Source organism: Candidatus Omnitrophota bacterium (genome assembly GCA_040755155.1).
GTDB lineage: Bacteria > Hinthialibacterota > Hinthialibacteria > Hinthialibacterales > Hinthialibacteraceae > JBFMBP01.
This window is the reverse complement of the sequence record JBFMBP010000157.1, coordinates 1-57,671: the sequence shown is the minus strand read 5'-3', so window position 1 is coordinate 57,671 and position 57,671 is coordinate 1. Positions and strand designations below refer to the sequence as shown.

Here is a 57,671-nt window from a genome sequence, read left to right as displayed (position 1 = left end):
TGCGCCAAAAATTGCTGGCTGCGCCGATCAAGCCGCTTTTTCCCTACCTGCGTTTCGCCGTGGCGGGAGCAACGAGTTTTCTGTTGCTTTTTATCGTTTATTCCAACATCAATTTGAATCCCATCGTAGGAACGTCGAGTTGGATCGTTTCCGCAAAAAAGAATCCCCTCGTCGACCATGTGGAATGGAATGCTCCCGGAGTAACGCAAAAGTCCATCCACTGCCGCACTAATTACAAAACAGGCGCCCATTCCGCCGAATTGTTGTTGGATGAAGGCAGCCTGCTGCGTTTTTCTCCCTTCTCTTCTTTTGAAATCCTCTCCTCGTCAACCAGCCGCGAAAAGGAAGACATCGTAATCGCGTTGGATTATGGAACGCTGAAGGCCGATGTAGCGAAAGCGTTGGGGAATACACTTTATGTTCGTACGCCGGATGTGGAAATCAAAGTGATCGGCACCAAATTCACAGTTTCTGTAACTCGTTAAGGAAAATGGTGGGCTACGCTTCGCTTTGAGCCAACCCTACTTAACTAATTTTTAATGTTTTATAAGGCTTAATTTAACAAATCATCTTAACCATTTCCAATATACCTATCCTTTAGGAGGAGTATAATGAAACTCCGTCTTATTATACCTATTGTCATTTTGATTGGATTGGCTGTTTTCTTGTATTACGTTACGAGTAACGAAAACCACACTTCCCCCGGCCAGACCACCGTCACCGTAGAAGAAGGAACAGTCGAACTTAAAAACTTATCGAAACCGGAAGAAAAAGAGACTCTTCATGCAGGAGATAAGGCGGCCGTTTCTGATGGAAAAATCGTGGCGAGCACGGACTCCAGCCTCTCGATGCGGGCGGATGAAGCCATAAACTCACCCTCCGATTCTACCCCAATCGGCGACAATGCAGAGAGTGAAACGGCGGAAGAATCCATCGGCGACGCTACTACAGCGAATTATTGGATTACGGGATATGTCCGCTCCACGGAAGGGAAAGCGATTCCCGATACGGAAGTTAGATCCAACCTGAAAATAGAAGGGAATAATTCGAAGCAAACCGCCAGTGCGAAAAGCAACCAAGAAGGATACTATACGCTGGAATTGAATCGGCCGGGCCAATATTGGCTATACGCCACGCCGCCGGATCATTATCTGAACGGTCAGGCGAATATTACGGTATCCGCAACGGAGAGTACTCCTTCACATGATTTCGCCTTGGTTCCCGCCGGATTGGTGGTTTCAGGGACAGTAATCGATAGGGATACATCCAAGCCGGTTGCCGATGCGAATGTGCGCATGAATCCGGCGGAAAATAACCAAAAAGGCCAGATTCAAGTAGAAGACAAAACCGGTCCCGATGGACGTTTCACTTTACGCCGCCTAGCGGAAGGCGTTTTCCGCATCGGCGAAGTCAGGGCCAAAGGCTATGTAACGTTCAGTTCGTATTCCGATTACAATCAAGTCGATCCTCTCTCTCGCATCGTCATTAATGAAAAAACCCAAAGCAAAGAATTACTGATAAAGCTCGAACCAGGCGCCGCCGCAGCGATTCAAGTCTACGATCGGGACAAGAAGCCGATATCCGACGCCGATGTTAAGGTTCACTCGAACCGGCAAAATACTTACGGCAGTCCTTCCGCCAAGACCGACGCGAAAGGAAAAGCCGTCATCGATTCGATCCCCAAAGCCCAATCTATTGCGCTTGTGAAAAAGAAAGGTTATGGCGAAACGCTTAGCGCCTCATTCCAACCCGGCCCAATCGACCAACCCACGCTGGTGGAAGTAACGCTTTCCGAATCCGGTTCCGTATCGGGAAAAGTGACGGAAAAAGATGGAACAGCCATTGCAAACCGCTCTATGTACATCATGTATCAAGAGATACGCAATCGCCTAGGAGGATATGACGGAGGCGTCTCGGTCGAGGAAACCAAAACAAACGAGAATGGCGATTATTCTTTCTCAGACCTTGGAGCGGGAGCGTATCAAATTACTGTTCAAGGCCCCGATGATGGCGACAAGCGTTGGCAAGAAGTCGCCAGAAAAGAGATAACGCTAACCGCCGGAGAGAAAAAAACCGGTGTGGATATCATCCTCGAAGAAAGCGACGCTAATGAAGAAGTGAAAGGAAAAGTCGTCAATCAATCCAATGAACCTGTAAAAGAGGCCAATGTAACCGCTAATGTCATGATTACATCCGGTATGGGAAATATTGGAAATCATATAGGCATTTATGGCAGCGCGCGAACGGACGAGCAGGGGGAATTTCATATTACAGGTTTGAAAAAAGCGGACAAAATGATCGTTTCCGTTCAATGCAAAGGATATAAACGCTATCAAAATACATACGATATGAATGGCGAATACCTCAGCATCACAATGGAACATTCCGGTTCGATCAAAGGAATCGTCATCGCTCAAGATTCGCGCCAGCCCGTGGAAGGAGCGCAAGTTACTCTTGTAGGACAAAGCAATTCCTACACGGGGAGAACGCTCTCAGCGTTAACCGACGAAAACGGCGCATTCCTTTTGGAAGACGTCGAACCTGGCGTTCAACAACTTCGCGCGAAAGCGGATAAATACGCTTTATCCGATGGTCCATCCGTAACCGTCAAATCCGGCGAGACAGTGGAAAACGCGCTGATTGAGTTAGAAACCGGTAAACTCTTTGTCGGACTGCTTCTCAATCCGGAAGAGAAGCCGGTCGCCAAAGCTTCGATAGGTCTGTTAGTCGAAGACAACAACATGATGCGTTTTTTCCGCGCCGAAAATTCGCCCTTGCCCGATTCGGTCGTTTCCCAGGAAGATGGAATGTTCCGCATGGAAAACCTTCCCTCGAACGGCGGAACCTTGAGGATCACTCATGAGAATTACGCGGCCGCTACTTTCAAGATCGATCCATCCATGTACGGCGATACGGCGGTTCCGATCCATTTGCAAATGGGCGGAACCATCGAAGGGCGCGTGTTGGACGAAAAGGGAAATCCTTTGCCTAAGGTAGATATCCGCATCAGCCAGATGTTAGGCAGTTCGTCTTATCCCCAAACCCAAACCGATGAAAAAGGCGAATACCGCTTTCAGCGCGTCTCTCCAGGAACATACCTCGTTAGCAAGACGAAATACAGCGAAAAAGCCCAAAGCAACGAAAGCAAACCGGCATCTGTCCAAGAAGGCAAAACCATTCGCGTGGATTTTGGCGGCGGCGAAGGCGCCGCGATTCATGGAACGGTTTATAAAGAAGGCGCCCCCGCGCCGGGCGCCAGAATTTTATTGCAGCAGAGTTCGATGATAGGGAATAGTATTAGTTTGTCCTGCGACGCGAACGATGACGGCATCTATCGTTTTCTTGGCGTTTCAGAAGGCGAATATACCCTTTATTTCACAACCCAAAAAATGAGCGCGCCGAATCCGATGAATGCGGAAGGCGTAGCCAGCGTCAAAGTCGAGAAGGGGCAATCGGAGTATGTCGTCGATTTGTACGCTTTATCTTTGAAAATCGATGGGATCGTAAAGGATGCGGCGACAGGCGAGCCGCTATCCGAAGTTCAAATCGGTATGCGCATCGACTTAAAAAATCCCGATATTTATACCACCGGCAAATACCTCATGCCGGTTAAATCGGATCAGGAAGGAAAATTCGCCCTTCAGCCCCGCGCTCACGGCGAGTATTCTCTCACCGCGACAAAAGAAGGTTACGTCAATAAAGAATTTTCAGCCAATGTTAATCCCGCCAATGCTGGAGATTCCGCCGCCTCCGTTTTCGTCGAAGTAGCGCTCTCAAAAGCGGAAGGCTCCGTCAAGCTATTCCTTACCTACGGCGGAGCGCCCTATACGGCTCCAATGGTTCAAGTCATGTTGATGCAAGGCGCTTCAGTTCAACAAGTTACAACCAAACCAGATCCGGAGCAAAAAGGCGTTTATATTCTTCCGGGGATGAGCAACGAACCGTTCGATTTATTCATAAGCGGAAATACGGGCGACAATAAACCGTTAGTAGGCGTCGCCGAAAACGTCAATCCCCCCAAAGGCGCGGGTGGAATGGTTATGATCGATATGCTTGAATTCGCCATCTATCAGATCGTTCTTCAAAGCACTAACGGACAAGTTCCTGAAGGCGAATACAAAGCGGAAATCCCGGATTTCCCCTTCTTTTCCAAACTCCAAATTCCCCAGAAAATCATGAGTGGAATGATTATGCTCGCACTTCCTAAAGGCCATCACTTGGCGCGCCTGAAGGTTCCAGGATATCGCGCCGTGGAATTTTACCCGGACGAGAAAGCGAATGCAGGTCCTGCGCCAATGATAAAAAACATGACTCTTTCTTTGGAAAAAGAATAATCCAAAAGACAGTGGAGGGTGGCAAGGACAAGGCTTTTTTGCCCTTGTGATTTATTTGTTTATAAAAAAACAATTGTATTGAAAAAGATTATCCCAGATCGAATCGAGGATTTTCAAGGCGTTTTGCAAGGGTTGCGCAAAAAGCGTTCCGTACGCGTTTCGCGAGAGTACGCTTATTTTCTCCGCGTTCGTTTCTCCTTGGTTTTCCACATCGATCTCCGCCGACAATTGTTCCAATTTTTCCAAAGCGCCTTCCACATCGAAGTCGATCATGACGCCGTATTTCTCGGCGAACCAATCTTCGATGCGCCGATCCAATTCGCGTTTGGTCAGTTTCTTCTCGCTGGTCAGCAAGTGATAGTAGGCAAGAATGGCTTCCTTGCATTCCTCTTCCTCGGCGGAATCGATCAGGCATTCGAAGACGCCCGCGTTGATGCTGATGCTATGGAAGAATAGGGTCTGCGTTACATCATTCAAAAACTCCACCCATTTGTTTTTATAGTTCAAATACTGCGTGATGGCGAAACCGCCCAGAACGATGACCACGGTGGCCAACGCGGCGACCATGGGAATCAGACTGCGTTTCGCCAGATCTTCCGTAACGCCGAAAATTTTTTCCGCCGATGAAGTCAAACCCAACATGAAAATGGCGAAACCGATCAAGAGCAGCAGATTGCCCGATATTTTAAAAAATGTACTCAATCCTACGCCGAGGGCGGGCAACAAAAAAAGCAATTTGTCTTTCAACGTCATGCCGATTTTTACGTTGGGAAAGACAATCTCCAGGTCCGCTTTGGGAACATTTTTATAATAGAAAATGTAAGTGCGTCCCGGTTGGAAATTCAGTTTGCCGATATCGATTTTTTTCTGTTCGAAGTAATCGCGGTTTTTGAATTTCAACAATAATATGACCCGTTCCAGGGTCTCGAAGACGATATTTTTTTTAAAATAACGGTAGCGCTTGACGGTCGTTTTCGACGGTTTCGATCCTCGATAGTAAAAAAGATAGCGGTCGAAGGAATCGAAATCGACTTCGGTATTCAATTGAATGAGCGACCGGTCCCGAAAGGCCTTTTTCAGTTCCTCTTGGCTTAAAGGTTTAAAATTGGCTTTTATCAGCAGTTTTTCGAAATCTTTGAAGAATTCTCCCGCCTTTTGGCGCTCCTCTTCTTCCGTAATCGGATGGAATAATTTCACGCCCGAATCGGGATCGATCGGCGTGAAATAATCTTTCAGCCGCTCTTGAAGCGCATGAAACGCGTAATGATAGTAAAACATCAAGAGATTGCAAAAAATCGTAAACTGCTTTTTCTCCTCTTCGTTGAGACGGCCGTCTAGAAGGCACATCTCGATCACGTCGGCGCGCCGGTATGGAATGAAGGTTTGTTTAATCTTTTCAGCTGTCATGGCCGCGTTCAAACCTGCCTATCGCGGATAGCATTTTAAAATGAAATTCTATTGGGATTTTGCTTGATCCTGATGCGGGGGCCGAATCCGTTTTCCCGTTTCCGGATCGAATTCATCGGGCAAAGCGCGGGAGGGAGGAATGTCATGAGTCTCCTCGATCCATCGATCCAAGGCCCGGCGCATCCGCTCTAACACCGTACTATAAGCATCTTCATTTACAATATTGCGGAATTCGTGGGGATCGATCTCCAGATCGTAGAGTTCCTCCGGCGCTCTGCGCGACCGGAAGAGAAGCATCTGCTCCTTCGTTAACGTTCCCGCATCCCGCATCCGGCGGATTTTTTCGAACATGGGAGTCGCCAAGCTATCGGCGGAAGTTTCCAGCGGTTTATCGGGAAAGGCATTGCGGATGTATTTGAAGCGCTGGTCTCGAACCGCCCGGCTGTGATCGTCGAAATCGTGCCAATTCCGTTCGGCGAAAATATATTCCCGTTCCCTGCCGCCAGGATTCGTCAACAACTCCAGAAATCCGATTCCTTCCATCTCCGGCGGAATAGGAAGAGAGGCGGATTGCAGCATGGCGGGCGCTAAATCCACAAGGCTGATAAGGCCATTATAAACCTGTCCCCCATTGAATTGCGCCGGCCATTGAACGATCAAGGGCGTTTGGATGCCGCTGTCGTAGATAGTAAACTTAGCTCGCGGAAAGGGGATGCCGTTATCGCCGAAAAAGACGATGAGCGTATTGTCCAAGAGTTCTTGTTGACGCAAATAACTGGCGATTTCGCCGATGACTCGATCCATGCGCGAAATTTCATCATAAAATCCCGCCAAGTCGTCGCGTACTTCGGGGATATCGGGCAAGTAGGGGGGAACGATGACATCCTCGCGCCGATAGGGAGGATCGACGCACCCCTTATCGAAAGGACGATGGGCGTCGATAAATCCCACCGAAAGGAAGAAAGGCCGGTTTTGGGGACGTTCATTCAAAAAATCTTTCCAATTTTCCACCTTGCCGAGTACGCGGTCGAATTGCTTTTCCGCCGCCGCGCCCATGTGAAACTTGCCCACGGAACCGGAAAAATAACCAGCGGACGCCAGATATCGAGGCAGAACAGTTTGGCCTTCCGGCAAGGGATCGTGCAAATTCTCCGCGCCGGTGGAATGGGGATACTTTCCCGTAAAGCAACTGCAGCGGCTCGGGCTGCATGACGATGCGGCGACGAATGCGTTCGTAAAACGTACGCCTCCGACCGCCAGCGCGTCGATATTCGGCGTGCGAATTGTAGGATGGCCATAGCAGCCGATCTCTTTCGGCCCCACATCGTCGCCAATTAGCCAAATTATATTGGGTGGATTTTCGTCGCCAGCGAAAGCGGCGAATGCGCCTGAAAAAGCCAATCCAGCGGCGGACGCGGCGGACGACCGGAAAAAAGAACGTCTGGAAATCGGATTATTCGCCATGTTCAACTCCTATTTTGGATATAAACGATTCGGGCCAATGAAACTATTTCCCTCAGAGAATGATAACAAATTATCATAATTTCCATCCTGCCGAAACAGGTAATGGGCTTCCGGTTCTTCCGCCGTTCATTGCCTGATTCTCCATTTTTTTCTAACGCATCGAATCGTTGTACGTTACGGTAGGACGATTTTGCCTCTATGGTTGCAGGGGATGCTGGATTACAATCAAATCCTCCACCGGACGTCCACCGATAAAATGTTCCTGAATGATGCGTTCCAATGCGGCGGGCGTGCAAGAGTGGTACCATACGCCTTCGGGATAGACCACGGCGATGGGGCCTTGCACGCAAAGCCTCAGGCAGTTGGCCTTGGTGCGGAATACGCCGCCTTCACCCGTCAGATGCAATTCTTCCAAACGGGCTTTCAGATAATTCCAGGATTCGAGACTGGCGGTTTTATCTGAACATTTGGGATTCGTTTGATCGCAGCATAGGAAAATATGGCGTTTGATTTTCGAAATGGCGAGCGTTTCCACCGTCCGATTTAAAACATCGTTCATGGCATCCTCTTTTCATTCGGCTAGTTTGATTGACACTCTAATCAAAGCTGCTAAAAGCCGTAGAACAATTATCGCGAATTGTAAGACTTTTCATTTTTCCCATAATAGAGTATGACTCGAAAATGAATTTATCCCATTCTTTTATATTCGAAAAAATAACATCCTGGAATATACTCTTGTCTTAAGAATCATCGCCGTAGTATCCGAACGGGGCGATTCGATGTTTTTCGAGAAAAAAACGATAAAAGAGGATTCGTCATGAAATTCAATGGAAAAACCGCTATTCGTTTACCCCTCATCGCGCTTTATGCTGGGCTTTTATTTGCCGGGTTAAGCGCATCCCTCCCCGCTTTCCACAGCGCCGCAGGCAGCGAAGAGGGGCAGGGATTGTCAGCCGACCATGCGTTGATGCTCTTGCAGGCAGGAAACGAGCGTTACGTCAAAGGCGAAAGGACATACCCGAACCAAGACGATGCGCGCAGGCATAATACAGCCAAAGGACAGCATCCTTACGCCACGATTATCGGCTGTTCCGACTCGCGAGCGCCGATCGAACATATCTTCGACGCGGGCGTGGGGGATATCTTTACGATACGCGTGGCGGGAAACGTTTGCGACATCGACGAGATCGGCTCCATCGAATATGGGGCGGATCACTTGGGGACGCCTCTGCTCGTCATTCTCGGCCATACCCATTGCGGCGCAGTAACGGCCGTAGCGGAAGGGGATGATGTTCACGGGAGCATCCCCGAACTGGTTGATAATATCCTTCCCGCCATGGAGAGCGTCAAACGGGAGCATCCGGATTTAAAAGGCCAGGAGTTGATTCAAAAAGTTGTCGAAGCCAATGTCCTGCGCGCGATCGAGGATTTGCTAATCCGAAGCGAAACGGTTCGCCAGAGTTTGGAAGAGAAAAAAATGCGCGTCATCGGAGCGATCTACGATTTGGAATCGGGCAAGGTGGAATGGATGGGATCGCATCCACGACAAAAAGAATTATTAGAGAAATTTGTAAAAACCGGCGAGTCTCATGCAAAAATCAAGCCTACGTTCATTCATACGGTTTTCTTCTGGCTGAAGGAGAAATTGCCAGCGGAAAAGAAACAGCAACTGATCGGCGATTGCAAAACCTATCTCGGCTCGATCGAGACCGTCCGCAAGATCGAGGTTGGAATTCCAGCGGGCACCCCCCGCGATGTCGTCGATAACAGCTACGGCGTTTCCCTCGTCGTCTACTTTGACGACCGCGCGGGACAGGATTTCTATCAAACGGCGGAAAAACACTTGCAATTCATCGAAAGGAACAAAGATTCCTGGACGAAAGTGCAAGTTTACGACATGATCGCGCAGCCGTAATCTACGAATCGCGCATCGAAGAAAAGACGTAAAAACAGCCTGCTCTAAGTGAACAGGCTGTTTTTTTTTCGCGAAGCGTCGACTGGATGTTACCGAACGGCTACGACGTTGACCGCTTTGGGACCTTTATCGCCTTGAGCGATGTCGAATTCAACGACCTGGCCTTCTTGAAGGTTTTTGAAGCCTTCGCCTTTAATTCCGGTATGATGAACGAAGAGGTCTTTACCGTCATCTTGTTCAATAAATCCATACCCTTTTTCTGCGTTAAACCATTTTACCCGACCACTTGCCATTGTACTGATAACCTCTTTTTTTTGGAATGACACCCCTAATTTTCTGGTATTTCGGCGCCTTTCCAACAACCTTGAACCGACGACGGTAATTGAAACGGTAATCCGGTAATCCAGTTTGTTGGGATGATACGGCGTTATTGTACACGAATTTTTTTTGCGCTTCAACCCAAAATTTATTTTAGCCGCAGGTTATTTTTTTCTCACATCGACGGCGTTAGGGGAGCGGATTTTCTCTCTGCGCTGGGAAAGAGCATACGCTGGAAGCCCGGAAAGCACTATTAGAAAACCCAGTAAGGCGCTGGAGCGGGCGTAATTCAATGCGCCGAACAAAAGCAACAGGCAGGAGGCGATATAAACCAGCGGCGTCAGTGGATAAAACGAGGTACGATAAGGCCGTTCGATGTCTGGTTCTCTGCGGCGGAAGAGGAACAAAGCCGCGCCAATGGCGGTCATGAAAAGCCAGTGGGCGGAAGCCGTATACGTTACTAAATCTTCAAAGCGTCCGCTGAGCGCCAGGATGGAAGCAATGACGCCTTGCGCGATCATGGCGGCGGCGGGAGTATGAAACCGCCGGTTGCGCGTACCCAATATTCGGAACAAGGCGTGATCTTCGCCGAAGGCGTGGAAAATGCGCCCGCCCGTCAAGATCATTCCGTTCGCCGAACTGAGAGCGACCGTCATCGCCAATAGGCAAACTAAAACCGTTCCCGCCTTGCCGAAGCCGAGCGATAAAACGTCGGCGATCGCCGTTTTAGAAGCCGCCATCAACTGAACGCCTAAAGCATGGAGAATAGCGCCGTTGACGAGCAAATAAACAACCGTCACCAGCAATGTTCCAATTACTAGCGAACGCAGAATATTTTTCTCCGGCTCTTTTACTTCCGAGGCGACGAAAGCGCAATCCGACCAGCCGCCGAAGCAGAATTGCACGAAAATCAACGCCATCAGCAACGATTCCAGAGAGAAGCCGCCCGGCATGGGAGGTTCGGGAGAGGGCGCGCTTACGAGAAAGCCCACAATGACTACGCCGAATAGGCCGATCGTTTGGGCGGCGGCGAGAATATTTTGCGTCCATTTTCCTTCCCGCACGCCAAGGCAATTAATGGTTGTGAGGATGATTATGGCGGAGAGGGTTAAAATATTGTCTGCATGGGGAAAAGGAAACAAGCGGGCGGCGTAGGTCCCCGCGATGTAGGACATGCAGGCGATGTTGCCGGTATGGATGACGAGCAGCCGTCCCCAAGCGTAGAGAAATCCCGCCCAGGAACCATAGGCGCGGTTGAGGAAGTAGTAATCGCCGCCCTCGCGGGGATACGTGGAGGCTAGCTCGGCGTAGCATAAGGCGCCCGCGAGGGAGAGCAATCCTCCTAAGAACCACGCCAACATAATCAATCCCGGCGATCCCATCAGCCCCGCCACCCAGGCGGGAATCATGAATATGCCGCTGCCGACGATTATGCCGACGATAATGCTGACTACATCGAATACGCCAAGCGTTCGCATCGATGGAGAGGAATCGGGAGCCGATGAATTCATAGTATAGAGAGTTCAATCCCAGCGGTTGCCCAGGGAGATTTTCTCGCGCGCCTCGGATTGGAGCCATTCCAACAATTCGCGGATAACGTTGGGGAAGAGGATCAGATGAGGCAGATCGTCCAAATGATGCCATTGAACGTCGCATAAATAGGAATCGTCGCCCATTTTCAATTCGCCGCCCTCAATCGCCGCCGAGAAATAGTAATTGATGACGTGCCGGTGGCCGTCGGGAGGAATCGATTCCGAAAGAAATATTAAATCTTTAACCACTATTTCAAGTCCCGTTTCTTCCCACGCTTCGCGCCGGGCGGCGTCCGCCAGCGTTTCGCCGAATTCCACTCCCCCGCCAGGCAGCAGCCAATACTTGCGGTCGTATTTATGATGTTGGACGAGAAGGATTTTGCCGTCCTCGACGATAACGGCGGCGGCGCGATTGCGAATGCGTTGATTGGCCATAAATACGCTTATCCTTTACATGATGATGAAGTATTTACTGCATCGAAATTTAATGCGCTTGACAGCAACATTCCTTGGGAACCGGCAGATTGAAAGCATCGCCGGGCGTTTGATGCGGCTTCAATTGTTTTCGGAACAAAATCCCCGCCGGATAGCGCATCAAGGCTAACATCGCTTTGTAGAAATGATACCGCAGCGATGGTTGAATCAAATATTCGGCGTCATTGGGCTGCACGACGAGACTGACCTCGATGTTAGGAACCAGACCGACGGGGATGTTGTTTTTCATGCACGCTTCGTACATGTGACGGAAAACGACGATCATATCTTCATAAGAAGGAGATGGCCATCTTTCCATCGCCGTTCCTTGAACCGGGCGGAAAATACAGATCGTAGGGAAAGCGCCGACTCCGGTAATGTAATCGATCGCCTTCAGCGTATCTTCGATGGGTTCGATTCCGGCGATGATTTCACCGGAAACCCTTCCCTTCCCCAACTTGCGCGCCGTATATTCCAAGGCGTTGAAAAAGGTCTTTTGTCCGATGAGGCGCTCTTTTCCCGGTAAATATTTGGCGAAATATTCGGGATTATGCAGTTCATAACAAAAAGAAAAATGATCGGCGCCGCAATCGATGACCCAGTCGTATTTCCATAGATCTTTGGAAGGAATCGCCTGTACGCCCGCTAAGGCGCCGACTTTTTCTTTAATCGCCTTAACGAAAGGAGCGCAAACTTCCAGACCGCGGCCTTTCTGGTAACCGGTATTGAAATGAACGAAGGAGACGCCGGATTCCGCTTTCGCCGTTTGGGCGACTTCGGTCACTTCTTCCACCGTTTTCATCGCCTTATCGGCGCCGGGCTTGCCGACGTTGATGCCTGTGGCGCAGAATTTGCAATTCTCCTTGGGATCGGTTTGCCAGAAATGGCAGACGTCGCCGAGATAAATGCCGAGATAAGTGCCTTGAATGACGCCGATCTCGCGCATATTCACGCCGCTGGACGTTTTGCGGGAATACCAGCTGGGAGCCGTTGGAATTACAACGTCATAGGAAACTTGATCGACGGTATGGACGACTCGATAAGCGCCATTTACCCGGCGAAGTTCGTAAGGGCTGGAAACAGCGAAATATTCTAAAACTGGAGCATTGAGCCATATATTTTTATGTGGACCGGGAACCATAAGTTCCAAACCGCTCCCTAAACCCGCCCGCGCTTTGGAGAACGTCTTATCGCTATCCATCTCGCATGACTCATGGATTCGGATACCTTTGCAAAAGAGGTCGATTTCCAACTCGCAGGGATTCAGTTTACGGCCATGCGGCGCGTATTCGATTTTCTTCTCTTCCATTGACTGCGACGCCTTCCCTTCTTCGGATTCATAGGCGTTATTCTATCATAAGCTTCCCCTCCAGAGTAGAAGCGCGCTGGGGAGAGGTTTATTATACGTATTCGATAAGGATTTTTTCGCGATCGGTACTATAAAACAAAAAACGCCGAGGAGACGATCGTCATGAACGGAAGTAAATATGCTTACCCTTTCGCCTTTTTTCTTTTTGTTACTATATCGCTCAGCGCATGGAGCGAGGAGAAAGCCGATCTGCTGCTGATCAATGGGAAAATCGTTACCGTCGATGAAGCTTTTAGCATTGCATCTTCCATGGCGATCAAGGGAGAACGCATCCTCGCTGTGGGCGACAAACGCAATGTTGAAAATTATCGCGGTCCCCAGACGGAAATACTCGATCTGAAGGGAAAGACGGTCCTGCCTGGTTTGATCGATTCCCATACTCATCCCGCCGACGCCGCCGCGGCGGAATACGATCACCCTATCCCCGATATGGAGACTATCCAGGACGTTCTCCATTACATCAAGGAGCGGGCGGCGTCGTTGAAAGAAGGCGAGTGGATTTTCGTCAGCCAGATTTTTCTCACCCGTCTCAAAGAACAGCGATATCCTACCCGCAAAGAATTGGACGAGGCGGCGCCTAAGAATCCCGTCATTTTCCGCACCGGACCAGATGCTTCGGTCAACTCGCTGGCGCTGCAAATGAGCGGCATCGACGAGAATTGGAAAGTAGACGACGGAGGCGCCGGTTTCGCGGAAAAGGACCCCCAAACCGGCAAGTTGACCGGCATCCTGCGCAACAGCACCCGTTATCTGAAATATCGATCCCCTGAAAAGACGCCCAATGCCCAAGAACGAGGGGAGTTGCTGCAAAAACTATTAGCGGACTACAACCGCGTCGGCATTACCGGAGTCGGCGAGCGTGATGCCTCAAGCGATGAAATCGCCCTTTACAAAAAACTGCGCGATGACAACGCATTGACCGTGCGCGCTTTTCTTTCCCAGCATTTGGAAACCAATCAACCTATAGAAAACATCAAGAAAGAGTTGCGCGATTTGGCGCTATCCAAACTCTTTCAAGGCGATTCTCTGCTTCGCGTTTGCGCCGCCAAAACCTATTTGGACGGCGGCATGTTGACCGGCAGCGCCTTCATGCGCCAACCTTGGGGAGTCAGTCAAATTTACGGCATCACGGATCCGAAATACGCCGGATTGCGTTTCATCGAGCAGGAGCCATTAATTAACATTATCGACGCCTGCATGGAGTTGGATATTCAATATATGGCCCATACGGTTGGCGACGGAGCGGTTCACGCTTTTCTCGACGCTTGCGAAGCGCTGCGGGAAAAATACAATATCCGCGAAAAACGTCCGGTGATCTGCCATTCCAACTTTATGAGCGAAGAGGCCGTTCGCAAAGCGGCGGAGTTGGGCGTCTGCCTCGACATCCAGCCCGCTTGGCTCTACTTGGACGGCCGCACTCTGCTGCATCATTTCGGCTGGGAGCGGTTGACGTGGTTTCAACCTCTGCGCTCCATCTTCGCGGCGGGAGCGTTGGCGGGCGGCGGTTCGGATCATATGAAGAAAATCGGCTCTTTGCGGTCGATCAACTTCTACGATCCGTGGCTTGCGATCTGGACGACCATGACTCGGAGAGCGAAATGGGTGGATGAGCCGATCCACTCGGAACAAGCCCTCAGCCGCGTAGAAGCGATTCGCTTCTATACGATCAACAACGCCTATCTCCACTTCGCCGAAAAAGAGCGCGGTTCGCTGGAACCGGGGAAATTAGCTGATTTCATTATCACGAACGAAAATCCTATGACCTGTCCCATCGATGAGATAAAAGACATGACGGTCCTTCGCACATACCTGGGCGGAAAATTGGTTTATTCCCATCCTGGAGAAGTCCAATGAAGCGAGCGGGATTCTTATTGTTTTTCAACTTATTTCTCGCGGGATGGATTCGTCCCCACGCCGCCGAGGATAAGATCAAAGTCTTCGTAAGCATCCTTCCCGAAGCCTATTTCGTGGAGCGCATCGGCGATGCCCAAGTCGATGCGAACGTGATGGTGGGACCGGGACAAAATCCTCACGCCTTCGAACCTACGCCCAAGTTGATGGCGCAACTCTCCAAAGCCGCCATCTATTTCCGCATCGGCGTTCCATTTGAAGATGTTTTAATGAAGCGGCTGCAACGCTCCAATCCCTCCATGAAAATCGTCGATCTGCGAGAAGGGATAAAACTGCTTCCCATGATAGAGCATCATCACGAGGAAGATGCGGAAAATCATCCCTCGGACGAACATGCCACCGGCTCGAATGAAAAAGATGAGGAGGCGCAGGAAGGCGCCAAGGATCCGCACATCTGGTTAAGCCCCAAACTAGCAAAAATCCAATCGCAAACCATTGCGGAAACGCTCGCCGCCTTCGATCCCAATCACGCCGAAGAGTATCGATCCAATCTGAAAAAATTGCTGGGCGAGTTGGATCGGTTGGATGAAGAGATAACGAAACTTTTCCAGAATCTCCGCGAACGGCGCTTCATGGTCTATCATCCCGCTTGGGGCTATTTTGCCGATGCTTATACGATGGAGCAGATTCCCATCGAAATGGAAGGCAAAGAACCGACGGCTAAACAGTTGGTCGAACTGATCGAGTTGGCCAAAAGCCAGAACATTAAAATCATCTTCGTGCAAAAACAATTCAGCGCCAATAACGCCAAGACCGTCGCCAAAGCCATCGGCGGCCAGGTGGTTTCCATCGATCCGCTGGCCAAGGATTATTTTACCAATATGAGAGCCACCGCCCGCGCTTTGTACGAAGCGTTGAAATAAAGGGGACTTTGAGACAATGGGACATTAAGAAATAGCGTCCAGTTTCCCTATCTCCCAGTCCCCCAGTCTCCCAGTCCCCCAGTATATCTTTCCACGACGGCCATCAACCGGCACATGGCCGAGTCCAAGCCCTTTACCCGCATGGGCAGCGCGAAGATGTAGAACGCATCGCGATCCAGTTCCCGGCATTGTTCGGGAAATTCTACGAGGCAGATATCGCGGCTCATCAGCAGGTCGTGAAATTTGCGCCCGTCCTCGACGCCTTCCCCAAATTCGATACCCGCTTCGAAAATCAATAGTTTGATCTTCAAATCCCGAATATAGGGAACCGCCTCCATCTCCACTCGCAGCGGCGTTTTTCCGGAATCGTTGCGCATCAGCAGAATCTCGAAGGCGCCGCGATGCGCTTCCAATTGCTCCTGGATCATGGCCAGCGTCATGCTTCCCGCGCCGGGAGAAGGCGCCGCTCTGAGCAGCCTGGCTCTCCCCATGAAATGCTCCAAGGGAAAATCGGTTATCGTCTTGCCCTCATGATAATAATGCCAAGGGCTTTCCACATGGGTTCCTACATGGGTATGCGTTTGGCGGATATCGAACTTATAGGTTCCATCGCCCAAGCGGCTCTCCTCGATGACAAAAGGCCGGTCGCCGGGATCGAGCAAATTGGGAACCACTTCCTTGGCCAAGTCGATAATTTTGTATTTTTCCAAATCGATTTGAAACGGCAAGGTTTAATCCTTTCCTTGATTTATTCATAAATGAAAAAGCCAGAGTCCATAGCGTTTCTTTGGTTTATGATTTATAAATTTCTCGATTCGTTCAAGGGTGGATTAAAAAATGTCCGAATAGGGATGGTCAGGATTTTCGGGATTTTCAGAATATAAATTCAGTTCGTCTTTTCATCCTTTAAATCCCGATTCAGTCATAAAAGGATATCCGAAAAAATTTTATAAAGGGGATAAAGAAAATGAACTCCGAAAAACGCAATCCTCTATTTAAACCAACAGCGATTCTCTTTGCCGCTCTATCGCTGTCCATCGGTTGGGGCATACGCGGCAACTATGGCCATGAGTTCGGCGCCATGCTTCCGGGAGCGCTGACGGCGATGGCCGTCTGCATGGCGTCGGGGCGTGAGGACTGGCGCGAACGCCTGGCCTATTTCGCCTTCTTCGGCGCCTGCGGCTGGGGATTCGGAGGTTCGGCTTCTTACGGGCAAGTGATCGGGCACACTCATTCCGGCCAATACGCCACGCAACTGTGGGGATTTTATTCGCTTTTCGTTATTGGTTTTTTGTGGGCTTCGCTCGGCGGCGCCGCCACCGCCATTCCCGCCGTATGGGACCGCCAGCGGCTGACGGAGTTTTTTAAGCCGTTCTGCTGGGTGTTGGCGGCGGAAACGCTGCTTTATCTTTTTTTCCCCGGCATCAGCGCCTCCATCGCCAAATCGGAAAACGCCGTCCATCGCCATGAGATGTCGCTCTATTGGCTGGACAGCGATTGGATTCCCGTGCTCGGCGCCTTGCTGGCGGTTTTATTCTACGATCTCGCCGATCGCCGCTTCGGCCGGGGATTGCATTTGTCACTATTCGCCCTCCTCGGCGCCGCCGCTGGATTGATTCTAAAACCCTTGTTCGATCTATTCGGAATAACCGCCTTTCTGGGCCGGTGGTTGATTCATTACCAAGGAGATTTGAGCCATTATTCCCGCAGTCAGTTGATCGCCAATTGGCCCGGCTTCATTCTATCCGCGCAGGAGGATATCTTTTGGGCTTATGTTTTTATGGCGTCGATCGGCCTTATGGTTGGCGTTGGCTATTACTTTTATCGTTATGGAAAATTCCGCTGCGGCGCTTCGTTGATCCTGCATCTATCCTTAGGATGGTATATCGGTTTTCTCGTCTTGCCGGTTTTTTTGGGAGTGCGCATGACGCCGCCGCGCGGCGACAACTGGGCGGGACTTATAGGCATGTTCCTCGGGGCCAGCGTTTATTTCCTGCGCAACGGCATGACGCCGGTATTTCTGGCTTCGGTCGTTTGCGGAATTATCGGCGGCCTTGGATTTTCCGGCGGGGTTTGGCTCAAGTTGCTGGAGGTCTCTTTCGGCAATCCCAACATCGTCACGGACGCCGCCATCGTCGAAGCTTGGAAGCATTATCAATCCGCCAACTGGCATAGCGTACTTGAGCAGACCTATGGCTTTATCAACGGCCTGGGCGTTCTTCTCGCTCTATCGCTCTTGCTGCGGCGCGTTGGCCCGCTGAATAACGAAGCCCCGCGCCGGCGATGCTTGGAGGGACTAGCCATCTATTTCGCGCTGCCGATTTTGACTTACGTCAACATGGTGAAAAACATGGAAGATTGGACGCGGCCCATCGTCTCCGGCCTATCCACCGTCCCCCCCATGATGAAGGCTCCTTTACTTCCCTGGTGGGAATTTTCCGCTGAAGCCTGGTTCAATTTTTTCGCCGGGGCGGCGATGCTGGCGGCGTTGATTCTGCTCGTTATTCATACCCGTAAGCCTATCGCCTTGCTTTCCACCTCATGGACCGGCCGCGCCCAACTCGCTTATCTTTTGCTTTTATGGGTCTTCGTCCTCGGCAATACGGCGAAGGCGCTTTCATATTTTCATGAAAACCGGCTGATTACCGAAGGCGTCATTATCCTAAATGCTCTTCTCGCCACAATTCTGGCGCTAACCATCCCACCAAAGGAACCTATCCTTCCTCAAGCGATTGAGGTCAAATGGAAACGAATGACTATCGCCGCCGTTTTGATCGGATTGTTCGTTTTCGCGCTGGCCCCATTATTGCAGACGCGCAGCGTTCGCTCTATTTACGGCGACGCCCCGGCGGGACATGCAGGCCAAAATCTTCGCTTTGGCGAAAATGCTGATTGGAAAGTTGCGCCGCTGCTCAAAGGCGTTGAACACCGTTGAACTTGTCGCGTAGAATATTCGTCAGCGATCAAATAGGATGAAGTTCGAATCAAAGCCGCGTCAAAAAAAATTGATAATAATTTCAGGCCATTTTTCATGAAAAAAGATAATTGTTTTTTCTCGATAATTCCACATAATCGGCATTTGGCCATGTTGCGTATCCTTGTATTATCGTTGCTCTGCATTGGCGATGCGATAGCGGGAGAGAAGCCTTCCGTTAGCGGCGATTTGCAAAAATGGGGCGCGGCTGCAATTACCTTCCATGGTCATCAAACCAGCGAAGACGCTTCGCCTAATCCTTTTCTCGACTATCGCTTGTCCGTAACTTTCACGCATGGAAGCAGCGTTTATACCGTTCCCGGCTATTACGCCGCCGATGGCGCGGCGGGAGAAAGCGGCGCCTCCAACGGCGATTGCTGGCGCGTCCATTTCCTGCCTGACGCCGAAGGCGATTGGAATTACAAAGTTTCTTTCGTTGCAGGAAAAAACGCCGCCATCGACGCCGGCGTGGGGAAATCCACCGCTTTCGACGGCGCCAGCGGTACGTTTACTATCCAACCTATCAACCAATCCAAGAGCGATTCTCGCGCTAAGGGCTTATTGCGCTATGTCGGCAAGCATTACCTGCAATTCGCGGAAACGGGCGAATATTTCATCAAAGGCGGCGCCGACAGCCCGGAAAATTTTCTCGCCTATTTCGAGTTTGACGGAACCGCTTCCAAACAAGCGGGCAAACCCCGGCGCGAAGGCGAAGCCGCTCCCAGCCCGCTGCATCATTATCAACCTCACTCCCAGGATTGGCGAAGCGGCGATCCCGTTTGGCGCAACGGTCAAGGCAAAAACATCATCGGCGCGTTAAATTACCTGGCGGGCAAGGGCATGAACAGCGTCTATTTCCTCACCATGAATGTCATCGGCGACGGACGCGACGTCTGGCCTTGGACCAGCGACGAAGAACGTCTGCGCTTCGATTGCAGCAAATTGGACCAATGGGAGATCGTCTTCTCGCATATGGACCGGCTGGGATTAATGCAACACGTCATCACCCAGGAAACGGAAAACGATCAACTGCTCGACGGCGGCGAACTGGGCGTAGAACGCAAACTATACTACCGCGAATTGATCGCGCGCTTCGCTCATCATCCCGCCCTGGTTTGGAATCTCGGCGAGGAAAACACGAACACGGATTCCCAACGCAAAGCCTTTGCGGAATATATCCAAAACATCGATCCCTACAAACATCCCATCGTCGTCCATACTTTTCCCGAAAAATACGACGAAGTCTATAAACCACTATTGGGCTTTCGCGATTTTTACGGCCCATCCTTACAAATGGGCGATATGAACAAAACGCATTCGGAAACCATAAAATGGTTTGACCGTTCCTCCGCCAGCAGCCGTCCCTGGTTCATCTGTGTGGACGAGATCGGCCCCCCCGATATTGGCGTTATGCCCGATGCGGACGATCCTGCCCATGACCAAGCGCGCCAACAGGCGCTCTGGGGAAATCTTATGGCGGGCGGCGCCGGATGCGAATGGTACTTCGGCTACAAGTTCGCCCATAACGACTTGAACTGCGAAGACTGGCGTTCCCGCGAACGTTTATGGGATATGACGCGCTATGCTCTGGAATTTTTCCAAAACGATTTGCCTTTTGCGGAGATGGTTCATGCGGACGAACTTACTCCCGATCCGGACGATTACGTCTTTGCCAAACCGGGAGAAATTTACGCCATCTATATGCCCCACGGCGGTTCGCCGCAAATTAAACTGGGTGAGGGGAACTATTCCGTTCTCTGGTTCAATCCGCGAGAGGGAGGCGATTTGCGAGAAGGCGGAATTAAATCGATCGCAGGGCCGGGAACGAAATCCATTGGCGCTCCCCCCAGCGATCCCGATAAAGATTGGACAGCGCTCTTAAAACGAATTTCCAATAATCAATAAATCGCCGGAACATCAACCAGCCATTTTAGGAGGAAAATCATGCAGAAAACAAATCAAACCTCGCCATCGCGCCGCCGTTTTATGAAAGAAGCGTCTCTCGCCGCCGCTGGCGCTTCCGCCTTCACCATCTTGCAGCCTCGTCTTGTTTTCGGTTCGGAAACGAATTCGACGATTCAGATGGGCATCTTCGGAACCGGCGGACGCGGCGAATACGATGGACGCAATCTTCTCAAGACGGGCAAGGTCAAGATCGCGGCATTGGCGGATTATTTCGATTTTCAGATGAAAAATCCGGCGGAGAAATTCGGCGTACCGGCGGAGCGTTGTTTTTCCGGTATAGACGGTTATAAGCATGTATTGGCGCTTGACGATATCGACGCCGTCCTGATGACTACGGCGCCTTATTTCCGTCCCTTTCAGTTTGAAGCCGCCATCGACGCGGGCAAGCACGTTTTCGCGGAAAAACCCATCGCCGTCGACGCCCCAGGCTGCCGCCAATTTCTTAAAGCGGGCGAAAAAGCGGCCCGCAAAAAACTTTCCGTGGGCGCGGGCTTGCAATCCCGCAATGACGAAGGCCGTCAACGCATCGCGGAAATGATCCAGGATGGAGCCATCGGAAAATTGCTGTTCGGCCATTCCACCCGCATGGGCGGCGACCTGTGGCGCCACGACCGCCCCGCCCACTTCACGGAACGCGATCATCAAATTCGACATTGGCTCTATTACAAATGGGCCTGCGGCGATTTCATCGTCGAAATGCACGTGCATAATCTCGACATTTTCAACTGGTTTGCGGGAATGCATCCCGTCAGCGCCGTCGGCAAAGGCGGGCGCGACGTTCGCCTGGACGTAGGCGACATCTACGATCACATCAGCGTCGTTTACGAATATCCCAACGGTTTCCACCTCACCCATACCGGCTCCCAGATTCAAAAGGGCTATCAAGGTTCGGACAAGCAAATCGTCGGTTCGGAAGGATATTACGACGAAGCCACGGGGCTATTCACTAAAGATAAGCAACATATCGAACATGGCGGCATAGAAAGCGCCGTCGAATTGGAAATGGCGCAATTCATCGCCAGCGTCGACGGTTCCGGTCCTTACGTCAATCACAGCGATTATGTAACCGCCAGCACCTTCACCGCCATTCTGGGACGCGAAGCTGCTTATCAGGGGCGCAAAATAACATGGGACGAACTTTGGCACTCTAACGAGAGATTGGAAATGCCCGCGTAAAAGACAGTGACGTGCGAAAAGCGACGAATGGTTAGATGAGGAGTGGGTTGCGCTTCGCTTTGAGCCTATCCTACGCAACCGAAAAACCTTTTCCATTCGAAAATCGTTTATATAAAAGGAACTTGTTTAGTAAAGGACAGACAAATGGACGATTAGGACGAAAAATAGTGGTTATACGCATCCAATATTTCTATTTTGTTTTATTAATTGGTACGCCTTGCGCCCTCTTGGGCGCCGAACCGATCGCTATGTCTTTGCATGACCATACATTCGTTGCCCAAGATAACCGTTCCGAAAATTCCTCCGCGAACCGCTCCATTATCGATCTTCCCATGACCGTTGGTCCCTGGTCGCGCCCCGAAGCGCCGGAAACCGTCACCGCCAAGACGATTTTCGATTATATGGACGGGGCGGGCGAACTCTACGTCGGCTACCGGTTCAGAAAACTCGACGTTTTCGAATATACGTCCGCCGAACAAAACAACATCCTGGTGGAACTCTATTGGATGGAGACCAGCGGCGACGCCTTCGGCTTGTTGTCTCAGGATTGGAGAGGCGATCCCGTCGTTTTGAGAGATGAGATCGTCGCCGACGCCACTCCGGCGCCCGCTGCGCGCGCGCTTTATGGCTCCGGTTTGTTGCGCATCGCGTCGGACGATCTCTATGCGCGGGTGATGGCGAACGTGGAAACGCCTGCATCGAAAGAAGCGGTATTGGCTTTAGGCCGGGCGATTATGGCTCATCGGCCTTTATCCTCCCCGCCGGACTTAGTTAAATTGTTTCCCGCCTCATTCGATGAGAAATGGAAGCTGCTCGGCGGCCGTCTCTTCTATTTTCGTTCCCACTTGGCGTTGAATTCCGCCTATTTTATCAGTACGCATAACATCCTCGACTTGGACCATTCCACGGAAGCGGCCATTGTCCCGTACGAAAACCAATCCGGCGCGGAGAAGAAGGATAGGATTCAGTTGTTGCTTATTCGCTATCTCAACGCGGAAAGGACGCAGCAGGGGTTAAAGCATTTTCGCGAAGCCTTTCTGCCCGAACATCGCTTGAAAACCGAACCTGTTTCCTCTGCCGGCCGACCTTTCATTTATCAAATTGAAGAGGGTTGGATGGGATATCGAACATCTGGAAATATGGCAGTCTTAGTATTTGGATCTCCTACGCAGCAACTTGTAGAAAAGGCATTTACTCAAATTGATAAAATTATTCATGCAAAGGAGGATAAACATGGAAAGTAACAAACATGTAGTAACCCGAAGAGATTTCGTTTATGGAACCATGAGCGCCGCCGCGGCCGTTTCGATTGTCGGAGCGATGCCCGCCGGAGCGGATGAGGACGCCTCCACGCGCTCCAGCAGCGTCGTCGTCGTGCGCGACGAAAAAGTTCAGGGGAGCGATCAGAAAGTGGACGCCAACGTTTTAAAGAAAATGCTGGAAGAAACCGTCGTGCGCGTTACCGGCAAAACAACAACGAAAGAGGCATGGCTTTCTCTGGTTACTCCCAATGACGTTGTCGGTCTCGTTTCCACTCCTCACCTAAATCCCACTCATAACGAAGTTGTTGACGCCGTGAAAGCGGGATTGATGGAAGCGGGCATTCCCGAGAAAAACATCCTTCTTGCTCAAGGCGGACCAGACAAGGCCAAAGCATGCACTGCGCTGATTGGACTCCCCTCCCTCAAAGCCCATTGGCTGACGGGCATTGGAACCGTCATGAAGCTCTACATCATGTATTCGGGAAAACCTAGAGATTATCATGGAGAAAACAATGCGAAACTGGGTGAAATCTGGAACTTGCCCGACGTCAAAGGCAAGACCAAATTGATGTTGGTCGACGCCCTTCGCCCCCTCTGCGACAAAGGGCCGCAGCCCGATCCGCAATACATGTGGAACTACAACGGATTGATAGCGGGCGCCGATCCCGTAGCCGTAGAAACCGTTTGTCTGAAAATCATTTCGGAAAAGCGGCGCGCCATTAACAAAGAACCTTGGCCCCTCTCTCCGCCGCCGCTCTGCGTGGAAGCCGCCGATAAGGTTTACAAATTGGGAACCAGCAACCTCGCCGAAATTAAAATAGAAAAATTCGGCTGGATGCAGGATGTATTAATATAACGCTTAACCGCACAGGCTCCCCGCATTTCGTTCTAAAATGAACGATTTGCGGGGAGTCTGATTTACAAAACCTTTCTTAGTTGATAACGGTTTATGAGCGATTCGATATCAGGCGTTATTCGGTAGGAAAGGAAAATTCCAACTCGCCGAAATCGGCATTTCCGTTCTCCTGGCGCAGGGATTGCGTATTCAACCACAACGCTTCGTTCAGACTGTTGACGCCGACTTGCAGGTGCATTGCCGCCTCGCATAAGGGAGCGTAAACAATTTCGGTATTGTCGATTTTGCGGGCGGCGGTTATGGCTTCCTCGACTCTTTCCAAAACGATTTTCGTTGTTTTGAAAGTAATCAAAAGCGAATTGACGTAATGGGATAGAAATTCGATGGAGTTTTCATCTTCGTCAGGGATGCTAGCCGATAACCGTTCGACCTCTTCAATCAACTTATCGATTACTTTGTCCCTCAGAAAACGCATTTTTACCATAATTTTCCCTCCCAATACGGCTAACCAAATTCTAACATGACATTAAGACCAAATGGCGGCGAAGGGAAGAGTGCTATTATTGATTTCGCTAGGAAAAACCGAAAAGCAAGCGGGAGCGGGACAGGATTCTGCGCGGCGCAATTCGATTCTCCGTAATTCGGCTTCTTCCCTTCTCTGGCGTTGTTTTTGACAAGAAAGAAAGGGCGAATGTTGATGTTCGCCAGGATTGATGGAATAATTTCGCTATCTCCATTTCATTCGGAAAGGATTGTTTATTATGCTATGGCGTCATTGTGGAATTCATTTCCTATTCGTTTCCATCACGCTGCTCGCGGCGTCTCTTCCTCTCACCGCCGCCGAAATTAAAGTTTCTGTAATTCCCGATCATGATAATTGGGTCTACGCCGTCGCCGAACCTATCGTTTTCACCGTCACGGCGGAAGCGGAGGGGAAGCCTTTGTCAAACGGAGAGATCGTTTGGCGCATTGGACCTGAGCAAATGGCGCCCTTCAGCCAAGGAACTTCGTCGTTGCAGGATGGCAAATTGGTCTTACGCTCCCACGGCCTGGACCGTCCGGGATTCCTGCGCTGCATCGCCGAAATCGCGGCGGACGGAAAAACCTATCGCGGACTGGCCGCCGGGGCCTACGAGCCGGAACGCATACAACCGACGACTCCAATGCCGGACGATTTCGAAACCTATTGGAAAGGCGAATTGGAAAAACAAAAAGAGATTCCCCTCGATCCCATTATGGAACCTATCGAAAACGAAGGCTCGGAAAACGTGGATTTGTATCACGTCAGTTTCGCCTGCGCTTCCAGAAGCTCGCGTTTTTATGGAATGTTAGCGGTTCCCAAAGGCGACGGCCCCTTTCCGGCGTTATTGCAAGTACCCGGCGCGGGCGTACGGCCGTATCAACCCAATAAGGGGTGGGCGGCGCAAGGCGCGATCCATCTCGCCGTTGGCATCCACGGCTTCCCCGTCAATCTGCCTCAGCGAGTTTACGACAACCTGCGGGCGGGGGCGCTCGACGATTACCCCTCGATCCGCCTGGACGACCGCGACCGTTATTATTACCGACGGGTGTTTTTAGGATGCGCGCGGGCGGTCGATTTTCTCTTCCAGTTGGAGAAGTTCGACGGGAAGACGCTGGGTATTCACGGCGGCAGCCAAGGCGGAGCGTTGTCCATCATAACCGCCGGGCTGGACAAACGCATCCGTTTCATCGCGGCGCAATTCCCCGCCATGTGCGATCATTACGGCTATCTGCATGAACGAGCAGGCGGCTGGCCCCATCTCTTCCGCGGCCAAAATCCTTTCAATTGCACGCCGGAAAAAATCAAAACCGCCGTCTATTACGACGTTGTCAATTTCGCCCGAATCCTGGATCAACCCATCTTGATGGATTTGGGATACAACGACGAAACGTGTCCGCCGACTTCGATGTTTTCCGCTTATAACGTCATCTCCAGTCCTAAGGAGATGCAAATCATACCCCGTCAGGGACATTTCTATCTTCCCGAACAGATCGAATACTACGAGGCTTGGTTGCGGAACAAGTTGAAAGAGACAAATTAAGATATATTCTTGATCGAATGGAAGGAATCGCAACTCCTCCCCTTCGCCGGGGAGGAGCGGCGATTCGTCTTTTTTTACGCAGATCGTTGAAGAGTTGAAAACCGATCTCGCCAACGAACGGAACGAAAATTTTCTTATCAAGGCAAGTGAATGAAACGCGCCATTTTCATTCTTTTTTTCACTTCGATCGTCCCCGCCCTCTTCTTGTTGGTAATTGGGTTGTTTTGGGCGAACCGAACCTTGCCGCCTCCCGTTCAAACCTTCTGGAACGAAGCGGACGATTTCGGCTGGAATAAGGAAGATTCCAATACCGTCAGGCTTACAAAACTACGTACGATACCCGCCACTCCCTATATCCTTTGCCAGTTCGAATTGCCATCGCAAACGGAAGGAAACGAAGCGCGTACTCGAATAATCGCCATGCTGATCGATCGATTGCAGCAAAAGCGAACGCTGCGGATGGAATGGACGAATTACCGATCGTCGGGATTTCCCAGAAGCCGCAATTCGGTAATCAAAACCTTCTACCTATCGAACCTATTTATCGAAGAGGGAGAACCTGTTCTCTATCTGCACTACCGCGATTGGTTCTCGCCCAACTGGATCCTCGCTTTGCAGGAAAACAATTCGAAATGGGCGCCGAGGCTGAGCCGGTGGATGCTTCGCGACAAGAGAAAAGAATTTCTTTTCGATCGCCAGGGCCAGACGGAAATCGATCCCGCTGAAGCCTTTTCGCAAAAAAGCAATATTTCCAACGCCGCAACGCGCTATCTCCCCAGCGTTCGGGAAGCGAATATGAACGAATACCGTTACCAAAACGGCCATCTCGAAAAAACGTTCGAATGGCCCGGCTCTGCGGGACGTTTGATTCAAGTTAAGGAAAAAGGATATTTCGGATACGATAGCCAGCGGAAAGCGCTCTCATTTTGGCTGCGCACCCATCCGTCTCGAACCGTAACCGTTTCACTCGCGGATTTCTATGCCCTATTTCCCGAAGAAGATCGCAAGGCGTTTGCTTCGACTCCGTCGTTATCGCATGGGCCGATTCTTTACGACATTCCCCAAAACCGCGAATATTTCTGTCTCTTCATCTGCCGGGCTAGCCGTTCCTGGCTCCTTTTCGAAATCCAGGATCATGAAATCGAAACGGGATCGGCGAATTCGATCTTCAAAATCGCAGGCCGGAATTTCCAAGAGATTCCGGCTATGGCCATTCATGGCAATAAGGCGTTGATCTTTTCCGGCGACGTCTTTCCCGATTACCCGGAGGAAGCCATTAGCCCGATCGCGCCGATCGTTCTTTCCTTACGCCCCCAAAATTCCGATGGCGGTTGGGGCGAATTTTCCGCGAAATCGCAAGAAATTCCTTTCTCGAAACCGCCGGAATATCTCAGCGGTTATCCCGCCGACGCCGAGCATATACTCTTCTATCGTGACCAGGCGATTTGGACCGCTAAATGGGACGGAAGCGAAGAAAAACGGATTTTCCCCAAGTTTTTTACGAAAACCGCGAATCCTTCCTGAGCGAGTCATGGGAAAACGATTTGAATCCTTGGATTAATTTAAAAATGCAATTTTCCTGCCCTAATCGACGTTTTTTTTTGGAATACCTATTGGGATTCTATAAAAAAGGCGTCCGAATCTTGTCGAATCGGACGCCTTTATTAGCGTCAACCAAACTGCGCTTAGGCTTGCGGGGGGCGGGTGGTTACGCGCAGTTTCTTATCGTCGAAGTAGAGAACGCGGCCTTGGCGGTAGGATTCGACCGACATGGCGATGGTTACCATCGCTTTGAAGGCGGTCTGGGCGTTTAAAACCGGCGCTTCGCGGGATTTGACGCAGTCGAGGAAGTTATCCATGTGATCGCGCCAGGGCTTGTCGCCTTCTTCTTCCGTATTGATGCGCACGACTTTTTCTTCCACTTCCTTGCCGTCGCCGTCAAGGCGTTTGATGGTTACGAGGCGCTCCTTATATTTCTCTTCGAATTGCTTTTGGTAGGGGCGTTGGCCCATGACGGTGATAAAGGGAGTCGAGCCTTCGAATTGGCCGTGTTCGACCATGACGATGGTGCCTTCATGGCCGCGGATGAGGCCGGGGATGTGTGTGTTGTTGGCCATGCTGGAACTGAGGACGACTTGATGTTCGCCAGGGTATTCCGCCATGAAGGCGAAAGTGTCGGGAACTTCGCGCGTATCCTTGAAGACGTAGATGCCGCCCGATCCCATAACCTTGTAGGGGAATTGAGCTTCCGGCCAACAGATGTTCAATGGAGCCATGACGTGATAGAAGAGGTCGGTGGCAATGCCGCCGGAATAATCCCAGAATTTACGGAAGCGGAAAAAGCGGTCGGCGTCCCAATCGCGCTTGGGAGCGTTGCCCAGCCACGCGTCCCAATCGATATAGCCGTCGCCTTGGGCTTTGGGACCGGCGTTTTCGTCGATGCTCCAGTTCCATTCGCCGCCATCGGAATTGCGGTGATAAGAGCCTTGGCTCATGATGAGTTTGCCGATCATGCCGTCTTTAATGGCTTGTTTGGCTTTCCACCACTGGCGGCTGGAGGTGGTTTGGCTGCCGACCTGTAGCACGCGGTTGGTTTTGACCTGCGTTTCCCAAACCTGGCGCGCTTCGTCGACGGTATGGGTCATGGGTTTTTCCAGATAAACGTCTTTGCCCTTTTCCATGGCGGCGATGGCAATGGGAGCGTGCCAATGATCGGGAGTCGCGATGATGACGGCGTCGACGTCTTCGCGATCGAGAATTTGCTTATAATCGCCGGTGCAATCCTTTTCGTTTTCGGGATCCAGTTCCGCCGTCCGCGCCGCTGCCTTGCGCCGTTTAACGTAGACGTCGCAAACGGCGACGATTTTCGCTTGATCTTTGCGCTTCACCCATCGCAAAAGATCGCTGCCTCGTCCGCCTACGCCGATCACGGCGACATTGATTTTTTTATTTGCGCCTTCTTCGCTGGCGAAGGCGCTGTATTGGGAAGCGGTCAAACCCGCCGCCGCGCCAACGCCGGCGGCTTTCAAAAAACTTCTGCGTGATGTGGCGATTCTTTCCGTCATCTTGCTTCACTCCAATCTTTTTTCGATTTCAATATGCTTTCCTCGTTCGTTGGGGAGCCTAAGAGCCGAAAACATGATACCTTGATCTGCGGTGAGCGGAAAAGGGGAATTGAAGAACGGCGGCGATATTCGTCAAATCCTTCTCCGTTTCTCTTCTTTCCCTCCGCCTTCTTGCAATTGACTGGTTTGGTTTTATGCTAGTAGATTCGGATTTTTACCGATCCGTATGAATGATGAAAAGAAAGAGGGCCATGAATCGCCGATCGTTTATTCTCGCTTCCTGTTCAACGCTTGCCGTCTCCGCCAGCCGAAGCGTGGATGAGATATCCGAATTGGAATTGGCGGGAAAAAAACGACCGCCACTCGCCGGAAAGGACGTTCCGCTGCGGCCAAGCGCCGCCGAGGCTTATATGTCTATGCGTAAAGCCGCGCTGACGGAAGGAATCAAAATCCACATCGTTTCGGGTTATCGTTCCTTCGACCGGCAGCTGAGAATATGGAACCGGAAATACCGCTCCATGAATAAAACGAAAATGACGCCGGAAGAAAAATTCCGCTCCATCCTGCAATATTCCAGCTTGCCGGGAACGTCGCGGCATCATTGGGGAACCGACGCCGATCTCGTCGATCTATCCCAGCCGAAGCCGGAGGAAATGCTGTTGGAACGCCATTATAAAAAAGGCGGCGTATATGGCGATATGTATTCTTGGCTCATGGGAAACGCGGAGAAATATGGATTTTACGAAACCTATACCAACGATTCCTCGCGTACGGGCTACGCTTACGAACCCTGGCATTGGAGTTTCGCGGAAGATTCTATTCCCTTCTTGCGCAAGTTTATAACAATCGATTTGCGTAAATTCGTATGCGTCCGCGAAGTGGAGGGATTCAGCTCCTTTACTCCGCATTTAATGAAAGAGTTCACGGAAAAGTGGATTAAAGGAGTCAATCCGATTCTTTTTCCTAATGGTTGAAAATCAAAGAGGCTGGAAGCCTCTTCTACTCTATGAGGAGGGGAATAATGAAACGAATTCTAGCAATAGTATTGATGGCAATGGCCGCGGCGTCGTTCGGCTTCGGCCAGGAGGAACCGCCTTTGGAAAAAGTGTTCCAGAATTTGGGATTGGATTTGAAACCGGAAGATGAAATCGTAGTAAAAGGCCCGGCGCAGGGATTATTCCTAAAAAAAGACCGCCTCGTCGAATATATGCTTATCGCCAAATACTCCTTCGGTATTCAGGACGCTACGTCGATTGTGCGAGCGGGGTTTTATTCCCAGACCACCAATATTCTGTTGCGATTGTTGTTCGAATGCGGTCCACAAGCGGGCGACAAGACGAGTTTGAGCGGCCTGCCCGCCTCGCCGAAAGGCTCATGCTATTTCGATCCGGGCAAAAGCCCCTTCGGATTTTACGTGCAAAGCGCCAATTTCAATCCATCGTTTTCGCTGGAAGGGGAGACCGTTTGTACGCAAAACTCCTTGAACAAGAAAATCAGGCGTTTTGGCGACGACATACGGAAAGCCCACATTTACCCCTATAAAACATCATCGGGGATTCATCCCGATTGGTATGTAATCTGTTGGGAATTTTCCACGAATAACGACAATCAAGACATTATTACCGCCATTCGGGGGGTGGAGTTGCTAACTCCTATTTATGGAAAAAAAGAGAAGGAACCAAAAACCAGCGAAAAACCTACTGTGGCCATGAAATGAGAATATCTATGAACCGCCTCGCCGTCAGAGCGCTTGTTATCACTCATAACGATTCGCAATGCGTAAAACGTTGCCTGAACAGCGTTGCCTGGGCGGACGAAATCGTCGCGTTGGACGATGAATCCTAGAAATGAACGATGAAAACAATCGAAAACTTAATGCTCTCTATATGATTTCAACGCCGCTTAATCTTTTTTTGGCAAGCGGCATTGCTTTATCGAAAAGGGAAGAAGAAAACGCTTATCTTTGCTTTATCGACCAGATTTCCCTGGAGGATAATCTGTATATCGAACAAACAAAACAATGGAAAGATAGTCCCTTCCTAGAAGTTCATGCCTTCTCCGGCCGCGGATTGCCTGCGATTGAAAAATGGAACCATCGCAAGAAATTGATATCGTCTTTGCGTTCTTTGGCCGAACATATACGTCCAGTCAAGATTTATACGGGCAACGACCGCCGGTACGAATTTCAATACCTAATTCATCATGCGAGAAGAATAAATGAGAGCGTAACGGGTATTTATTTGGACGACGGCATGTGTACTTATGTGAGAAGAAACAACCATCGCCTGAGGAATATCCTATTCGATCAATGGCTAAAGAAAATCTTTTATGGGATTTGGTGGGATCAACCAGCGATCGTCGGCGCCTCCAAATATATTGATGAATGCTGGCTGGCATTCCCGGAGCATGTTCATCCCATTATAAAAAAAACTATTCATCATAAAGCTTCGGCCAGTCTTTTTTCTCATTCGGCGATTCGATCGTTATCTCAACAATTATTGCTGGCCTCCGGCATGGATATAACTTGTTTGCAAAATATCGATATATTGTTAACTTTACCCCACGTTACGATTATGGACCGCATACCCAATTACCGTCCGGAAATGATCAAATTAGTGGAAACGATTACACGGAACGGTGGAAAAGCGGCTATAAAATATCATCCGCGTCAAATCGGCGAAGACGAGATTGGATTATTGAAATTTCAAAATACCCAATTAATCCCGGCCAACGCATCTTTCGAGGCGCTCCTGCCTTCGATGCCTGCGAATATTGCCATCGTAGGCGATATATCCACTACGCTTCTTTCGGCGCGCTGGCTGAGGGACGATTTGCGGGTAATATCGATCGGATGTAATGCGAATAAGTTGCAGAAAATCTATATTCCATTTTTTAAAAAAATCGGCGTAATCGTTTTGGATAAGATGGACGATCTGCCGCCGCTTTTGAATCGATAGAGAAATTCGATCTCATCCGCCTCTCCAACGCGATTGATCCTCACATGGTTGAAGATGTCATCCATCATCGATGCAATTTATTTTTTCGCCCCCCTTCCTATTCTTCTTTAAATTTTGAATAATCGAAACTCCAAGATCTCCCGGATCGGCGCAACGCCTAACCGGCAAAAATAATGGGTATGCAATCGGAAACGCGTATGAAACTACATCCCGTCGATATCGCCATCCTCTTGATCTACGTCATCGGCGTCGTTTATCTCGGCTTTCACTTGCGCAAAAAAGCGTCGGAAAACGTCGAGAGTTATTTTCTGGCTGGACGCCGTCTTCATTGGCTCTGGATATCCATTTCCGGCAGCGTTTCTACGTACGACATCACCGGCACGATGTGGATCGTGGCCATGTTTTACACGATGGGCCTTAAGGGCATGTGGATTCATTGGTCCTGGGGTTTTTTGATTCCGGCGGCGTACATGACGTTTGCGGGCAAGTGGGTGCGCCGCTCCGCCGTCCTCACCGGCGCGCAATGGATGGAAACGCGATTCGGCAAAGGGCTGGACGGCATGATCGCCCGCCAGCTCTACGCCTTTGCCTCGGTGATCACTACCGTCTGCATGATCGCTTACGATTATCAAGGCATCGGCAAGTTTATATCCGTCTATCTTCCCCTCTCTAAAGACGCTGGAGCGTTTCTCGTCTTCGGCGTAACATCCATCTATGTTATCCTTGGCGGTTTATACAGCGTAATCGTTACCGATGTTATCCAGACGGCGATTTTGACCATCGCCGCCGCCGTCGTCGCCGTTATCTGCGCCAGCCAATTCACTTTCGAATCTTTGTCCGCCTCCGTTCCCGACGGTTGGTTGAGCCTCGCGCCCGCCTGGGAACCGACTTATTTGGCCGGAACCGATTTTCAATTCTTCGGCCTCCTCTGCATTGCTTGGATAGCGAAAGGAATAATGCTCAACGCGGGCGGCCCCTTTACGCTGCACGAATTCCAGCGTTTTCTTTCTACGCGCTCCTCGCGCGACGCCAGTAAAGTAGGCGCCGCCTGGGGCTTCTTCCTGGTTACCCGCTGGGCCATGTGCATCGGCATTACCGCCCTGGCCGTCGTCGGCATCCAAGGAATCACCGATCCGGAAATGGCGCTGCCCCACGTCCTCGACGTTTATCTGCCCATCGGATTGAAGGGGCTGGTTCTGGCGGGCTTCTTGGCCGCTTTCATGTCCACCTTCGATTCCACCATCAATTCGGGAGCGGCCTATCTTGTAGAAGATATTTATCATGGACTGATTAAACCCAACGCCTCCAATCGCGAATTGACCCGCGCAAGCTATATTTCTTCTATCCTTATCGTTATCGCCGGCTTGTTAATAGGAATGCAAGCCCAATCCATTACGACGATCTGGACCTGGATTCTCATGGTATTCACCGCCGGTTTTCTGGTTCCCAATATTTTGCGGTGGTATTGGTGGCGCTTCAACGCTTGGGGCGTAGCCGGTTCTACGAGCGTTGGCATGGCGGTTTGTTTCTTTCTCACCTTTTTCTATCCCGGCGCGCCGCCATATCTATCGCTTGGCGTCATCGTCCTCTCTTCCTTGGCAGCCGCCATCATAGCAACCTATTCGACAGCGCCGACGAACGCTGAAACGCTGCGTCTTTTCTATGGCGCCGTTCACCCTGGCGGTTTCTGGGGACCGGTGCGGCGGGGAATGGACGACGGCGGCCTCCGAGCGAAAAGCGAAACTTTCATGCGCGATCTCTTTAATTGCGCGATCGGCATGATCGCCTTACTTTGCCTTTACCTTACTCCCGTCTATTCCGTCATTCACGATTGGACGGCCGCCGCCATTACTTTTTCGGTTTTCTTAGCGGGAGTTCTCATTTTATGGAAAACATGGTATCCCTATTTGCCGGAAGATTGATTTTTCTACTCGCTCATATATTAAAGGCATCTATTGCAATCGTCGCTTGAATCACGAAAACGCGAAAGGAAAAGGAAAAACACGAAAAAAAAGTTAGAGCAAGGAATCGCTCTTCGGGATAGATTTCTCCGTGAAATCCATAAGAATCCACGATATCCGCGATTCAAAAATTTTGTGGATTTCTCCATTATTTCGCGGTTACGTGATTCAATAACGCTGCAGAAATAGTGCCAATGCGCCGTTCTGTGACGGTTTCACCAACTTGCGGGCGGGACGCCCGCACTCCCAGGCGCGTAACATGAGTTAGTAATGATAAAAAAAACCTTATCGCATACGCAGGAGGAAAATAAAATGACGCAAAAACCAAAAGACAATCGGCGCAGTTTTCTAAAAGCCTCGGCGGCGGGCGCAGCGGGAATGATGTTCGTCAAACCTTCATCCATCTATGGCGCTCCGGCCAATTCCGCCATCGAGATCGGCATCCTCGGCTGCGGCGGACGCGGCAACTTCGTCGCCAAGAAGTATCAGGAAAACGCTCCCCAGGATATGAAAGTCGTCGCCGCGCAAGATCCCTTCGAAGACCGTCTGGAAGTGATTCGCGATCGCTTCGACGTGGAACCATCCCGTTGCTATCTCGGCGTTAAGACCTACGCCGATTTAATTCAATCCAAGCTGGATGCTGTCGCCGTTACCAGCCCTCCCTATTACCATCCCGAACAAGTAGCCATGGCCGTCGAGGCGGGCAAGCATGTCTGGATGGCCAAGCCGGTGGCCGTCGACGCTCCCGGCTGCCTTAGCATTCTGGATAGTTCCAAAAAGGCCAAAGGCAAGTTGAACTTCCTAGTCGATTTTCAAACCCGTAACAGTCCTGGTTTTAAGGAAGCCGTCGAGCGCGTGCGGCGGGGAGATATTGGCGAACTCGTTCTCGGCCACGTTTACTACCACGCCGGACGGCTCGATCCCAAAAATCGCCCCGGCGCATCGGACGACGAAAACCGCTTGCGCAACTGGGTCTTCGATATTCCCCTCTCCGGCGATATCATCGTCGAACAGAACGTCCATGTTCTGGACGTCGCCAACTGGTACATCGGAACCCATCCCATCAAAGCGCGCGGAACCGGCGGACGCAAAGCCCGCGTCGATGTCGGCGATTGCTGGGATCATTTCATCGTTACGTTTTGGTATCCCAACGACGTAAAAGTCGATTTCAGTTCCGCCCAGTTCACTAAAGGTTACGACGACCTTTGCATCCGCATGTACGGTTCCAAGGGCGTCGTCGATTCCCATTACAGCGGCCCCGTAAAAATCACTGGCGACAATCCCTGGCCGGGAACCGATAACGACGAGACGTGGGACGTCGGCGTGAACAATAACGTCAAGGATTTCGTTAAAGCCATTCATTCCGGCCAATACATCAACCACGGCGAAGACGCCGTGCAAAGCACGCTGACGGGCGTTCTCGGCCGCATCGCCGCTTACTCCGGCGAGGAAGCGACGTGGGACGGCATGATGAAGGACATGAAGAAGATGGAATTGAAGTTGAATTTATAAATCTAAGAATAGCCTATTGCAAAGGGATCGCGGGATCGATGGCTCTCGCGATCCCTTTGCGAACATGGCGGTCATCGTGAAGGCAAACGATATTATTTTGAGATTGAAATCATATGCCAATCCCGCTAATCTCGCGGCGATGGATCGGTTCGGCATAAGAACCGAGAATACGTATGGCGTCTCCATTACGATTCTAATGACGATCGCCAAGGAAGCGGGAAAAGATCATGAATTGGCGCAACAATTATGGGATTCGGGAATTCATGAAGCCAGAATCCTGGCCGCCATGATTGACGAACCCAAAATGCTTTCGGATGAACAATTGGAACGGTGGGTAATGGATATCGATTCCTGGGATGTTTGCGATCAGGTTTTCAACCGCCTTTTTCGCCACTATCCGCAAGTTCAGCGAAAGGCCGCCGATTGGTGCGCCCGTAAAGAGGAATTCGTCAAACGCGCCGGATTCGTCTTAATAGCGGTTCTGGCGGTTCACGATAAAAAAGCGGAAGACAAGATATTCGTTTCCTGGCTTGATATCATCCAACGCGAGGCCTCCGACGAACGCAATTTTGTGAAAAAATCCGTGAATTGGGCCTTGCGTCAAATTGGCAAACGCAACCGATCGCTGAACCAACGCGCCATCCAAACCGCCGAATCCATCCGCGCCCTCGGCGGCCAAACATGCCGATGGATCGCCGCCGACGCCCTTCGCGAACTTACAAGCCGGAAGGTACAAGATAAGCTATCTAGGGATTAACATACTAGTGAAAATGCGCCTTATCATTTTTTCGCTTAACAATATGCAAAATTCTCCGAGCAAGCGTTCCTCCATTCCTTTTTGAATCCTAACCATCGGTTTAATCGGATTCGATTTACGAATTTCAGCAACGAAAAACGTAGATTATGGAAAGGCAGCCAACCGATAAGCTTTGAGCTATTTTGGAGAAGAAAAATGCGCGTCTACAAAGTAAAATCTCCCATCGACAATAATATATTGTATGAAATGTACGATCCGGATATGATGGAAATTCGCCGTCTCTACGAACGAGCAAAATCTTCTTTTGAAATAATAAGAAATTTATCGATAGACGAACGATTGCGCGAATGCCGGAAAATTCAAAACTATGTTGCGGAAAACCGGGAATGGATTATCGACCGGATCGTCATAGAGAATGGCAAATCCCGCTTCGATTGTTTAAGCAACGAAATTTTCGTCGTGCTGGACGCGATCGAATATTATAAAAAAAACGCCGCAAGAATCTTAGCCGATAAAAATGTCTCTACGCCGCTGACTTTGCGGGGGAAAAAATCGAAAATCATTTATGAGCCTATAGGCGTCGTATTGGTTCTATCTCCTTGGAATTATCCACTTTATCAATCCATTGTTCCTATTTTGAGCGCTTTCATCGCCGGAAATTCCGTTATATACAAGCCGTCCGAAATTACTCCTCTCCACGGAATGATCGAGGAAATCATTATTAAAAGCGGATTTATGGAGGAGGCCATTCAAGTCGTTTATGGCGGTCCCGATACCGGCGAAAAGCTGATCGAAGCCAAACCCGAGAAAATATTCTTTATCGGCGGCGTAAAGACGGGCAAAAAAATTATGGCGCTGGCGGCGCGCCAGTTGATTCCCGTCGTTCTGGAACTAGGCGGCAAGGATTCCATGATTGTTTTCGACGACGCCGATTTGGAGAAGACCGCCATTGGCGCGCTGTGGGGAGCGTTGACGAATGCCGGACAAGCCTGCATTTCAGTCGAACGGATTTATGCGCAAGAAAACATATATGATCATTTCGTAAAAACGTTAGCGGAAAAAATAGTTTTGCTCAAACAAGCCCATGATAAAGACAATAATATAGAAATGGAATATATAGACATTGGCTCGATGACGGCGGAACGCCAGGTCGATATAGTGGACCAGCACGTCAAAGACGCTATTAACAAAGGCGCGCGAGTGTTAATAGGAGGGAAAAAAGGAAGCCATCCCTTTCATTATCCCGCTACGCTGATTGCAGACGTCAACCATACGATGAAAGTCATGACGGAAGAGACTTTTGGACCGGTTCTGGCCGTCATGAAATTCGCAACAGAAGAGGAAGCCGTTCGCCTAGCGAACGATTCGCCCTATGGCCTCGGCGCCAGCGTATGGTCGAAAGACAAGATGAGAGCGGATCGCGTCGCAAGAAAAATCGCAGCGGGCAATGTATGTATAAATAATGTTATGTTGACGGTTGCCAATCCCGCGCTGCCTTTCGGCGGCGTCAAATATAGCGGTTTTGGACGTTATAAAGGAGAATATGGATTATACGCTTTTACGAATGTCAAATCGATCGTTATTGACAAAATGAATTCCAAAATCGAAGGCCATTGGTTCCCCTATACGCCCAATAAATACAAAGCCTTTTCCGACTTGATCGACGCACTTTATTCGAAATCCAAATCGTTTCTGAAATTCATTTGGGCGGGACTTAAACTGGAATCGATTGCAAAGAAAGAGAGGTTGAAGTAATAGCGCTACCCGCTCTTCTTAGTTGCCGCAAGGTATTGGCGGATATGTTCGATTCCTTCCTCTTCCGCCGTTTTGGCGTTGCGTATGCATTGCGCTAACATGGAGAGCAATTCTTTTTCCGGCGTTGTGGACGATGGACTTTCCAACCATACTGGCTTCAAACACTCCGCCGTTTTTGCGTAAGCCTCCGCCGCATGCGATAAACATTCGCCGTTTTCCACCAGCGTTCGCAAGTATTCCCGCGCATAACATCGCGCCCCATACCAATGCCCGGCGAAATATTTCACCCACTTCGGCAAATCTTTCGTAATGTTATCGCTTTTCCCCGCTTCCACTAGCATTAGCCACCGGTCATAGGAAGCAGCCCAAAGATCGAAGGCAGGCAAGCCATCTTGATACTTTGGCCTATCCATCCATTCTTTTTGCTCGGCATGAGCGACGGCGGCTTCCAACGAACGCCTTACAGCGTATTTGCGAGTTCTGCCATTGACCTGTCCAGGGATGGTTACCGAAAGAATATCGATTCCATTCCTTCCCAATTTTTCATAAGGCATACATCCAATTTCATTATGGCATGACAAGGTACTATACGATTGTCGTTCATCGTCGAAGCCAGTTATAAGCCCCCATTCGTCGTCCGCAATATCCCAAACCACGGCGGGCGCGCCTTGTTCGATGCTCGCGAAAATCGCTTCATACGCTTGTTCACGGCGCTCCTCTTCCTTTTCTTTTTCATTCCAAAGCCGGGAAATGTATACGCAGCTATACCCGGCTTGTACTACTGCTTCTGGGAGAAGATTCCAATCGAAGACGCTCATGGCGCTGGGACAAAAAGCCTGGCTGATCCATATCCTGAAGGCCCAGGCGCTGCTTCCCATCAACCATACGGGATCCACTTCGCCATGCATATAATTCAATGCAGTCGCCAATCCTCCCATAAACGAATGCGCAATCCCCGGCTCGTTTCGCTGCCGAGCCGCCTGATCGGCATACCATCCTGAAACCATCAAATTTTTCGCAAGCATGATTTTATTACCTTTACGTGAATTATATTTAGGGCGACTACTTTCAAAGAATGTCTTTTATATGAAACTCATAACAAATCCCCTTGAATATCATTCAGAAAACCAATGGAAGCTCGGTTTTCTCTAACAGCCTGAAGAGTAATCTCGGCATTTTGGGCTATTTCTTGTCTGCGTTGTTCAATAAGACGCCGATTCATAATACCGACTAGCATCTGTTGATCTTCCAGAGGCAGCGATTCAATAGCGTCAAGCGCTTTTTGGATGGGGGTATTGTTCATAATTATTTACTCCTCTATTTCATCTATTTCCCATTCATTATAGCCTTTATCCCTACCGCAAAGCGCGTTCGATGGCTTTTTTGCCTTTGACGCAGGCGTCGTAGGGATCGGGAATTTCCCAGGCGTCGATCATGATCCAGCCTTGGAAGCCGCCGTCGTAGAGCGTTTTCAACGCCGAATCGATGTCCACATGCCCGTCGCCGCAGGCTAAATGTTTGGACGTGCCGCCGTCGCGCAGGGTTCCATCCGTATCCGTCAGGTGGACGTAGCCGATATTCTCTACGCCGATGCGCTTCAGCATTTCGTGGGGTTTGCCGGAAGAGCCGCTCATCAGATCGAAGTGGCTGGGATCGAACATGGTCTTCAGCGACGGATGATTGGCTTTAGCGAGGATGCGCTTGATATGGTCTTCCGTATTGAACACGAATGGCGGCTCGATCTCGAAGGAAGCGATCATGCTTAAATCGGCGACGATCTTTCCAACTTCGTGGAACGATTCTCCCAACCGGTCGATGGCTTCGCCGATGGTCTGGCCGCGCAATCCGCCGCCGGGCCATAAGCCGATGCGCTCTCCGCCCGCCTCTTTGCAGAATTGGGCGCGGTTACGGATTTCTTGCAGCCAGCGCTTACGTTCATCCGCGTCGGGAGAAAAGGCGCCGTCTGCGCCTAACTGAATGGAAAATATTTGCAAGCCGAAGCCGTCGTACATTCTTCGCAAAGCGCGGATGCGTTCTTTTTCTTCGGCGCCGGGATATCCCCCCATCGGCCAATTGGAAACCAATTCGATCCCGTCGAAGCCTGTATGGGACGCGAAGTCGAGGATTTCCCATATAGGATAATTTTTATTGTATTTGCGAACGCCGGATTCGAAGCCGTTGAGTCCAACGGCGGTTTTCCAAGGGCGCTTCTTCTCTTCGCTCAACGCCACGGGAGATAAACAAACGCTTCCCAAAACGGCTCCAACTCCTTTTATCCAAGAACGCCTATACATGACGATTCCCTTTCTTTACGTTTCGCATGATCTTGGAATCTTTTCTTGCAGCCAACTCTATGGTAATAAGAATAATGGCTTTTATAAAAATTTATACGAGGAGAGAACAATGAATTTATTCAACAAATTAGTAATGAGCGTTCTAGCAGCATTGTTTCTATCGCCGCTGGCGTTCGCTTCGCCTTCGCCGGAAAAGGTTCCCGCCGCCAGCTCGGAAGAGTTGCAATGGTTCCGCGATGCTAAATTCGGATTGTTCATTCATTGGGGGCCGGTGAGTTTGAAAGGGACCGAAATCGGTTGGTCGCGCGGTGGAGAACGGAAATTTCCCAAGGGGGCAGGAACAGAGGTTCCAGCGGAAATTTACGATAACCTCTACAAACAATTCAATCCCGTCAAATTCAACGCCGTCGAGTGGGTCGCCCTCGCCAAAGAAGCGGGGATGAAATACTTAGTATTTACCACCAAGCATCACGACGGCTTCTGTATGTTCGACGCCAAATTGTCCGATTACAAAATCACTAATTCCCCATTCCACCGCGACGTAGTAAAAGAGCTGGCGGACGCTTGCCATAAAGCGGGCTTGAAATTAGGCTTTTATCATTCGCCTCCGGATTGGCGCCATCCCGATTACTTTACGGAAAATCATTCGCGGTATATCGAGTACTTGCATAGCTTAGTGCGGGAACTATGCAGCCATTACGGCAAAGTCGACATCCTTTGGTTCGATGGGCTGGGGGGTAAGCCGGAAGATTGGGGATCCTACGAAATGATTCCCATGATCCGCCAATTGCAGCCGGGAATCCTCATCAACAACCGCGCCGGTCTGCCACAGGATTTCGACACGCCGGAACAGCGCGTGGGCCGTTTCCAAAACGACCGAGCCTGGGAGAGCTGTATCACCATTTGCCAACAATGGGCCTGGAAACCGAACGACGTGATGAAGACGCTGCAACAGTGCATCGACATCCTCGTGCGCAGCGTATGCGGCGATGGGAATCTATTGCTCAACGTTGGCCCCATGCCTTCCGGCGAAATCGAAGCGCGGCAAGTGGAACGGCTTAAAGAGATTGGCGCTTGGATGAAAAAATATGGAGATAGCCTTTACGGAACGCGGGGCGGCCCCATCAAAACCGGCGCCTGGGGCGGCTCGACTTATAAAGGGAATACGGTCTATCTGCATATTCTCGATTGGGGTGAAGACGGCGTTCTTCGCCTTCCCGATTTAGGCAAGAAAATTCTTTCCAGCAAAACGCTAACCGGAGGCGAAGCGCAAATCAAAGCGGCAAACGGCGTTTTAGAAATCAATCTTCCCGCGGAAAAACGCGATCCTTTGGACACAATCATCGCCTTGGAATTGGACGGCCCGTCTAGCGAGATCGCGCCGCGAAGCGCTCTTCTCTCTCCATCCCTGGCTTCGGATAAGAAAGCGGAAGCCTCCAACGTTTATCAAAAAAACGACTGGGCTTTCGGCCCGGCGATGGCGTTCGACGACGATCCCAGCACTCGCTGGGCGACGGACGAAGGCGTAAAGCAGGCGTGGCTGGCCGTCGATCTGGGAAAACCGGAAACGTTCCACCGCATCACGTTGCGGGAAGAAAACGGCCGCGTCAATCAATTTGAACTGCAATATAAGGATGGAGAGAATTGGAAAACTTTTCATAAAGGTACGAAAATCGGCGATAAGTTGACGGTGGACTTTAAGCCGGTTATGGCGCAGCGCGTGCGATTGAATATCCTCGACGCCTCAAACGGTCCGACGATTTGGGAGATGGAAATTATCGCGGCGAAATGAATTCTCTGCCGATAAAGCGACAAACCGCCCGCCTAAAAGATAGGCGGGCGGTTTGTCTATGCAAGGATAATGACGGGTTTCGCTTCGCTTTTAACCCGCCTTACGTAACTACATGACTTTTTCAATCGAGAAACTTATCCAACGCTTCGAACTCAGTGGCGAATATCTCAAAAAAACGATCCAGGCGAACCACTTCGAAGAGTTCTTTCAATTGGTCGTTGACGGAACAAAACGCCATGTCGCCTTCGACGGCTTCCATCGCTTTCTTCCCTTCGATGAGGACGCGAACCCCTGCGCTGCTCATATAATCGGTTTGGGAAAAATCGATCAAGAGTTTCTTGACGCCATCCTGCGCGGCGCGATTGATGCTGGCGGCGAATTCTTGCAAACTCGCCGCATCGATTCTCCCTTGCGGTTGCAATATCGTAACATCGGATTCAACGCGTTTTCCAACTTTCATGGGATGGGATCCCCTTCCAAATCTATAGGACTCGATTTTTTTCATATTTCTTTCGTTTGTAAGGCCGATTGGTTGAAGACGATTCGCGCGACGATCGGCATTTATAAAATTTATCCCTATTTTCGGCTTTTAGGCAAAGGAAAATACCGATTTCCTATTAATGTTTATTTTCAAAATCGCCTACTCATTATAAAGCCATTTTCTCAAAAAACCATCGGCGAGACTATGGCTATACGCCATTTTCTCGTCTTTGCTGGCGGCGCTCGCAGTGGAATTGGGAAACAAGCGATTTCGGCGTTGGCGTTTTCTGAGCGAGTTCGGCGTTGCGTTGAAGGAAAAACGTCTTACAATACTTGCCATTCATTCAATCGATCAACCGACGCGAAATGCGTTCACCAAAACGCTGGCCTCTGCAATAAGGAAAGGACATTATCCATGAGATTTCCAAGATCGAGCGGCATTCTATTGCATCCCACCTCGCTTCCGAGCCAATTCGGCATTGGCGATTTGGGAGACGGCGCCAGCCGTTTCGTGGATTTCCTGGCCGCCGCCGGCCAGAAATTATGGCAAGTGCTTCCCTTGGGGCCGACGGGTTACGGCGACTCGCCTTACCAGAGTTTTTCCGCCTTTGCGGGCAATCCTCTGCTCATTAGTCTGGAAAAATTGGTACAGGAAGGATTTCTTTCCGCCGAAGATCTGGAAAATCTCCCTTTTCCCGAACATAGCGTAGATTACGGCTGGGTCATCGGTTTCAAATACAAAAAACTGCGCATCGTTTTCGAGAATTTTAAGAAGAAAGCTTCCCAAAAACAACGGGAGGATTTCGACGCCTTCCGGCAACGTAATGACGCCTGGCTGGACGATTTCGCCCTTTTCATGGCTCTCAAGGAAGCGTTCGCGGGCAAGCCGTGGACTCAATGGGAAGCCGACGCCGCCGCGCGCAAGCCATCGGCTATGCAGCATTGGCGCGAGAAAATCTACGACGAAATCCAAGCCCGGAAATTCTGGCAATATTTGTTTTTCCAACAATGGGCTTCGATTAAGCAATACGCAGGAGACCGTGGAATCAAAATTATCGGCGACATTCCCATCTACACCGCTCACGACAGCGCCGACGTATGGGCGCATCCCGACTTGTACCAGCTCGACGAGAAGGGCATTCCCGCCGCCGTCGCCGGCGTGCCGCCGGATTATTTCAGCGAAACCGGCCAGTTATGGGGCAATCCCATCTATCGATGGGATCGCTTGCGAGAGACGGGATACCGTTGGTGGATCGACCGCTTTCACGCCGCTTTAAAATTGGTGGATATCGTCCGGCTGGATCATTTTCGTGGTTTCGAAGCCTATTGGGAAGTTCCCGGCGGCGCGGAGACGGCCATCCACGGACGGTGGGTAAAAGGTCCCGGCGCGGATTTCTTCGCAACTTTGAATAAAGCCTTGGGCGAGTTGCCGATCATCGCCGAAAACCTCGGCCTCATTACAAAGGAAGTGGAAAACCTGCGGCTTCAGTTCGATCTTCCGGGCATGTCGATTCTGCAATTCGCCTTTGCTTCCGGCCCCAGCAATCCCGCCCTGCCCCATCAATACGTTCACAATCTCGCCGCTTATTCCGGCACCCACGATAACGATACGATCGTGGGATGGTGGAACAGCGGCGGAGAGGGCGATAGCACGCGCTCGCGCGAGGAAGTAGAGAAAGAAAAGCATTACGCGCGGCTCTATCTCGGCACAGACGGGCGCGAGATTCACTGGACGATCATCCGCGCTCTGATGGCGTCGACGGCGGATATGGCGATATTCCCATTGCAGGACGTTCTCGGCCTCGGCGCCGAAGCGCGGATGAACATGCCGGGACGGCCTGCGGGCAATTGGCAATGGCGGTTTACGCCGGAAATGCTGACGGAAGAAATCCACTGGCGCTTGCGGGAATTGACGGAGATTTATGGGAGATAAAATCCTTCTACATTTTCTCTTGGTCTTCTAAATCGTTACCTATTGGCTCTAACCGGAGAATAACGCAGGCCCGTTCGTCCCAAACATATAAACGATCGCCGCTGTCGAAGCCTATGATTTGACGGCAGCGATCCTGCAATAGGATGGACAGATCGCCTTCCGGCGCTGAGGCGAAGCGGCGAACTCCTTTCTCGTCCAATACGCGAAATTCCTTCTCCCGCAAAAAGCGAAGGTAAAACCATCCCCGCCCGCTCATTTGAAACAGTATTACGCTGAGAGCATTTTCCATATCGGAACCGAGGTTGAATTGAAGGGGAATTTCTTTCTTCCAACGATATTCCAGCGGATCATCAACAATATTTTCGAATAGCTGAATGTGTTCCCTATCGTCGAGAACGGCCAATTGACGCGCCGCAAAAGATAACCAGCGAGGATTCCATTCTCGATCTCCGGCTTTCGCTTGCGGCGCCAACCGTTTGAATTCGGACCACTCCTTGCGGAAATAAAAAACGCAATGTTGATCGACGGAGGCAGCGAATAGTTCGCCATCGAGATTGGCGGCGATATCCACGCCGCCGAGAGGATCGATGGGGAGATCGAACTCTTTTTCTAAATTTCCTCGAACGTCATAGAGGAAAACTTTGGGGGAGTCCAAAACGGCGATTTCGTCATTGCCGATAAAACATACGCCATATCGCGGTTCATGATGATGGTTAACGAGAGGATGCTCCCATTCGGCGGCGACGGCGCCATCCGCCTCCGTCACTCTGACCTTCCAGGAATCCGCGCCCCGATGGAGCATAGCGAGACAGCCGGCGGGAGAAACGGCGAAATCCGCCGCAAAAGCGGCGTCTCCGGCGGCGGCGGTTTGAGGCGCTCCATAGCCTTCATAATAAGAAAAGAGCAGCGGCTTTAGCGGTCCCACATCGGATAATTGCGGCGAAACAAGGTTGGATGCGGCGATATCCTCGTAATTCTGGCTGCCTGCGCCGCGGGATTGAAGCACGATAGGCAGATTGGCGGGATGCGGCAATCGAATTTCCAGACGATTGATTCCATCGGTTAGAGGGAGGAATTCATCGAGCGGCGCAGGCTGGCCGTTCAGGTTAAATGCGGCGCCTTCTCCGCCGCCGAGAATGCGAAAAGCTAGCCAGCGTTGTTCTCTGATCCATAATCCGGCGCTGAAATTCAACGCTGCGCCCTTGATCGGAGTTTCGGACGCTTTTTCCTCCACGATGCAATCGACGCCGCGCCACCAGTCCTTTCTGTCTTCCGGCAAAAAGGAGCAATCGCCTTCCACTACGGCGATAGGCCGCAGGCGATCTTCAGCAGATTGGGAATCCAGCCGCGTTTCAACGGAATAGAAATCGTAAAGAGGGTAAATTAGATGATGCATCCAAAAGGCGTCGGGATAGATGCCTTGAAGAATGGCGATTTTTTTCTCATTGGCGGGGATATCGTGAACGATATAGGTCAATCGGTTCCAGGATGGATTCGCGCGCAATTCGGGCGCGATTTTTTTCATTTTCGAATAATGATAATACCATTTTTCGAAATCGGGTTTAGGATAGACCGCTAATAGCGGCCACTCATGCGGTTCGGCGACATGCCATATCGCGGGGCGATCGGGACGGCTCAATTCATCAAGCATCGTGAAGGTAATTTCATTGATTAAGCGATAGGGATTGTCGATGGCGAAATCCAATACGACGAAAGAACCCGGCTTGACGTAATGGCTGATGGCTGCCGCCGTTTGAGTCGCTGGGGGAAATCTTTTATCCTGGTCGAAATAAATTCCGCCATGAAGAATGGCAAGCCCGACTAAAAATGAAGGAATCAGAAACAAACGAGCCAATCGCCCCGTCCAGCGTCCTAACAAAAATTCAAGCGCTTCGAATCCTTTTGCGGCGGCCAAAGCGGCGGCGGCGTAAACAGCCGGAAAAAAGAAGGCGATTCGGCGGGCTTCCGCTTGCGAAGATAGAATACCCGGCAGTAAGGCGGCGATCATCCATATCAACAAAAAAGCGCAATTGCGGCGGCGCGGCGCGAGCAAGCAGACGATCAAGCCGACGAATAACAATACGGCGGCCACGGCGGGAATATAGGTCATGGGATGATCGGGGATGCCGTAAATGGGAGTATAACGATACTGAGGCCATTCCATAGCGGTGAAGAGGCTTTTAATAACGCCGGTGAAATTGTCCCAAACGCCGCCCGCGATATAAGAAATTCGCCCCCAAAGCCCCCATCCCGGCTCTTGCGCCGTCCAAAGCGCATGTCCCCGCAAAGTGCCTTTGGAGACGGCGGCGTTGGAGAGGGGATTGATCCATTTCCAAACGCCGTCAGCCAGATAAGCGCTGATGGAAAGCCCAGCGAACCATAATGCGCCGCCTATCGCGATAAGGGAGCATTTCCCCCAACAACGGCGGGCGAAACCGCGAACGGTCAGAAGACTCCAAAGCATTACGCCGATGGGAATCAAGAAAGCCGTCTGGCCGGAGGGAAAGAGATGATACGTCAATCCCATCCATAAGGCAGTTAAAAAGAAATTGCGGAATTTTTCTTTGACGAGCGCTAAATACGTCGTCCAGCAAAGGGCGGCGGCGATGAGCGAAGGATAGGAAAGAGGGAAAAAATCATGTCTGCCCCAGACGATTTCAATCGAGCTGAAGGCGAACAAAGCCGCGCCGATGAAAGCGGCGGTTCTTCCTCCCATGCGTCGCAATAGGCCGTAAAGCAGCTGGACAAGCAACACTCCCACAACCGCCGATACTATGCGCACCGCCAACAGCGTCATGCCGCAGATTTGCGTGGATGCGTTAATGAGCAAAAAATAGACAAGGCCGAGTGGCGCCCAGCCGAAGGGACTCATAGGTTCGTAGTTCAGTTTGAAGGCGCTGGGCAGATCGGTGGCCACGGCCATGCTGGCCGCCATTTCGCCGTCAAAAATCGTGGGAAGTTGGTTGAGTGAGTAAAAACGGAAAACGATCGTCAGCAGCGTGAGGACGGCCAGGCCGAGAAATTCCAATATGAAATGATACAATCGCTGTGGAGCGGGCGGTTCGTCGGATTCGTCCTCGCGGTCAGGATAAAAATCCACGTCCGGCCCCAGTATTGGAGGGAGGAATCGCCATACGATCAGAATCATGAGAGATAGAGCATAAAAGAGACCGCCGCGAAATGCGTTGCCCAGAAAATAGGAAGTCTGAGCCAGAATCGCCAAACATCCCGCCGTGAAAAGAAAGAACGGCCGCACCGCCTCTTCTTTTTTCCGCGCTAAACCTATCGCGGCGCCGAAGAACGCCAATCCGGCCAATCCCCAACCCAGCCAGGATGCGCGGGCGGCGGAATCGATGACCATCCACTTTTTCGCCGCGACGATCCATTGGATGAACGGCTCGCAAAATTGCAGGCAAGGACGGCCCGCCCCATCGGCGCGAATCGAAAGCAGTATCGCCATCAGCAGCGATAATAAGAGGAACTCGATATAAATCGCCTTCAGCCAGCCAGGCCATGCGAGAAATGAGGCGGAATCCGAAGACGCTTCCGCCTCTTCCGCAGGGGATGGTTCCTCCCAGTCGTCATCTTTCCAAAATCGGCGCATGGTAATATTGAATTTTCAACCAAATTCTCTCTCGATGATTCGAGTCTTTACTTGCAAATCTAACGTGAAATCATCAAACATTAATTCAACCCATCCAAGGACAAGCATCCTTCTGCGGACATTCGATGCATCCGTGTCTTTTCGATACTAAAGGCAAAATAACGAACGATTCAACGATAAAAACCATAACAATAACAATCAACGGCCATGAATATGAGTTCCACAGAGAAACGCCGCCGCAAATAACCGGAATAAACCATAGTGGAACAATAACAGGGATATGCCGCTTGAACTTCACGGCAAAGCAGTTATGGTCGCCTTTCTTGACGATCTTCGATGCAATGATTCCATACCCGCAAGGACATCCCCTAGTGTTGTAATAAGCGCAATACGGGCATACGAAGATCATAATCCAGAACATTCCAATGACGCCGTACACGAAATAAACGATTGCGCCGACAATGGCTCCCGCAACGAATTGAAAAGAAATTGCGATGGTTAAAGCGCCAATAATCAGCATTAGAAAATAGGGAATGTTTGCAACCAATGTTTCCGAATTCGAATAGTTCCGCATTGTCATAGAACAAGAGTCCCTTTCTTTTTATATACTTATTAGATCATCATTCAAAAATTGACGTATTGTAAATCGCTGCCCCTCACCCTTCCCCTCTCCCGAAGGACGAGGGAACTGAGTCCTAACGTCATTTATACGTATCAATAAACTTGCGGAAGGAACGGTCGTAGGTTCTTTCCACTTGCGGCGGGAAGCAGCAGGCGGGTAGTTCTTTCATGCGCAGATGGTATTGCAGGCATTCGCAGCATTTGCCGTGCTTGTCGCAGCCGCCATAGGTGCAAGTGCATTTTACTTTATTCTGACAGGTTGACATGTTTTTCCTCCTGCGAAAAAACGATAAAAGTGGATTTTCATTGAAATCGTATAGATAAAAAAAGATAGCAGAAATCGAAGATGCGCCCTAGCCCGGGGGACATCCTGTTTTCGGCGGGGAGCAGGATAGTCTCAGCCATTCCTCAAAAATACTTGCTTTTTTCGCCCTTGTTTTTCATCTGGCCATGTTTAATCATGAGTAATTGTCCGAATATCGGAGGAAATAGCGCATTGCAAATCGGCTGAATCCGAATTTAACCATGGACTGGGGGCGCTACCATGACGCAGAGAACCATTAACTTTGGGCTGCTCTTTTTGTTTTCTATTCTTGTTATCGATCTTGCGGCGGAGGATGAGAATCTGCGGTTGGATTTTTCCGGCCGCAATGCGGACGAGAACAAAATTACGATCATGGGCGCCGGATTCGGGCAATATCCCCAGGCGGACGCGAGTTTTGGCGCCATTCCCACCGATCGCGCATTCGAGGGAGCGACCGATGGCATAGGAATAATTATCAAGGCCGATCCCGGCGAAGGCATTATGATTTTCACCCAGCCCTTTCAAACGTCCCATTGCGCCTTGCTGCGCTGCTCCATACGGACGGATACTCCCTACGCTTCGGTCTATTTGGCATCGCTTGATCTGGGGGAGAACGTTTTCGTTTCGACGATTACTCCCAATAACGGCAATTATTTTTTGAATAAATATCATCGTCTCGCCGACTTCTTTCTTCCCCCCTCTACGGGTTTTCAAGGAATTATTCAAATCATCAATACCAGTCAATCGGAACCCTTAACGGCCTATATCGATAACCTGGATATCCTGGTTATGAGCGAAGATAAGATCGAACTGGACGTATCGGAAATTACCGGGATGGCGGCGGGAACCGAGACGACGCCTACGCTAACTCCTACTCCGCTTCCTCCTACTCCCACGCCCTCCCCCATTCCGCCAACAGCTACGCCCATTCCGGACAGAATCGTCGTTCCCATTCCCAATCTCGCCGTCAACGCCAAACCGCTGGAAATTAAACTGGTTTTAGCGGGAACGTTCTTGATGGGCAGTCCCGAAAACGAGAAAGATAGGAATGCCAACGAATCTCCACTACATCAAGTCGCCATCGCCAAGCCCTTTTATTTGTCGATATACCCCATCACCCAAGCGCAATGGCAAGCCGTTATGGGGACGAATCCATCGATTTTTAAAGGCGATTCCAACTTGCCGGTCGATTCGGTCACGTGGGACGAATGCCATGATTTTTTCCAAAAACTGAAAGGAAATGCGGAAGGCGTATTTCGGATGCCGACGGAAGCGGAATGGGAATATGCCTGCCGTGCGGGAACCACGACTCGTTATTATTGGGGAGACGATTTGGAGTATACGGAAGCTAAGGACTACGGATGGTTTTACGATAACAGTCAAAACCAAACTCACATCGTCGGCTTGAAATTGCCTAATCCTTGGGGATTCTTCGATATGAGCGGCAATGTGAACGAATGGTGCGAGGATTACTATGGCGCTTACGCCGCTGGCAGCCAAACCGATCCGCACGGTCCTTCTACAGGCGCCGAGCGCGTTCTCCGGGGCGGTTTCTGGAATGGAAGCGTTCAAAGCCTGCGTTCCGCAGCGCGCAACAAACAACCCAATTATACTAAGGCCTCAACGATCTCGTTCCGGGCAGCGCGCGATTTCGTTGTACCGCCTACGGTTACTCCAACTCCAACGATAACGCCAACGCCGACTTACACTTTTACGCCGACATTCACACGGACTTTTACGCCCAAGCCAACTGCGACGTTCACGGCGACTTTCACGCCAACGCCAACCCTCATTCCTTCGCCCACGCCTACTTATACTCCGACGCCGTTGATCGTTCTTTTGCCGAATCTGCCAGAAGGCGTTCTTCCATTGGAAATGGTCTATATCGAACCGGGCATTTTTATGATGGGCAGTCCATCAAGCGAAGCCGATCGCAACGATAATGAAGGCCCCCAGCATGTCGTTACGATTACGAAAGGATTTTATCTCGGCAAATATCCCGTTACCCAAGCGCAATGGGAAGCCGTGATGGGAAGCAATCCCTCCTCTTTCATAGGCAGCGGCGATCTGCCTGTTGAAAGCGTCTCCTGGTCCGAAGGCCAGCAATTCATCGAACAACTCAACGCCTTGCATCTGCGAACCTTTCGGCTGCCAACCGAGGCGGAATGGGAATACGCCTGCCGCGCGGGAACGACGACGGCGTATCATTGGGGCAACACGATCGACGCCATACGCGAATACGCCTGGTTTTACGACAATTCCGGCAACCAAACCCATTCAGTGAGGGAAAAAAAGCCCAATCCTTGGAATTTGCATGAAATGTGCGGGAACGTATTGCAATGGTGTTCGGATAAATACAGCGTTTATTCCTCTTATTCGCAAATCGATCCTCAAGGAGCGGAGGAAGGAACTCAGCATGTTGCTCGCGGAAACCGTTATAACGGCGCCGCCGCCAACAGCCGATCCGCTTCCCGCGAAGGACATGAGCCGAGTTTTCGAGCCAACGCTCTTGGTTTGCGGCTTCTCTCCCTCGATATTCCGCCGTCGCCGACTCCCACGGATACGCCGATGCCAACGCCCACATTAACGCCCTTGCCGACAATCGAGATACCCCTCCCCGGCCTATCTATAAACGCTATTCCTCTGCGGATGGCGCTTATACCGGCGGGGAAGTATCTGCGGGGCAGTCCTCTCGGCGAAAAGGGACGCGGCGAAGACGAAGGTCCGCAAACCGAAATCGAGATTACCAAGGATTTCTATCTCGGAAAATACGAAGTAACTCAGGCGCAATGGAAGATCATTATGAATGGAGAAAATCCTTCCCATTTCGGCGGCAATGTCAACCTTCCCGTCGATAGCGTCTCTTGGGACGAATGCCAGGCGTTCATCCAAAAATTAAACGACTTGAATCTTGGCTATGGAACGTTCCGGCTGCCTACCGAAGCGGAATGGGAATACGCCTGCCGGGCGGGAAGCATAGAACGATATTATTGGGGAGAAGATGCCAATTACGCTCTTATCGCCGATTACGCCTGGTTCTATGGCAATTCGCAATCGAAAACGAATGTAGTAGGCATAAAAACGCCCAATGCGTGGGGATTTTACGATATGAGCGGCAATGCGCAGGAATGGTGCCAGGACTTCTACGATCGCTATTCCAGTTCCAATCCAATCGATCCCCGCGGTCCATCATTCGGCGAAGATCGCGTCATCCGGGGCGGTTTCTGGAATGGCGGCGAGACCGGCTGCCGGTCGGCGGCGCGCAGTAAATTTCCTCCTTCCTTCATTGCGGAAACTATTTCATTCCGTCTGGCTCTGACTAAGCCCAGTACGCCGCCGACTTCTACACCGACGGCGGATCCAAATCAAACGCCTACGCCGACGCCGACGCATCGGCCTCCCGACGCGCCGCGAGAAAACGTCTTTGGATCGAATATCCAAAGTTACATTGGAGAAAATACGAGAAATAAAACTCTGCTCGATTTGAAAGAGAACAATCTCCATATCGTGCGCTATTTCGCCCATGAATCGTTGGAGAGCAATGTCGGTTTCATTAACGAAGCGGCGAAAAACGATATGCGGGTCATCATTGTCTTCGATTGCGGCAACGCGGAATACGGCATAGACCCGAATGTACTCCCCTGCGCCGCCGCCATCGGCGACTGTATTGACGCTTGGTGGAACCTGGATTTAAAAACTCCTTACGATCCAGCGACGGGACAATTCGAACGCCGCTATACCGCCGATGCGGCGGGATACGGCGCCTGGGTGAAATTCCGCCTGGAGAGCATCGAACAACGCCTGCCCGGCGCCGTGAGCGGCGTCATTATCGGCGTTCAACTCGGCAACGAAGAAGAAGGCAAGTGGAAACATAAAGAAGGGGATATGTATTACTCGGGCAGAACGTTCGCCGAATATTATCTGCAAGCGAGAGAAGCCGTCAAAACCAATTGGCCGCACATGGAGATTCTCAGCGGCAGCATCGAGGATCACAAACAACTAGACGCGGCGGCGGGCGGCGTCAGCGGCGGCGGCCTGCAAGACAATGGACGAAATTGCCGAGCTTTTCTTAACGGCTTTATTCAACGCGTCATGGAAAGTTCCAACGGCGCATTGGACCGCTTGCCTGAAACGATCGCTATGAATGGCTATTGCGGAATTCATCCGCCGGAATTTTCTTTTGAGGCAAATATTTATAAGGAATGGATTCAACGTTTGGATACGCTGGCGGAAATTTGCAATCAATACGATTACCGCCCCAAATTCGCTATTATGGAAAATGGATTCAGCCCCACGATAGGCAGCGTTTACGCCTGCGCCGGCGCCAACGAAATGACTCAGGCGGTTTATTACCTGCGCAGCATTCTGCTTAATGCCGCCATGCAGTCCGCCTTGGGCGACGTGTGGGAATACTATCTCTATTGGACCCAGCATTACAACGGAAATTATCCGCAGTGGGATACGGGCTGGTTTAACGACGCCAGCGCCGACCCCGGAACGGAACGGGCGATTCGCGCCGCGGCCAAACAACTTCACGCTTCCGCCGCTTCGTTCTTGAATCCGGGACTCGGATTATGCAAAAACTTCCGCATCTGGATTCCTGCTTCCACGGAGAGAAACGAGAAAGACCGCACGATCGGCGACAATCTCATAACTTGCGGCTGGATCAACGACAATAACGAGAAATGGGGAGCCATATGGCGCTACCGCAACGAATTGGATTCCGGCGAGTTCTATACGGCGGCGGAATCCTCGCGAAAGTTCATCGTCAAGGGAGAAAATCCCGGCCCTGCGCGCCTCTACAAATTCGTATTTCAAACGCCTTATTGCGCGGCGGGGACGAAATGGGTCAACATCGACTCGACGCCAATTGAAGGAAAGCCGGACGCCGCCGATCCTAATTCCACCATTTACGAATTGCCCGCATTCATTACGCATCCGGAATATGGGAAGATATTAGTAGTAAACGAGAATCCGGCGTTTTTGAAATTCGGCGAATAATGATACTATTCGAAAGAGAAGGAGACAATGATGCGCAAATGTCGGTATAGAATCGCGGCCTGTTTCGTCTTGCTAATAGGAATCGGTTTTGCGCAAGCGCCGGCCGCCTTGGAGTTCGAAGGCAAATTCTTTCGGGGCGAGGGAGACGCCGAGTATCTGGGATTATTGGATATCTCCCGGCGGATGTTCGCTCCCGATCCCGAATTTCAAAACATCGCCATGATGTATACGCCGAAATGGAACGGGCTGGTCGAAGGTCCGACATGGAACGCCTGGTGGATTCAGAATAGTTACGGAACCACCTATTGCGCGCTGCCGTTTTTACAAGAGCCATTTCTTACGTTTTTGCAAAATTCGCAAGACTTATGGTTCGATCAGATGGGCGACGGCCTGCATAAAGCGCCCTACGACAAATTCGATTGGATTCCCCCCAACGGCTGCCTCTGCGACGCCGCCAGCCCCGGATGGTTCGTCGCCAAACAGGGCGATGGGCGCGTCGACATTCACGATTGGGGAATGGAATTCACAGCGGCGGGATTATTGATGCAATCGGAATTGCTGCTCATTAGCCGGAATGAAAACGCCGTCGCGCATTACCGGCCTAAATTGGAGCGTTGCGCCAATTTTATCGAAACGCGGCGCGATCCCAGCAACAATATCTTTCTCGCCGGTCCAGCGGGCAATCTATTGGCGCCGAGTTACGCAGGCTATAAAAAGCCAGACGGAACGTACGGCCAGGCTTACCTTGCGGGATTATCGATAACCTACATCGCCGCGTTGGACCGGTTGATTGAAGTAGAAAAACTGGCTGGAGACGAAGAGAAAGCGGAACTTTACCGAAAACGCCGCGATCTGGCGAAGTTAGGGCTTTCTCAACTTTCTACGGATGAAGGCTATTTCATCAAATCGCTCGATCCCGATGGAACCAAGCACGGCGTATACGGCGCGGAAAAATACGGCTATTTCGAGGCATCGCCCAATCACGACGCCATCGCCTTCCGCGTCGTAGACGACGCGCAGGCGGATAAAATCTACGGCAAAATCGCTTCCCTTCCTGGCCTGCGTCCTCATGATTTCATCATCGCCAATTATCCCGGCTTGGACGATATGTACGAAGAGCCAACCAGTTGGCTATGGAAATTCGGGACGTGGGTCAACGGAGGCCATTGGTCCACCTGCGAAGCGCGGATGATTATGGCCTACTATCGCTTGGGAAAATACGAAGACGCCCGCCGTTCGATGAAGCAACTGCTCAAATTCGCCCGCGAATTCCGCATGGACAATCCGCTTGTGGAATTCGGCAGTAAGGTCTATCAACCCAAAGAGCCAATCAATCTATGCTACGATTCCTTCGGCCCTCCGGCGGCGATGGTTCGGGGACTATTCGAATTTCTCTACCGCGCCTGCGGGTTGACGTTGATTCCCCATATCCCCCCGAAAATTACGCAGATGGAACAAAAATTCCCCATTCGCTTCGGCGGCAAGCAATTGTATTTATCTACTGCCGGAACGGGGAAAATTGCTGGCGTTTGGATAAATGGAAAACCGTGGCGCAATTACGACGATCGAACCGTATCTTTGCCTTACGCCGAAACGCCGGACCGCGCGGAGATTCGCATCGACCTGGGCGAGCCGCATAGCCTGGAACGTTCGCCATCGCCAAAAGAAGAAGCCAAGCCTCCCTTGAAAAAAATCCCGGAACGGCTCGTCGCCTTAGACAATCAAGCCAAGAATTTGTTGAAAACGTTATATCCGAAGTTAATGACGAACGGGCAGAAAGATAGTTACGAAGTAGCGCATTGCAGCCTGGCTTACGAATTCGTCTCTGCGATTCACGAACGTCTGCGCCTGCAAGAAGAAAACATGCTTCCTTCGCTTCCCGAACCGTCGCAAACGGCGGCGGACAATTCCTATTACGAAACGGCGGAAAAAATATGCCAGGGATTGGAAGCGGCGCTGGATTCCTACGCCAACTCCGGCGATTCCCGCAAGAAACTCGTTTATGCGATTTGGAAGAACTTGCCGGTAGCGGAAGTGGAAGAAGACGTGACGGAGTTCGAAAGTCCGAACAACGGCGCCGGGCCGCTTTGGTGTTACGGATCGCCGTTGATCGCGCGGGACGGCGGCCGGATTTACGTAAACGCCAGCGAGACGGGAAAAGACGTTCCCCCCTTGTGCAACACGCGCTGGCGGATTCTCGAGCGGACGAAAGATCAATGGAAAATATTTGCTCAGGCGGAACAATTCCGCGAACGCGAACCTTGCCCGTTGGTCCTTCTTTCCAACCGGATGCTTTATCTTTCTATTAATCCCTCAACGCAGCCGCCAGGAACGCAATACGGCCCCTGCGAACCGAATTTGTTGCGCTTTTCTCTCGACGATCCCCAAAAAGCGCCGGAAGCTGTCCAGCCGGATTGGGCGGAAGGAACCGAATTTACGGATCATTCCTATCGCGGCGTCGCCGCCGATGGAGACGCTAACGAAATTCTTCTCTTCAATATCCATGCTAAAACCGGGGAACAATATTGGAGCCTATGTAACGCCGGAGAAGAATGGATCGCCAAGGGCAAGATCGCTTTTCCCATCCGTTCCTGCTATCCCCAAACGGCCTTGAGCCATCGTGCGGGGCACATTATGGCCGTGGGCGACATCGTGGAGCCGACGCCGGAATGGCGCGCTTACAAGAAAGAGAAAACCGGCCGGGATTGGGATTACGTATTCCGCCGCTTGTTCTACGCCTGGTCGCCCGATTTAACTCATTCCGATTTTCATGAACCCATCGAGATTGAAAACGTCGATGCCACGGCGGGACATATCCGCAATCTCGATCTTTGGATCGGAAAGGATGGAAGCGCTTATCTATTATACGCGATCAATCCTGTGCAGAACGCGTTGATGCGCGACCGATACTTCCCCGATCGGAAGTTGGAGACAATCTTGCAATGCGCCATCGTTCGCGAGGGCGCCGTCGTGAAGAAATTCGCCATAGCGCATGGCGGCGAAGGATTGGAGGAACCAGAGCCGCATTATGCGCGGTTTTACTCCGCGCCTGACGGCGCGTTGTATGTTGTCATGTACGTTCAAGGAAAAGACAAAGAAGGCAAATCCATCGCCGAAAATCGTATCCAGAGAATATGGCCCGAAATGGGAGAAGCGAAGCCCATCCCGCTGAAAGAACCTTTCACGACGTTTTTCACCGTAACCGAGCGAGGCGGTTCCAAACCTTCGAACTGGATCGATCTGTATGGAACCGGCGGGAGGCCAAACGTATTGCGCTATGCGCGAGTGCGGTTGTAATACCAGTATGCGTTAGGATTATTGCTTATATATTCCCTCGCCCTTTGGGCTGATCTTTACCCACAAGTTTATTGAGGATTGAGGGCGATATACATTGAGACGATCAATTCAAAATCTCTCCACCCGCGCCATAGGGTTCGAACCCCGGGCTGGCCATCTCGTTTCCTCCCTAAATGTCCTCCAATCCGTCCAATCCAAAGCCGCACTTCTCCCACCGTCATTTTCTCTCCGATTTCCTCGCCAAAACGATAGAGAACGTAGGCTCGCAGCGATTTTTGTTCCACCTCGTTTAAGACTTGATCCGCCGCGCTCTCCGGTTGCGTCTCCGCTAGCGTGAGTTTATTATATATCCTGTTGACCTCTTCACATAACTTGAATTATAAGAGCAAATTAGATAGAGTTGGAGGTGTATACACTGAGCCCTTGGAATTGCGGTCGAGTCAGATGAGTCGACT

At 50.9% G+C, this 57,671-nt stretch carries 41 protein-coding genes (1 of these 41 running past the window's edge); 23 read left to right on the top strand and 18 right to left on the bottom strand.

Annotated features, from left to right (window positions below):
- A protein-coding gene (locus AB1656_25035) for a FecR family protein (GenBank protein MEW6238663.1) crosses the window boundary here: on the top strand, positions 1-485 show its 3' portion. It extends 91 nt beyond the left edge of the window; the window shows 485 of its 576 coding nt (coding positions 92-576); its start codon lies off the left edge, out of view; it ends in the stop codon at positions 483-485.
- Between the two features lie 126 nt (positions 486-611).
- On the top strand, positions 612-4,334 hold the full coding sequence (locus AB1656_25030) for a carboxypeptidase regulatory-like domain-containing protein (protein MEW6238662.1): 3,723 nt from the start codon (positions 612-614) through the stop codon (positions 4,332-4,334).
- 51 nt (positions 4,335-4,385) lie between these two features.
- On the opposite strand, the gene AB1656_25025 is transcribed toward AB1656_25030, so the two are convergent.
- The 3 genes from AB1656_25025 to AB1656_25015 all read right to left on the bottom strand — a co-directional run bounded on the left by AB1656_25025 (position 4,386) and on the right by AB1656_25015 (position 7,764).
- Positions 4,386-5,741: a TMEM143 family protein gene (locus AB1656_25025; protein ID MEW6238661.1), complete on the bottom strand. Its 1,356-nt coding sequence runs from the start codon at positions 5,739-5,741 to the stop codon at positions 4,386-4,388.
- 48 nt (positions 5,742-5,789) lie between these two features.
- Positions 5,790-7,205, bottom strand: a complete 1,416-nt coding sequence (locus tag AB1656_25020; GenBank protein ID MEW6238660.1) for a sulfatase-like hydrolase/transferase — start codon at positions 7,203-7,205, stop codon at positions 5,790-5,792.
- A 196-nt stretch (positions 7,206-7,401) separates the two neighbouring features.
- The gene (locus AB1656_25015) at positions 7,402-7,764 is read right to left on the bottom strand and encodes a (2Fe-2S) ferredoxin domain-containing protein (GenBank protein MEW6238659.1); all 363 of its coding nucleotides are present in this window, start codon (positions 7,762-7,764) and stop codon (positions 7,402-7,404) included.
- A 258-nt stretch (positions 7,765-8,022) separates the two neighbouring features.
- On the opposite strand from AB1656_25015, the gene AB1656_25010 reads away from it, so the two are divergent.
- Positions 8,023-9,120: a carbonic anhydrase gene (locus AB1656_25010; GenBank protein MEW6238658.1), complete on the top strand. Its 1,098-nt coding sequence runs from the start codon at positions 8,023-8,025 to the stop codon at positions 9,118-9,120.
- An 89-nt stretch (positions 9,121-9,209) separates the two neighbouring features.
- Here AB1656_25010 and AB1656_25005 read toward each other — a convergent pair whose 3' ends face one another.
- From AB1656_25005 to AB1656_24990, 4 genes are all read right to left on the bottom strand, one after another.
- The gene (locus tag AB1656_25005; GenBank protein MEW6238657.1) at positions 9,210-9,413 is read right to left on the bottom strand and encodes a cold-shock protein; all 204 of its coding nucleotides are present in this window, start codon (positions 9,411-9,413) and stop codon (positions 9,210-9,212) included.
- 189 nt (positions 9,414-9,602) lie between these two features.
- Entirely contained in the window at positions 9,603-10,949 is a 1,347-nt protein-coding gene (locus AB1656_25000) for an amino acid permease (GenBank protein MEW6238656.1), read from the bottom strand.
- 12 nt (positions 10,950-10,961) lie between these two features.
- Complete coding sequence (locus tag AB1656_24995) at positions 10,962-11,405, bottom strand: NUDIX domain-containing protein (protein MEW6238655.1); 444 nt, start codon at positions 11,403-11,405, stop codon at positions 10,962-10,964.
- A gap of 49 nt (positions 11,406-11,454) precedes the next feature.
- Entirely contained in the window at positions 11,455-12,753 is a 1,299-nt protein-coding gene (locus AB1656_24990) for a radical SAM protein (protein MEW6238654.1), read from the bottom strand.
- Positions 12,754-12,915: 162 nt separating this feature from the next.
- Here AB1656_24990 and AB1656_24985 point away from each other — a divergent pair, with 162 nt between their 5' ends.
- Positions 12,916-14,667, top strand: coding sequence for an amidohydrolase (locus AB1656_24985; protein ID MEW6238653.1), 1,752 nt, complete (start codon positions 12,916-12,918; stop codon positions 14,665-14,667).
- Positions 14,664-15,587: a zinc ABC transporter substrate-binding protein gene (locus AB1656_24980; GenBank protein MEW6238652.1), complete on the top strand. Its 924-nt coding sequence runs from the start codon at positions 14,664-14,666 to the stop codon at positions 15,585-15,587. Before AB1656_24985 ends, AB1656_24980 begins: the two co-directional genes overlap by 4 nt.
- Positions 15,588-15,634: 47 nt before the next feature.
- Here the strand turns inward: AB1656_24980 and AB1656_24975 are convergent, their stop codons facing one another.
- Positions 15,635-16,315 (bottom strand): cyclase family protein, encoded by a 681-nt coding sequence (locus AB1656_24975; GenBank protein MEW6238651.1) that lies wholly within the window; start codon positions 16,313-16,315, stop codon positions 15,635-15,637.
- Between the two features lie 239 nt (positions 16,316-16,554).
- Here AB1656_24975 and AB1656_24970 point away from each other — a divergent pair, with 239 nt between their 5' ends.
- From AB1656_24970 to AB1656_24950, 5 genes are all read left to right on the top strand, one after another.
- Positions 16,555-18,522 (top strand): hypothetical protein, encoded by a 1,968-nt coding sequence (locus AB1656_24970; GenBank protein MEW6238650.1) that lies wholly within the window; start codon positions 16,555-16,557, stop codon positions 18,520-18,522.
- Between the two features lie 150 nt (positions 18,523-18,672).
- Positions 18,673-20,466, top strand: a complete 1,794-nt coding sequence (locus AB1656_24965) for a DUF5060 domain-containing protein (GenBank protein ID MEW6238649.1) — start codon at positions 18,673-18,675, stop codon at positions 20,464-20,466.
- Between the two features lie 39 nt (positions 20,467-20,505).
- Positions 20,506-21,702 (top strand): Gfo/Idh/MocA family oxidoreductase, encoded by a 1,197-nt coding sequence (locus tag AB1656_24960; protein MEW6238648.1) that lies wholly within the window; start codon positions 20,506-20,508, stop codon positions 21,700-21,702.
- A gap of 167 nt (positions 21,703-21,869) precedes the next feature.
- On the top strand, positions 21,870-22,946 hold the full coding sequence (locus AB1656_24955; protein MEW6238647.1) for a DUF6599 family protein: 1,077 nt from the start codon (positions 21,870-21,872) through the stop codon (positions 22,944-22,946).
- Complete coding sequence (locus AB1656_24950; GenBank protein ID MEW6238646.1) at positions 22,936-23,820, top strand: DUF362 domain-containing protein; 885 nt, start codon at positions 22,936-22,938, stop codon at positions 23,818-23,820. Before AB1656_24955 ends, AB1656_24950 begins: the two co-directional genes overlap by 11 nt.
- Positions 23,821-23,935: 115 nt before the next feature.
- Here AB1656_24950 and AB1656_24945 read toward each other — a convergent pair whose 3' ends face one another.
- Positions 23,936-24,304, bottom strand: a complete 369-nt coding sequence (locus AB1656_24945) for a hypothetical protein (GenBank protein ID MEW6238645.1) — start codon at positions 24,302-24,304, stop codon at positions 23,936-23,938.
- Positions 24,305-24,581: 277 nt separating this feature from the next.
- Here AB1656_24945 and AB1656_24940 point away from each other — a divergent pair, with 277 nt between their 5' ends.
- The gene (locus tag AB1656_24940; protein MEW6238644.1) at positions 24,582-25,883 is read left to right on the top strand and encodes an acetylxylan esterase; all 1,302 of its coding nucleotides are present in this window, start codon (positions 24,582-24,584) and stop codon (positions 25,881-25,883) included.
- A 150-nt stretch (positions 25,884-26,033) separates the two neighbouring features.
- Positions 26,034-27,407 carry a hypothetical protein gene (locus tag AB1656_24935; protein ID MEW6238643.1) on the top strand — a complete coding sequence of 458 codons (1,374 nt, stop codon included), beginning with the start codon at positions 26,034-26,036 and terminating at the stop codon, positions 27,405-27,407.
- 161 nt (positions 27,408-27,568) lie between these two features.
- Here AB1656_24935 and AB1656_24930 read toward each other — a convergent pair whose 3' ends face one another.
- Entirely contained in the window at positions 27,569-28,948 is a 1,380-nt protein-coding gene (locus tag AB1656_24930) for a Gfo/Idh/MocA family oxidoreductase (protein MEW6238642.1), read from the bottom strand.
- 251 nt (positions 28,949-29,199) lie between these two features.
- Between AB1656_24930 and AB1656_24925 the strand changes: the two genes are divergently transcribed.
- The 7 genes from AB1656_24925 to AB1656_24895 all read left to right on the top strand — a co-directional run bounded on the left by AB1656_24925 (position 29,200) and on the right by AB1656_24895 (position 37,890).
- Positions 29,200-29,922, top strand: a complete 723-nt coding sequence (locus tag AB1656_24925; protein ID MEW6238641.1) for a M15 family metallopeptidase — start codon at positions 29,200-29,202, stop codon at positions 29,920-29,922.
- A gap of 47 nt (positions 29,923-29,969) precedes the next feature.
- Positions 29,970-30,665: a hypothetical protein gene (locus AB1656_24920; protein ID MEW6238640.1), complete on the top strand. Its 696-nt coding sequence runs from the start codon at positions 29,970-29,972 to the stop codon at positions 30,663-30,665.
- Between the two features lie 130 nt (positions 30,666-30,795).
- Positions 30,796-31,905 (top strand): polysialyltransferase family glycosyltransferase, encoded by a 1,110-nt coding sequence (locus AB1656_24915; GenBank protein ID MEW6238639.1) that lies wholly within the window; start codon positions 30,796-30,798, stop codon positions 31,903-31,905.
- A gap of 197 nt (positions 31,906-32,102) precedes the next feature.
- Entirely contained in the window at positions 32,103-33,827 is a 1,725-nt protein-coding gene (locus AB1656_24910; GenBank protein ID MEW6238638.1) for a hypothetical protein, read from the top strand.
- A gap of 351 nt (positions 33,828-34,178) precedes the next feature.
- Entirely contained in the window at positions 34,179-35,378 is a 1,200-nt protein-coding gene (locus tag AB1656_24905) for a Gfo/Idh/MocA family oxidoreductase (protein MEW6238637.1), read from the top strand.
- Between the two features lie 97 nt (positions 35,379-35,475).
- The gene (locus tag AB1656_24900; GenBank protein MEW6238636.1) at positions 35,476-36,135 is read left to right on the top strand and encodes a DNA alkylation repair protein; all 660 of its coding nucleotides are present in this window, start codon (positions 35,476-35,478) and stop codon (positions 36,133-36,135) included.
- A gap of 195 nt (positions 36,136-36,330) precedes the next feature.
- On the top strand, positions 36,331-37,890 hold the full coding sequence (locus tag AB1656_24895; protein MEW6238635.1) for an aldehyde dehydrogenase family protein: 1,560 nt from the start codon (positions 36,331-36,333) through the stop codon (positions 37,888-37,890).
- 5 nt (positions 37,891-37,895) lie between these two features.
- Here the strand turns inward: AB1656_24895 and AB1656_24890 are convergent, their stop codons facing one another.
- The 3 genes from AB1656_24890 to AB1656_24880 all read right to left on the bottom strand — a co-directional run bounded on the left by AB1656_24890 (position 37,896) and on the right by AB1656_24880 (position 40,184).
- Positions 37,896-38,915 carry a hypothetical protein gene (locus AB1656_24890; protein MEW6238634.1) on the bottom strand — a complete coding sequence of 340 codons (1,020 nt, stop codon included), beginning with the start codon at positions 38,913-38,915 and terminating at the stop codon, positions 37,896-37,898.
- A 68-nt stretch (positions 38,916-38,983) separates the two neighbouring features.
- Positions 38,984-39,193 (bottom strand): hypothetical protein, encoded by a 210-nt coding sequence (locus tag AB1656_24885; protein ID MEW6238633.1) that lies wholly within the window; start codon positions 39,191-39,193, stop codon positions 38,984-38,986.
- 52 nt (positions 39,194-39,245) lie between these two features.
- Positions 39,246-40,184: a sugar phosphate isomerase/epimerase family protein gene (locus AB1656_24880; GenBank protein MEW6238632.1), complete on the bottom strand. Its 939-nt coding sequence runs from the start codon at positions 40,182-40,184 to the stop codon at positions 39,246-39,248.
- A gap of 109 nt (positions 40,185-40,293) precedes the next feature.
- On the opposite strand from AB1656_24880, the gene AB1656_24875 reads away from it, so the two are divergent.
- Positions 40,294-41,976 carry an alpha-L-fucosidase gene (locus AB1656_24875; protein ID MEW6238631.1) on the top strand — a complete coding sequence of 561 codons (1,683 nt, stop codon included), beginning with the start codon at positions 40,294-40,296 and terminating at the stop codon, positions 41,974-41,976.
- A gap of 121 nt (positions 41,977-42,097) precedes the next feature.
- On the opposite strand, the gene AB1656_24870 is transcribed toward AB1656_24875, so the two are convergent.
- A complete protein-coding gene (locus tag AB1656_24870) occupies positions 42,098-42,436 on the bottom strand; it encodes an STAS domain-containing protein (protein ID MEW6238630.1) in 339 nt (112 codons plus the stop codon).
- A 435-nt stretch (positions 42,437-42,871) separates the two neighbouring features.
- Here AB1656_24870 and malQ point away from each other — a divergent pair, with 435 nt between their 5' ends.
- A complete protein-coding gene (malQ, locus tag AB1656_24865; protein ID MEW6238629.1) occupies positions 42,872-44,389 on the top strand; it encodes a 4-alpha-glucanotransferase in 1,518 nt (505 codons plus the stop codon).
- A gap of 7 nt (positions 44,390-44,396) precedes the next feature.
- Here the strand turns inward: malQ and AB1656_24860 are convergent, their stop codons facing one another.
- The 3 genes from AB1656_24860 to AB1656_24850 all read right to left on the bottom strand — a co-directional run bounded on the left by AB1656_24860 (position 44,397) and on the right by AB1656_24850 (position 48,880).
- Entirely contained in the window at positions 44,397-47,993 is a 3,597-nt protein-coding gene (locus tag AB1656_24860) for a glycosyltransferase family 39 protein (GenBank protein MEW6238628.1), read from the bottom strand.
- An 85-nt stretch (positions 47,994-48,078) separates the two neighbouring features.
- Positions 48,079-48,573: a hypothetical protein gene (locus AB1656_24855; protein MEW6238627.1), complete on the bottom strand. Its 495-nt coding sequence runs from the start codon at positions 48,571-48,573 to the stop codon at positions 48,079-48,081.
- Positions 48,574-48,694: 121 nt separating this feature from the next.
- Entirely contained in the window at positions 48,695-48,880 is a 186-nt protein-coding gene (locus tag AB1656_24850) for a DUF6485 family protein (protein MEW6238626.1), read from the bottom strand.
- Positions 48,881-49,158: 278 nt separating this feature from the next.
- On the opposite strand from AB1656_24850, the gene AB1656_24845 reads away from it, so the two are divergent.
- Together AB1656_24845 and AB1656_24840 are read left to right on the top strand one after the other, a co-directional pair.
- On the top strand, positions 49,159-53,919 hold the full coding sequence (locus tag AB1656_24845) for a formylglycine-generating enzyme family protein (GenBank protein ID MEW6238625.1): 4,761 nt from the start codon (positions 49,159-49,161) through the stop codon (positions 53,917-53,919).
- A 27-nt stretch (positions 53,920-53,946) separates the two neighbouring features.
- Positions 53,947-57,216: a hypothetical protein gene (locus tag AB1656_24840; GenBank protein ID MEW6238624.1), complete on the top strand. Its 3,270-nt coding sequence runs from the start codon at positions 53,947-53,949 to the stop codon at positions 57,214-57,216.
- Between the two features lie 68 nt (positions 57,217-57,284).
- Here AB1656_24840 and AB1656_24835 read toward each other — a convergent pair whose 3' ends face one another.
- Entirely contained in the window at positions 57,285-57,566 is a 282-nt protein-coding gene (locus AB1656_24835) for an IS4 family transposase (GenBank protein ID MEW6238623.1), read from the bottom strand.
- Positions 57,567-57,671 lie beyond the last annotated feature (105 nt).

Coding starts and splice junctions, on each gene's coding strand:
- AB1656_24895 (MEW6238635.1), top strand. CDS start 36,331: ATGCGCGTCTACAAAGTAAAATCTCCCATCGACAATAATATATTGTAT.
- AB1656_25020 (MEW6238660.1), bottom strand. CDS start 7,205: ATGGCGAATAATCCGATTTCCAGACGTTCTTTTTTCCGGTCGTCCGCC.
- AB1656_24860 (MEW6238628.1), bottom strand. CDS start 47,993: ATGCGCCGATTTTGGAAAGATGACGACTGGGAGGAACCATCCCCTGCG.
- AB1656_24880 (MEW6238632.1), bottom strand. CDS start 40,184: ATGTATAGGCGTTCTTGGATAAAAGGAGTTGGAGCCGTTTTGGGAAGC.
- AB1656_24970 (MEW6238650.1), top strand. CDS start 16,555: ATGAACTCCGAAAAACGCAATCCTCTATTTAAACCAACAGCGATTCTC.
- AB1656_24915 (MEW6238639.1), top strand. CDS start 30,796: ATGAACGATGAAAACAATCGAAAACTTAATGCTCTCTATATGATTTCA.
- AB1656_24930 (MEW6238642.1), bottom strand. CDS start 28,948: ATGACGGAAAGAATCGCCACATCACGCAGAAGTTTTTTGAAAGCCGCC.
- AB1656_24935 (MEW6238643.1), top strand. CDS start 26,034: ATGAAACGCGCCATTTTCATTCTTTTTTTCACTTCGATCGTCCCCGCC.
- AB1656_24965 (MEW6238649.1), top strand. CDS start 18,673: ATGTTGCGTATCCTTGTATTATCGTTGCTCTGCATTGGCGATGCGATA.
- AB1656_25010 (MEW6238658.1), top strand. CDS start 8,023: ATGAAATTCAATGGAAAAACCGCTATTCGTTTACCCCTCATCGCGCTT.
- AB1656_24845 (MEW6238625.1), top strand. CDS start 49,159: ATGACGCAGAGAACCATTAACTTTGGGCTGCTCTTTTTGTTTTCTATT.
- AB1656_25030 (MEW6238662.1), top strand. CDS start 612: ATGAAACTCCGTCTTATTATACCTATTGTCATTTTGATTGGATTGGCT.
- AB1656_24910 (MEW6238638.1), top strand. CDS start 32,103: ATGAAACTACATCCCGTCGATATCGCCATCCTCTTGATCTACGTCATC.
- AB1656_24980 (MEW6238652.1), top strand. CDS start 14,664: ATGAAGCGAGCGGGATTCTTATTGTTTTTCAACTTATTTCTCGCGGGA.
- AB1656_25015 (MEW6238659.1), bottom strand. CDS start 7,764: ATGAACGATGTTTTAAATCGGACGGTGGAAACGCTCGCCATTTCGAAA.
- AB1656_25005 (MEW6238657.1), bottom strand. CDS start 9,413: ATGGCAAGTGGTCGGGTAAAATGGTTTAACGCAGAAAAAGGGTATGGA.
- AB1656_25000 (MEW6238656.1), bottom strand. CDS start 10,949: ATGAATTCATCGGCTCCCGATTCCTCTCCATCGATGCGAACGCTTGGC.
- AB1656_24905 (MEW6238637.1), top strand. CDS start 34,179: ATGACGCAAAAACCAAAAGACAATCGGCGCAGTTTTCTAAAAGCCTCG.
- AB1656_24950 (MEW6238646.1), top strand. CDS start 22,936: ATGGAAAGTAACAAACATGTAGTAACCCGAAGAGATTTCGTTTATGGA.
- AB1656_24995 (MEW6238655.1), bottom strand. CDS start 11,405: ATGGCCAATCAACGCATTCGCAATCGCGCCGCCGCCGTTATCGTCGAG.
- AB1656_24940 (MEW6238644.1), top strand. CDS start 24,582: ATGCTATGGCGTCATTGTGGAATTCATTTCCTATTCGTTTCCATCACG.
- AB1656_24945 (MEW6238645.1), bottom strand. CDS start 24,304: ATGGTAAAAATGCGTTTTCTGAGGGACAAAGTAATCGATAAGTTGATT.
- AB1656_24985 (MEW6238653.1), top strand. CDS start 12,916: ATGAACGGAAGTAAATATGCTTACCCTTTCGCCTTTTTTCTTTTTGTT.
- AB1656_24855 (MEW6238627.1), bottom strand. CDS start 48,573: ATGACAATGCGGAACTATTCGAATTCGGAAACATTGGTTGCAAACATT.
- malQ (MEW6238629.1), top strand. CDS start 42,872: ATGAGATTTCCAAGATCGAGCGGCATTCTATTGCATCCCACCTCGCTT.
- AB1656_24840 (MEW6238624.1), top strand. CDS start 53,947: ATGATGCGCAAATGTCGGTATAGAATCGCGGCCTGTTTCGTCTTGCTA.
- AB1656_24920 (MEW6238640.1), top strand. CDS start 29,970: ATGAAACGAATTCTAGCAATAGTATTGATGGCAATGGCCGCGGCGTCG.
- AB1656_24875 (MEW6238631.1), top strand. CDS start 40,294: ATGAATTTATTCAACAAATTAGTAATGAGCGTTCTAGCAGCATTGTTT.
- AB1656_24885 (MEW6238633.1), bottom strand. CDS start 39,193: ATGAACAATACCCCCATCCAAAAAGCGCTTGACGCTATTGAATCGCTG.
- AB1656_24890 (MEW6238634.1), bottom strand. CDS start 38,915: ATGCTTGCGAAAAATTTGATGGTTTCAGGATGGTATGCCGATCAGGCG.
- AB1656_24870 (MEW6238630.1), bottom strand. CDS start 42,436: ATGAAAGTTGGAAAACGCGTTGAATCCGATGTTACGATATTGCAACCG.
- AB1656_24990 (MEW6238654.1), bottom strand. CDS start 12,753: ATGGAAGAGAAGAAAATCGAATACGCGCCGCATGGCCGTAAACTGAAT.
- AB1656_24960 (MEW6238648.1), top strand. CDS start 20,506: ATGCAGAAAACAAATCAAACCTCGCCATCGCGCCGCCGTTTTATGAAA.
- AB1656_24850 (MEW6238626.1), bottom strand. CDS start 48,880: ATGTCAACCTGTCAGAATAAAGTAAAATGCACTTGCACCTATGGCGGC.
- AB1656_24925 (MEW6238641.1), top strand. CDS start 29,200: ATGAATCGCCGATCGTTTATTCTCGCTTCCTGTTCAACGCTTGCCGTC.
- AB1656_25025 (MEW6238661.1), bottom strand. CDS start 5,741: ATGACAGCTGAAAAGATTAAACAAACCTTCATTCCATACCGGCGCGCC.